The following is a 57671-nucleotide window of genomic DNA, read 5'->3' as shown; positions in this document are numbered from 1 at the left end:
TTCGATAATGTGAGCGATCAGCGGATAGGTGTTTTCCTCTAATTCACCAAGTTTTTTCTTTTTTATCCACTTAGCGTCCGTTATATCTTCTTCGAGCTGTGGTATTAAATCTGGCGATTTGTTAACACCCATGTTGTACCAATTAGTTTGCTTGAGGACCGTTTTTCCACGTAAAACGTACATGTGGTAGCTGGTTGTTAATTTATCACCCAGGTAGTCGACTTTGATTCCACATTCTTCTTCCACTTCGCGGACCGCTGCTTTACGCATTTTCTCATCGCTTTCCACTTTTCCTTTTGGGAGATCCCATTTGCCGAGCCGATATATAAAGAGAAATTCTCCCTCACCGTTCCGAACAAGACCGCCCGCAGCTTTGATTATCGTCATATTCTGCACAAGTGATTTAAAAACCTTTTCCGCATCCGGATGAATGTACAAGTAATTAATTCCTTTTGCATGTTTGCCTTTAGAGCCTTGGAAAAGTTTTTCAAGGTCAATCTCTTGTAAACCAATCGTTTGAACGATAGATAGTTTCTTTGGAAGAAAATCAGCCAAAATTAGCTGAGATTCGTTCATATAAATTTTATAAATTTGTGCCATGAATAATTTAAATGAGGTTGAACAAAAAATTGCAGAATCCTTATTGCAAATTAAAGCAATAAAATTGCAACCTAAAAACCCTTTTACATGGGCATCGGGTTGGAACTCTCCAATTTATTGTGATAATCGTATTACATTATCACATCCGGCGATCCGTACGTATATCCGTCAGAACCTGTCAGAGTTAATTCAAGAGGAATTTGGTTCTATTGATATGATATCGGGAGTGGCGACAGCTGGTATACCTCAAGGGGCGTTGGTAGCGCAAGATTTAGGGCTACCATTTACCTATGTACGCGGCAGCGCTAAAGATCATGGCCGTCAAAACTTGATCGAAGGTGAAGCAATGAGCGGACAACGCGTCGTGGTAATTGAAGATTTGATTTCTACCGGAAAGAGCAGTTTGCAAGCCGTGGAAGCATTACGTGCTGTAGGGTGCAATGTGGTAGGCCTGGTTTCTATTTTTACTTATGGATTGGATATTGCAACGGCAAATTTTGCTGAAGCAAAATGCCCATTCTTTAGTTTATGTAATTACGATGCGCTAATTAAGGTGGCCGTAAGAAATGGTTACGTATTAGAGTCTGATATTTCTTTACTTGAAAAATGGCGTAGAGATCCGGCAAGTTGGACTGCAGAATAATTTAATCAAACGTTATGACAATCATTCAAAACGATATTGAAATTCCAAAAATTGTAGATGAGGTTTATTCTTTCTTGTCCGATTTGAATAATCATGAACAATTGATGCCTGGCAACATTACTAATTGGTCCTCGAGCTATGATCATGCTAGTTTTACGATCAAGAACATGGCGAAGCTTTCCTTGAAAATGACGCAACGTATAGAAAATAAGGAGCTTGTTTGTATGCCCGAAGGTGATACTCCATTTGCATTAACATTGCGCTGGAAACTTGAGCAAGTCGGTACCGAAGCGACCGTTGCATCATTTGTGATCGAGGCAGAACTTAATATGATGATGAAGATGATGGCAGCCGGCCCACTTCAGAAATTAGTGGATCACCAAGTAAGCAAATTAAAGGAAATTTTAGTATAGCGGCTCGATATACAATATAGCGCCTCAATCTTTAATCGGATTGAGGTTTTTTATTTCTTGTAGACTCGTCGTCTTTTGGTTTTGGCATCGTACGATTGGGGTGAAAATTGGATTAGTGTCATTAATTTAGCTTGGGCAGTAGAACAACCAAAGAGTTTTGTATTTTTGTCCTATACGTTTACAAACAATCTTTACTAGATGGAATTACATTTAAAACGCCCGTTGGCATTTTTCGATTTAGAAACAACAGGTGTAAATATTTCTGCTGACCGCATTGTAGAACTTTGCATATTGAAGATCTCGCCTGATGGCACCGAAGATGTCTTAACGAGACGTATCAATCCAGAGATGCCAATACCAGCGGAATCATCGATGTTTCACGGTATCTATGATGCGGATATAAAGGATGCACCTATATTTAAGGACATTGCTGGACTCGTGCGTGATTTTATTGCCGACGCGGATTTGGCTGGCTATAACTCGAATAAGTTTGACGTGCCGGTACTTATGGAAGAATTCCTTCGTGCTGGGGTTGATTTCTCGCTAGAGGGTCGTGCGTTTGTTGATGTACAAAATATATTTCATCAAATGGAGCAGCGGACACTTAAAGCTGCTTATAAATTCTATTGTGAGGCCGCGCTAGAGAATGCGCATACAGCCGAGGCGGACGTGCGAGCAACCTATGAGGTTTTAAAGGCTCAACTTTCGAAATATGATGGCGCGACTTTCGAAGATAAGCACGGAGTGGTGAGCACACCGGTAGTGAACGACGTAGAAGCATTACATAAATTCACAAACTTATCTAAGCCGGTGGATTTTGCGGGTCGTCTTGTATTTGATGCTGAGGGTGATCCGAGTATCAACTTTGGTAAGCACAAAGGGAAAAAGGTTGTCGACGTTTTTGAAACCGAACCAAGCTACTATTCATGGATGCAAAATGGGGACTTCCCGTTATACACCAAAAAAGTGCTGGAGAAGTTATGGGTCGATTTCCGTGAGACAAAGAAGGCGCAACGAGAAGAGAAGAAAGAAGAGAGTCGTCCGCAGTCCGCGCCACGCCCACAGGCCAACGTGCAAAGACAGAAACCTGTTGAGAAATCACGCCCGGTGACGGATGATATGCTTAAACAACTTCAAGGTAAATTTGGTAAATAAAAATAATTAGATTTTAGAATGATTAATACTACCGAAATAGAACATATAAAGTGTTTGATTATTGGATCCGGTCCCGCTGGGTATACCGCCGCAATATATGCTGCTCGCGCAGATTTGAGCCCGGTAATTTATACTGGAATTGTGCCGGGAGGTCAGTTAACACAAACAACGGACGTTGATAATTTCCCTGGTTACCCGCAAGGGATTACCGGTCCAATAATGATGGAAGATTTGAAAGCACAAGCCGAGCGTTTTGGAACACAGGTGCGATTTGGCTATGCTACAGAAGTACAGTTTTCTACAGATAATAGCGTGCACAAAGTTCAGATCGATGGGTCTAAGTGGGTTACTGCCGATACCGTGATTATTGCAACGGGTGCCACCGCAAAATGGCTCGGTCTTCCCTCGGAAGAGAAATACAACGGTTTTGGCGTATCTGCATGTGCGGTTTGCGACGGATTTTTCTTCAAAGGCCAAGATGTCGCGATCGTTGGCGCCGGCGATACCGCTGCGGAGGAAGCAACTTATTTAGCAAAACTATGCCGCAAAGTGTATATGCTTGTTCGGCGCGATGAATTCCGTGCTTCCAAAGCGATGATTCACCGCGTACAAAACACCGCAAATATTGAAGTTTTGTATAACACACAGACGGAAGAGATTTTAGGAAATGAGCAAGGCGTAAATGCCGTTCGTATCAAAAATAATATCACCCAAGCCGAATCGGTATTGGACGTGACGGGGTTCTTCGTTGCAATCGGACATAAACCTAATACCGAGCTTTTTCAGAATGTCTTGGACATGGATGAGACAGGTTATTTACTTACAAAAGCTGACAGCACAGCCACCAATATAGCCGGTGTATTCGCTTGTGGGGATGTGCAAGATCATGTGTATCGCCAAGCCATTACTGCGGCGGGCACAGGATGTATGGCAGCACTTGAAGCCGAACGGTACTTGGCGAGCAGAGCGGATTAAATTTAGATGGAAAAAGGGGACTGAATTGGTTCCCTTTTTAAATAACTCGATAATTTTTTAATGCATTCCAGATTCCGTTTTCATCCACCTCACTTGTTATGTAATCTGCGATTTCTTTGACCTCCGGGTTTGCATTCCCCATAGCAATTCCGATACCAACGTGTTTTAACATCGTTATATCATTTCCACCATCTCCGAATGCCATTGTTTGCTCAAGGGGTACTCCAAAATATTTACAAAAAATATCGATACCAACTTTTTTGCTTAATCCTTTTGGGTTCACGTCCGCGAATAGTGGTGTCCATCGTGAGGCTACCGAGTTCGGCATAACACTTTTCATAAATTCATTTTCCTGCTCAGGCCCGATAAAGATGTTTGCTTGTAAAATGCTACTCGCATCGACTTGATCCATCTCAACAGTAGGGGGGACAGGTAGATTTAAGTGTGCATACATACCCGCGATTTCAGGCGTTACGTCGTGAATAGTGATCTCTTGTTCGGACATAAGTGAAAAGCTGAGTGATTGTGTTTTTGCATGGGCTAAGATGGCATTTACATCTTTGGGATCGATCGTTTGTTTGAACAGAATTTCATTTTCAGTGGTGATACAATAGCCACCATTAAACGTGATGTAGCCATCGAAATTCAGATATTTAATATGATCGATACTATTGATTGATCGTCCGGTAGAAACAATAACTTTTATTCCTTTTTCTTTTAAAAGTGTGATCGCCTTTTGAGTTGATTTAGGTACCTCGTGTGTCGTGAAACTTAACAGTGTACCGTCGATATCGAAAAATATAGCTTTAACAATAGGGTTTTGCATATTGTAAATTTAGCAATTTGAACTGGTCGCAAGGGTACTTTCGTGTTAATAAATTGTATATACACTGTAAGAATGATCGTATTCGCGCTAATAAAATGTTTAAAATATGTTCGTATGCTTATCTTTGCTGTCAAACAGGTTATTTACAATGGAATCAGATATTCGCATCCTATTTATTCATTCAATCGAACAGCATATAAAGCAGAATGAATTTATCAAACTATCTTTAGGGAATTACAAAGGAACCGATCCGGATCTCAAAAATATCTATGTGAAACCTGTGCAAATTAAAAAACAATTAAACTTAAGCTTTACCTATCGTTATAAAACACGAGATATTACGAAAAATTATACGGTGCAAGAAGCGTTGCGTTTGATTGGTGATTTGTTTAACGCACATAATTTTGCTGCCTCTACTTTATTTATCACCCAAGCGAATATAACATGCCAACAGTCCAAAAATAAAAGTTGGGCAACGACTTCGAGTGAACCGACTGCGAAAATGCCGACGACTCTTACTCACGATCATCAAAAAGAAAGAAAGCTTGCGCAAGGTTCCAAAGATTATCTCCACCGGCTAAAGCTTACCGACGAAATGGGGAATGTGTATAAGAATGCACAAGATAAGTGGAAACAGATAAACCATTATATTGAACTTTTGAGCACCATGTTGAAAGAGCTTCCGGCAGGTGATGTTTTGCAAGTAGTCGATATGGGTTCTGGGAAAGGGTATCTGACGTTCGCGCTGTATGATTATTTGGTGAATGTACTTGGTAAACCTTCGTCGATTGTTGGTGTTGAATACCGCAAAGATATGGTGGAACTATGTAACCGAATCGCGAAAATGTCTTCGTTTGCTAACTTGCGGTTCGAAGAAGGTTCCATCGATGAGTATCGGCCTAAAATCCGTCTAGACGTACTTATTGCGCTTCACGCGTGTGATACGGCGACTGATGATGCCATTGCTAAGGGGATCGAGAACAACGCACATTTAATCGTTGTTGCACCTTGTTGCCACAAACAAATTCGGCGCGAAATGGAGAAATCCAAAGTGGATAATCGACTGGATTTTCTCCTTAAGCATGGGATATTTTTGGAACGGCAAGCAGAAATGGTCACTGACGGTTTACGTGCGTTAATTTTGGAGTATTATGGGTATCAGACAAAAGTTTTTGAGTTCGTTTCTGATGCACATACCCCAAAGAATGTATTGGTTATCGGCGTCAAGAAGTCGGTTACACAAAAACGAAAGGACGAAATTTTAATAAAAATTAAAGCGACAAAAGAGTTTTTCGGTATTGGATATCACCACCTCGAGCGTTTGGTGGGATTGGAAGTGTAAGGAGTTTATTTTTCGCTCCAATGGGACTTGATGCTGTTGATACTATCACTAAAGTATATTAACTTCCCCTTATTGCTCTCTCGAATAAAATCTGAGAGGCTTTTTGACGATATAGCCGTCCAATCGCCCAATATAACCAGCCGCATACGATAGTTTGAAAATTTCTGCAATATTTCCCCCGCCATTTTACTTTTTAACTCAAAAAAAATCGGCGTGATAGAGCTTTCATGCAATACGATTGCATCATAACCTTGATAATAAATATCACCCATAATTTGCATGGCATCTTCCAAATTTGAAATGATTTCTTCCATGCTCCGAAGTTCGGCTACTTTAATCAGATTGATTTTATGTTCGATAATTTCCATGGTGAGTTCCCGTTTTTGGGGGATATTAAGTTACGTTAAATGGCGAGTTTTACACCGAAATAATAATTACGTTTTGCTGCTGGGTTAAAGTAGCGATTTCCAAATGCATTGATGTCATTACCCAGACTGTAGTTCTCATTCAAGATGTTATCGATACCTGTGAAAAATTGCAGGGTTGTTTTATTTTTGTTCAGCGGTATATCGATACCCACTTTCGCTTGAATTAAATGGTAGGAATCTGCATACACCGTATTTGCATCATTTAAGGGAGCATCAGAAATGTATCGATGATGTAAATTTAAAAATATTTTTTTCCCAAACTCGAGAAATAAATTGTTTGCATTTACCCAATTTGGAACCGCCGTGAGATCGTTTCCGGAAAAATCATCGTCACCATTCTGATAGGTTCCAAATTTGTAAAAATTACGTGATAAGGATCCTTGATACGTGATGTTACGTACCACTCCCGTATTTCTGGGACGAAGCAATTGGATGTGTAAATTCGCTTCGATGCCCTTTTGATCCATCTCCCCAGCGTTTAGATAAAATTCCGCTCCATTTTGGTCAACGTTTCGCACGATACCATTTTTCATTTGATAAGAATATACGGAGATATCACCAAGTAAACGGCGATCGTTGGTTTCAATACGGTATCCTACTTCGTAATTTGTTCCCGTTTCGGCGCGTAGATCGAGGTTAATGACATTGTTGGAAGAACGAACCTCCGCCAGTGTCGGCGTTGAATAACCTTTAGAGATGGACGCACGAATCGCCATTTTATCTGTCAGTTTGTAAGAACCAGCGAGTCGGGGCATCCATATTGTTCCAAAATCAATTTTTCCAGAACCCTCTGTGGAAACAGGGAATCTCGTGTCGTAGTCAATGCGCGCATAATTTAACGCAATTGAACCGTCGATATTCCACCTATGACCGAGTTGTAAATTCGCACGGTAGAAAATGCTAGCTTGTAAATTATCCAGATCATCTTTAGCTTGAGGAGCACGCGCGACCCCATTTTGGTTATCGTAGTTGTCAATTTTACTCCATCCTTTCTGAATTTCCGTACCTAATTGCATCTGCCAGTTGTAGTCTTGAATGTTTTTACTACGATAGGAAAAGTAGGTGCGAACCCCAAGGTTCTTTTCCTCCCGAAGCTCGTAGTTCGTAATAAATGGATTCTCGATATCGGTGATTGCACCAAAAACACTTATGTGATGAAGTATATTCTCGGCGAGTTCGGACTGATGTGCTAATCCGGTGAACCAAGTTTTGTTATAAATAGCCGCTTTTTGCTCCTTTGCCCCGGGTTGCGTACTTGTTGCTGGCCTAGCCATGCGCGGGTCCTGGGTCATCTGCTCTAAGGTCAACCCACCAGGTGTTTCGTATCCCATATCCGCGTACAGTAGATACAGGCGGAGCATATTCTTTGTTGAATACTTCCATTGATGAGCCGTCTGAATTGTTTTTTTATCAAGCGCCGTGTTCTGCCGATAGCCATCCGATCGCATGAAAGATTGGTCAACTGAAAATTGATAGCTATCGTTGACTTTTCTTTGAATGGAGAGCTGCTCATTGAACAGGCCATAAGAACCGCCGTTGAGCGTCAAGGTCGCTTGGTTCTCCAGGCGACCAAAACCTTTAGGGTGGATGCGTAACACGCCGGCCGAGTTTGCTCCGAATAAGGAACCATCGGGCCCTTTTAGTATATCGATGGACGCTATCGATTGGGGGTCAATTATGTTCAGGTAGCTATTCCCTCCCGCGTCGGTAAGAGGGAACTCATCGACGTATATTTTCGTATTTCTAATGCCAAATGGTGAGCGTATCATGCTTCCTCGGAGCGCTAATCTATAACTCCCTGGTGAACGTTCTTCGAGCCGGAGACCCGGAATGCTATTTAAAGCGGGCAGGAGCGAGCCAGTTTGTTGGGAGGATACATCTCGCTCACTTACAACGTTGGCCGAAGAAGTAAGACCTACCAGTGGCTGGCTGCCGAAATAAGCATCGATAGTAATTGGGTTTATTCTGGTGGTGTCACTTGGCAATTGGGCGGATGAGACCAACCATGTCAAAGTATAAGTAGATAGAAGTAATACTCGGCGCATATTAAAAAGTCGTTCAGCTTGATTTGGCGACTAAGATACAAAATAGTCTGATTGATCGAATGTTATTAGTGATAGGATTAACGCACTAGAACGCTTCATTTAACCCTAGAAAAAGGCCTCGCTGGCCAAACTTGCCGACCGCATAATCAATACATAGATTCGTGCGTGTAGCTTTATTGAACAGAATGCGTAATCCCCCCCCAGCAGCGGGCTGCCAGTGTTGGAATAGCTTCGTGCCAATCGGGTCACTTGCTGTTTGCATATTTGCGAATACAACGCCACTTAAAAATTGATTGCGAAGGATCGGAAAACGATATTCGATTTCCGAATAGGCGAATGAACGCCCCCGAAAATAGCCATTGGTGTACCCCCGGCCGCTGCGCGCATAGGTGTCTTTTCCTGTTCCCGGGAGATCGAGGTAGGCCAAATCTCCATTCAAACCGTACGACCCCCAATACCAAAACGCCAATACATGGTTAGGTCGCGATTCGGAAAGCTGCCAATATTTTCTAAAATCTGTTTGCAGCTGTACGACATTTTTAGCACTTCCTAGCCATTTTTGACTCATCCGGAGCACGACATCCGAATATATACCTTTGTAAGCACTGTTTGGGTTATCTCGAGTCATGTATTGAATATTAAGCATCAATCCATTGTTGTTATAACTCTCGGCACTATAACCTTTGTTTTTACTATAAATTTCTAGCGGGTTCAACTCTTGTTCGCCCAATGTTTTGATTTTCCTTTTGAGCTCAAAGAAAACCCCTGCGCCAACAAACATACCTGGGAATAAGTTTTTATATAACCGTTCGTTCAAACTGTAGACGGCAAATTCATTTATATAGCGCGTACGGTCGGGATTGTTGATTGTTTGAATTTCGGGGTCGTCCGTTTCAATCTCATTGCCTATCCCCAATCCGTAATCTAAAGCGACACCCTTGGCGATAATTAGCCCGCCCTTGATGTTCCATTTGTCACCCTCCGTATAGGTGTCATGGGCAAGGTAGCCATATATAATTCCTCTAGTGGTGTAACTCAGCGCTGTAGCGAACGTCGACATCGTCGTGGTATTTGGATCACCAATATAAACACCGCCGACGACTTTTGCTCCAATTTGGAACCCAATACTTGGGTTGTAATTCAAATTCGGCAGTATGGATATGCCGGATCTTTTTTTTATCGTTTTTTTGGAAGTATCATTGCGAATTAAGCGGCCGATGTCTTTAATACCGTCGCTGATATCGTATAGATTTTGTGTTTGTGGAATTGAATCCAGTGTAGTAGCCCGAAGAGAGTCTGTTAGAACCTGCTGTGCGCTGGTGCAAAAGCAAAGTAAAAGCATGAAAGACGCTAAGGAGAATTTGTACATATAGTTTTCTAACAAACACAAAAAAAAACAACTGACCTTATGAGTTGTTTGCTAATATAGTTTATTTTCAGAGTACCTGAAATTTACTTATCCTAATTTATTGGTTTTAAACATAGATGTGCAATTGATTTTCTTTATTGCGACTCTAAAAGTTGTTGTTCGTGAAGCTCAAAATATTCACCTTTTTGATTTATCAGTTGTTCGTGCGTACCTTGTTCAATCACTTGCCCTTGATCCATTACAAGGATGTGGTCCGCGTTTTTAATTGTCGAGATACGGTGAGCAATGAAGATTGTCGTTTTGCCTTTCATGATGCGGCCCAAATTGTGAAGAATTTCCTCTTCGGTTTTAGTGTCCACAGCAGATAAACAATCATCAAAAATCAAAATGCTGGGATCCTTGACGAGTGCACGTGCGATCGAAATACGTTGCTTTTGTCCTCCGGAGAGGGTGATACCCCGTTCCCCAATCGAGGTTTGAAAACCTTCCTCAAAATCTATGATGTTGTTATATACTGCAGCGTCCTTTGCCGCTTGTTCCACCCGCTCTGTTTCTAATACGTCTAAACCAAAGGCTATATTATTAGCAATCGTGTCTGAGAAAAGGAACATTTGCTGCGGTACAAAACCTATCTGGTGACGCAAATTCGCTGTGTTTATATGCTCAATAGGTGTGTTATCATAATATATACTTCCCTTATCGGCCTCATACATCCGTAACAGTAGGTTGGCTAATGTCGATTTACCCGAACCGGTTCGGCCAATAACTGCTAGCGTTTTTCCATGAGGTATAGTGAAAGATAGGTTGTTTACCGCCAAGATGCCCGTCTCGGGATAGGTGAAGGATAAATTTTCCACCCGGATGTCACCTTGTATTTCGAGGTCTAGATGCCCTTCTGGGATTTCCGAAGTCGTTTTTAAAAATTCATTGATTCGCTTCTGTGATGCAGATGCACGTTGAATGAGTGAAGTTACCCATGCAAGCGACATGGCCGGGAAAGTGAGCTGATTCACATATATAATGAATTCGGCAATATTTCCCGCTGTTATTGTACCATTATTGACCTCAATACCGCCGACGTAAACAGTGATAATGGTGCTCAACCCTACTAAGAAAATAATTATAGGGAAAAAAATCGCTTGAACGCGAACCAAATCCAAGGATACTTTATTGTAGGTGTTACTCTCGTTTGCAAATAAATCCATTTTCTGTTTCTCTTGGTTGTAACTCTTCACAACTCGGATTCCAGAAAATGTCTCCTGAACGAATGAGGACAATATAGATAGTTGCCTTTGAATGCGCTCGCTGCGCAAATTGATAATTTTATTTACAAATAGGATGATAACCGATAGTATTGGAATAGGAAGCAACGCATAGGTTGCCAGTGTCGAATTGACGTCATACATCGCATAAATCACCATGATCGATAACACAGCTGTATTGATGGCGTACATGATTGCAGGTCCCAAATAATTCCGCACTTGGTTCACATCTTCGGTCGCGCGATTCATCATGTCCCCCGTATTGTTTTTGCGGAAGAATGAAAAGTCAAGTGCTTGGTAATGTTGGTAAATTTCGTTTTTTAGATCGTATTCGATGTGTCGTGAGGTTAGAATGATTGTTTGACGCATAAAAAACAGAAAGATACCACGTGCTAAAGACAACGCTAATACAACGAATCCAAAGAAGAGTAAACTACTGCCAAAAACCTGATAAACCAAGTCTTGTCGTTCGAAACCGTCATATAAGCGGTATAAATCTATATTCTCTTTTACCAGGTCGAAGGCTTCACGAATTACCCTTGCGGGTAATATACCGAAGTAGTTTGATGCAATAACAAAGAGAATACCCGGTATGATTGTCCAACGGTATTTGTAGAAGTACTTATTGAGATACGCTAGCTCTTTCATGTTTTGACAAATGTAAGGCTAAAATATTGAAAATACTTGGTTGAGTTTGTCGACAAAGTATAATTTTTTTAAGGGTCAATCCAGATTCTCGATAATCACGAATACTAGCCGCTTGGTGCTCCTCGTTCGTTTTATGATCTAATAATTTACAAATCGGAGTACTTAAAAATAGGCTTAAAGGAAAGTTGTTAAAAATATTGCGTGGAATAAAAATTGGGTGAAAAAAATATTTCATACTTTTGCAGAGGTAATTTAACAATCACTCGGATTTATTGAACGTTATGGATGTAAACAATTCGTCGGTTTTCGAAAAGATGGGAAAATCAAGCCATCAAAACTTATTTTTTTGTCATGATAAGGTGATTGGTCTGCAGAGTATCGTGGCCATCCATGATACGACACTGGGACCGGCCATCGGTGGCGTTCGAATGTTACCATATGAATCGATTTCTGAAGCGATAGAAGACGCATTGCGTTTATCGGAAGCAATCACTCATAAGGCGGCCTTGGCTGGGTTGAATTTAGGTGGTGGAAGTGCCATTATTGTTGGGAACAACAGAACGGACAAGACCGAAGTGCTTATGCGCCGATTTGGTCAATTCATTCAAGGTCTTAACGGTAACTTTATCGCCTCAACGGATATTGGGACCACGCCAAAAGACCTGGAGTACATGCTCTCCGAAACGGGGTATGTAGCCGGACTTCCTTCTTCGCTCAATGGGGGTGGAGACACGACTCTATTTGCTGCTCGAGGTGTTTTTTACGGAATAAAAGCTGCCATTAAAGAATTATATGGCGATGATAGCTTAGCCGGACGGAAAATTGCTGTGCAAGGTGTTGGCAGCGTTGGAGAACAACTCGTTGCTATGCTTCGTGCTGAAAATGCTCGGGTGTATGTTTCAGACATGACCGAAGAACGGAAGATGAAAGTAGCTGCTAAATATAAAGCGGAACCGATCAACTATTCCTCAAGCTTCGAACTGGATGTGGATGTATACGCGCCGTGTGCATTAGGCGGAACCGTAAATCCCGAAACGATCCCACGCATGCGATGTAAAATTATCGCAGGTTCAGCAAATAACCAACTGCGCGACGAAAAGGAAAGCAACGCGCTTTTGAAACAGCACGATATTCTATATACTCCGGATTTTCTAATAAATTCTGGCGCCTTGATTAGTTGCTTTTCAGAACTTGAAGGTTATGGAAGTGATCGTACAGAATCATTAATTAAAAATATTTATAATGCGACGCGTCACGTAATTCAGAAGTCGAAAGAAGACAATATTACGACATACCAGGCCGCTAAACAAATTGCAGAAAAACGTATCTTTGACATTAAATTGTTGAAAAGATAGGGTGCATTTGACTAAAGTATAATATCGTTCTTATTAATATACAATCGTTCTTTAAATTTAATTATGCTTAATAGAAGGCACCTGCGGGTGAAAGTAATGCAAACGCTATATGCGTATCGTTTATCGGAAGATAAACAAATCAAAGATTTTCAAAAAGCACTTTTTAAAAGTGTTGACGAAGTTAATCAGATGTACATATGGGCGCTGAATCTTTTAGATGAAGTTGCTGAATATGTCTTAATTGATGCAGAAGGCAGAGCGAATAAGTTTTTGCCGACTGAGAAGGATAAAGTTTATACCACCAAACTCCATTCGAATAGTTTTATAGAGTCTTTAAGACAAAATAGGGCCTACCTGGAGAATATTAAAAAATACGATGTTTCGTGGACTTTCGATCCGGAAATTGTACGTTCTATTTTTGCCGAACTAAAGGTTTCGGGAGAATATTTAGCATACCTTCAACAAGAAGATCGGTCAATCGCTGCGGAGAAAGATATCATCAAGTACATCTTTAAAAAGATTGTTTTGAAGTCCGCAGATGTGGATCAGGTATTTGAAACGAAATTTATCAACTGGCCGGTCGACAAAGAAGTGCTTCAGGCCATGATCGCTAAAACGTTTAAAAACTTCAGCAGTGAAAACCCTTTACAAAACGAGCTTGCAAGTTTGACGCCAAACTGGGATGAGGATAGTGAGTACATTGTTGATTTGTTGAAGTTTACGATTCGCGACGCAAAGGATTTCCAAGAAATGATTTCCGAGAAAACGAAAAATTGGGAGGCCGATCGTATTGCATTGGTCGATAATATATTGATGCAAATGGCTATCTGTGAATTGATTAATTTCCCTACAATTCCGGTGAAAGTGACGATCAACGAATATATAGAGCTTTCAAAGTCTTTTAGTACCGTGAAAAGTAACACGTTTATCAATGGGATTCTTGATAAAATATTAGCTGAACTCACCCAACAGGGCCGAATCAATAAAGAAGGTAGAGGATTAAAAGGATAATATTATGGGTATTTTGAAATTAAGTCTAGCTAGTTTAGTAGCTGTTTTAATGATTTCTTGCGGGAGTAACAGTAAGGAATCCAAAGAATCGACAGACGAAGTGGTGGGTGCCGAGGACCAATCAATTATGGGGGGTAAAATTGAATTCACAGAAAGTGAATTTCATTTCGGCGAGGTAAAAGAGGGAGAGATTGTGGAGCATGCGTATGAATTTACCAATACCGGTACAACGCCGGTTATTGTAGGGCGCGTATCCGCATCTTGTGGTTGTACAACACCATCGTACACACAAACGCCTATACTCCCTGGTAAAACTGGTGAGATTAAAGTAAGCTTTAATAGTGACGGACAGGTCGGTAAACAGCAAAAGATCGTAACTATTGTCTCTAATGCGGAAAACAACATTACAACTGTCCAACTTAAAGGAGAGGTAAAGGCTAAATAAGGGTGATTTCACCTTTTTAGTCCTTAGATTAATTTACTTTCCTTATTTTTGGGATACAAAAATTGAATTTTAACTTTTAAGTATGATGACAACATTATTACAAGCGGCACCGAGTGGTGGTGGGCTGATGAGTTTCCTTCCGATGATTCTAATCATTGTAGTATTTTACTTTTTTATGATTAGACCACAAATGAAAAAACAAAAAGATCATAAGAAATATATTCAAGAATTGGATGTAAATTCCAAAATCGTCACTACAGCAGGGATTCACGGACGAATTGTTGAAGTAGGGGACACTACTTTTTTAGTAGATGTTGGCTCGAACGTAAAGATGCGTTTCGATAAGTCGGCAGTAGCATTAGACGGGTCCAAGGCCGCTAATGGGGATATGGTCAAGAAATAATTTCATTTTTTATTAATAAAAATAGAGGGGCCGCTCAAATCGAACTGTCCCTCTATTTTTTTGAATCTGCGGATCATCATTTGCGTAGGTTAAGGTGCTATTTTAAACGAAGATGATTTACTATATTTGGGATTATGTCGCAGCCTAGAATTAGCAAACTTAAACGGCGCAAGATTGCAATATTTATACGTTGTATAGGTATTTCCTTTATTGCTTGGCTTTTATTTGCAATTTCGAGCACTCATACCCACTATATAAAAGCGGCAATTTCCTATGTTAACATTCCTGAACAGCGTGCTTTTCACCCGCTGCAGTCCGATACGGTCAGCGTTCGACTGAATATGAGTGGATGGGAGATATTTTTAAGTAGACTTCACCCCGACACCCCGCAAATTCAAGTCGACTTAAGTGGATTAAAGACGCGCAATTTTATTGTGTTCACGAGCCAGCTGGGTTATATTAATAGGCAGTTCCCGATAGAAAACAAGGTTGTTGCGGTTTCACCCGACACACTATTTTTCGATTTTTCCAAACAAACCCAACGTAAGGTACCTGTACGCCCCATCTACGACATAGATTTCAAGAAGCAGTATGGTATTGTTGGAGAAACCCGGTCCAATCCGGAATACGTTACCGTAACGGGGCCAATGGAGGATGTAGCAAATATTGAGTTTCTTGAAACCGATACGATACGTGGCGCAAATGTTAGTGCTGATATTCGGACGGTCGCTTATTTGAATAAGCATCACAAAACTAATATTACTATCTATCCGACGTTTTCCGAGGTCACTATTCCGGTTGGGGAGGTAACTGAGAAGATCGTGGAGCTTCCGCTGAAAATTGAAAATGCCGATCATTACACGTCGGTTCGTACATTGCCAAGTAAAATAAACGTAACGTTCCTTGTCTCGTTAAAAGATTATAACAAGTGGTCCTCGCGGGATTTTGAAGCAATTGTAGATATGGAAAACTGGGAGAAAAATAAAGTGAAGAATTTACCTGTGATCATCACGAAGGTTCCTGATTTTTCGCAAGTTATTAATATAGAGCCGCAAAATGTCGATTTTTTCGTGAGAAAGTAGTTATGAGTTTAAAAGTTGGGATAACCGGCGGGATCGGTGCAGGGAAAAGTTATGTTGGAAAAATATTCAAAGCCTTAGGTGTGCCCTTTTACGATGCAGATAAACAGGCTAAAGAATTAATGAATACGAATATTGAAATTAGGCGGTCGCTAATCGAGGCATTCGGACCGGACGTCTATACAGAGACCGGTTTATTGGATCGGGCGTTCCTTTCTTCAATTGTATTTAATAATCCGGAAAGATTGCAAACACTCAATTCCATTGTACACCCCATTGTAATTGCTGATGCAGTAGATTGGTCTGAGGCCCAAACGTTTGATTATTCCATGAAAGAGGCTGCCCTTATGTTTGAGAGTGAATCATATAAAACTCTAAATTGTACGATTTTGGTTACAGCCCCAAATGAGGTGAAAATCCGGCGGGTCATGTTGCGTGATAAGCTGCCGCGCGATCAGGTTATTAACCGCATAGCTGCACAGATGACAGATGAAGAAAAGCTCACCTTAGCCGATTTTGTGATTGTAAACGATAATTGCGTTCCCCTTTTACCCCAAGTGCTACAGTTGCACGAACAATTACTACAACGATCAAGATCATGCTCCAAATAATTGACGACTTTGTCGTTAGATGTGAAGCCGGTTATTACTGTCGTTACGGTGATTTTTATATCGACGCGATGCGTCCTGTGCCGCGAAATATTGTTTCGCATGCACATGGGGACCATGCAACAACGGGGCATAAACTGATCATAGCGACCCGTGCCACCCTTGCCTTTATGCGTAATAAATTCTCAAGACTTCCAGAAGACACCCTGAGAGAAGTCGCTTTTGGGGAACATTTTAAATTCGGAGAAGTTGATATTACGTTAATTCCGGCGGGACATATTCTTGGTTCCGCTCAGCTGTTAATGATCTACAAGGGTGTTCGTTATCTGTATACAGGTGATTATAAGATGCAAGAAGATCCTACTTGTGAGCAAATTGAGATCGTTAAAACGGATGTACTAATTACGGAAACCACATTTGCAAATCCTTTAACCAAACATCCCGATATCAAAGCTGAAATTCTTAAAATGAAGGATCGTCCGAGCAATATAATGCTTGGTTGCTATGTACTCGGAAAAGCGCAGCGGCTAACAGCGTTGATTAATAAGTATCTACCCGAACGGGAGGTTTTGGTGCATTTTAAGATGCACGGTGTGCATAAGATCTATCAAGAACTGGGGTTCGTACCCTTAAAGTACAACGTATACAATCGTAAATTAATGCGCGAGGGAGAGCCAAATAAGATATATCTTGTTCCTCCGTTAACCTTTAATAGCTATTTTAAAGCGAAGAACGTTATAAAAGCATTTGCATCGGGGTGGGAACGGTTACAGAAGCATAATGATATTGAGCTGTACATTTCGGATCATGTTGATTGGGACGATCTATTACACTATATTGAATTGGTACATCCCAAACAAGTTTGGACGATACATGGAGATGGTAGGGCATTGCAGTTGTTCTTTGCCGATTCGTTGACCGTCCGTGATATAATTCGCCTGAAGGAGTAGCTTCGGCATTGTTGTTGTGATTGCTATCATTCACAAACACGAACAATTATGAACAAATTTTTTAGAGCTTTAATCGCCGGATGGGGTGCCAAGAAACTTGGTGGCGGGTGCTTCGGAACTATCGTTATTTTTATAATTATATATTACTTGTTAGGATATCTTTCCTAGGTGGCAACATGTTGTCGGAAAACTCGAGCGATATAAGGTTTGTATCGCTCGAGTTTGATAAATTTTGATCGTTATTTTCGGTAAATATGTTCTTAATGTTTAAAATGTCGCACCCCGGTAATAACCATTGCAACACCTTTTTCATTTGCCATCTCGACCGATAGCTGATCTTTAATCGATCCTCCTGGTTGAAGGACAGCTTTCACGCCGGCATTACCTGCAATTTCCACGCAATCAGGAAAAGGGAAAAATGCATCGGAAGCCATCACACTTCCCTTGATATCGAAGCCGAAGTTCTCAGCTTTTTCGATCGCTTGTTTTAATGCGTCCACCCGCGAGGTTTGACCGACACCGGATGCTATCAAAGTTCCGTTCTTCGCGAATACAATCGTATTTGACTTTGTATGTTTAACAATTTTATTGGCAAAATAAAGATCTTCTAGCTGTTCTGCCGATGGTTGGACAGTGGTTACTGTTTGCATTTCTGAAGGGGCTTCAACAGTATGGTCTTTATCTTGTAGGATCACGCCGTTTAATAACGTTTTAAATTGCTCTGTTGGTAATTTTAATTCCTTACGTCGCAGGATAATACGATTCTTTTTACCCCTCAAAGTATTTAATGCTTCCGGGGAATAGGAAGGTGCGATCAATACCTCGAAGAATAGTTTGTTGATCTCTGCAGCTGTAATCTCATCGATTTCGCCATTGGTAATCAATACACCACCGAAGGCCGACACGGGATCGCATGCTAGTGCATCGTCCCACGCTTCTTTTACTGTTGACCGTGAAGCCACCCCACAGGCGTTCGTGTGTTTAAGAATCGCGAAAGTAGGATTTGTAAATTCATCAATAATAGCGACAGCAGCATCTACATCCACTAAATTGTTGTATGAGAGCTCTTTACCATTTAACTTGTCAAAAATAGCATCTAAGTCACCAAAGAATACGCCTTTTTGATGCGGATTCTCGCCGTAGCGGAGCGATTGAGATTGCTGTATAGACTGTTTAAATGCAGGTATTGGTGCGTCTTGATTAAAGTAATTGAAAATCGCAGTGTCGTAGTGCGAAGAAGTGTTAAATGCTCGTTTCGAGAATTCACGACGTTGCGCTAAGGTCGTTTGTCCCTCTTGGTTAGCAAGTATCTCTTCTAGTTCCGTATAGTCGTTTTTTGAGGAAATGATGACTACGTCATTAAAATTTTTAGCGGCAGCGCGGATGAGAGAGATTCCCCCGATGTCAATTTTTTCGATAATATCTTCTTCGGATGCCCCGGATGCAACTGTTTCTTCAAATGGATATAAATCCACTATTACCAGGTCGATTTCTGGGATTTCATACCGTGCCAATTGTTGTTGGTCACTTTCTAACGGACGACGTGCGAGAATACCGCCAAACACTTTCGGGTGTAGTGTTTTTACGCGCCCCCCCAAGATTGAAGGGTAGCTCGTTAATTCTTCCACCGGAACTACATCTATTCCTTGGTCTCGGATGAAGGCTTCCGTACCACCGGTAGAGTAGAAAGTTACTCCGTAATTATTTAATAGTTGAATTAAAGGTGCTAGGTTGTCTTTATAATAGACTGAAACCAAAGCATTTTTGATCTTAACAGGATGATTCATCGTAATAGTTTTGGAGCCGCAAAGATACGAATATTGATCCAATATCTTTCGACTTTTTCATTATTTGCATGTCGGGTCGCCCGTAGAGTGGAGAAAATAGCAGAACTTTGCGGTGTATTGCACCTTGATAAATACGGCTGTAACGGAGAGGAATACGAGAATTGGGCAATACTTATGGATAGTTGAAACTTCTTGCTGCGTAAAAGACGCTTAATTATATTTTTTTAATAGATTCTCGATTACGCGGGGGAAGTATTGATGTTCGAGTTGTTGTCCTTTGAATTTTATCGTTTCAAGGGTGTCGTTTGATTCAATTTTAAACTTGGCTTGATGGATTACTTCGCCCTCATCAAAATTTTCATTCACAAAATGTATAGTTATACCATGCTCTTGGTCACCGGCTTGGAGCGCTGCTTTATGCACCTTATCTCCATACATTCCCTTACCACCGTATTTGGGAAGTAATGAAGGGTGTATATTTATAATCTTATTGGGAAAACTCTTTAGCAGATTTTGCGGTACCAGCCACAAAAAACCCGCTAATACTACAATGTCGATCTCGAGACGTTTGAGCAAATCAATTATTTCCTCTGATTCGTAAAATGTTCGCTTGTCGAAAATGTGTGAGGGGATTTCAAAATTGTCTGCACGCTGTACAACATAAGCATCTGGGTTGTTACTAAGTACTAGAGCAACCTCGGCTAGACTCGAATATTTGAAATGCTCCATGATTTTTTGGGCATTAGAGCCAGAACCCGAAGCAAATATAGCGATACGTTTTTTCACAATATTGAACTGTTAATCTTTTGTTATTGACTTTTATCAAATATATGGTAATTTTCCGAAAATAAGGGCCATTTGTTGCTCTTGAATAGTGAATAAGGGCTAAATTTAAAATAATGACAAAAAACAGATTAATAATTATGTGTCTGTTAATCGGACAGTATTGCTTCGGACAGGCGGATATTCAACACTTACCACTCCTGAAATCAATCTATAATATTGAGAATACCACAATGGTTTTCTCGGAATCTCTACCCAGAAAAGGTGAAATCATGCTTGTTTTTTACGATCCCGGTTGTAGTCATTGTCAAGAATTAGCGCAGGAAATTTCTACCAACCTGAATAAATTCACCGATACTTCGATTTATTTTATATGTATGCAAGATAAAGCACATATTAAAGGCTTTATCAATATGTTTGGTAAATCTCTTTCGGGTCAGCCTAACGTGTCGTTTTGGCGGGATCCGGGTACAGAATTTTTTGAGAAATTTCTACCCGATAATTACCCAGCAACATATTTTTATGATGCAGCTAGTCGTACGCTCATCCGTTCTCTTCAAGGAGAATCTACTATTAGCGCCATGTTTTAATCTTTCTTTGGTAAACCGAAGCAAGACCCGTTTAGCAGAGAGAATTTTTAATTATTAGGGTCGCCAATAAGCTTTTCTAAGATAGCTTTACTAATGGCATTTACGTTGTGTGCTGTGTTAGATAACACGATGATTGCTGATTTTGTGTCGGGAGAAATCCCGATAAACGAACTGCCTCCCCCTGTACCCCCGGAATGATGGAAGTAGATCAGCCCATCGAGCATACTCATCTGCCAAGCCAGACCGATATCCGTATTCTCGGGTGTGAAGGTCGTAAATTGGCGGGTAAGGGCTAAAGCATACTGAAATTTATTTTCAGGCATTTTAAATTGCTCGACAGCAAGGGCCATTAAGTCGCGCGCGGTGGATTTCAATCCCCCCGCACCAATCATGGCGTCAAAATTCCAGGCGTTTGTTGGGGCACCTTCCTTGTCGTATAAAGTGATAAGTTGTTTTGAATCGATGACGTTTCTATCAGTCGTATTCGTCATTTTTAAGGGCGCGAGTATGACCTCTTGTACACACTGCATATACGGCTTGTTATTGATAATGGAAACTAGTTCACCTAATAATCCGTAACCCACATTGCTATATTCGTAGCTGTCGACCTGCTCAGGATTTAACTCATGATTTTTTAGAAATTTAAAAAGATCAGATCTTTTGTATAATGCATAGGGATTGCTTTCATCAAATCCAGCTACTTCATTAGTATTGCTCGCCATTCGAGGCAGTCCTGAGGTATGGTTCGCGAGTTGCTTGAAAGTAATCCCCTGGATATACGTATTTACGCTCACCGAATCGGGTAGAAATTTTGCAATAGGATCGTCCAAGCTTACGATTTCTTTCGTCACAAGATCGGCGAGTAATATGGCGGTAAATACTTTGGTTAACGAGCCTATTTCGTATAAGGTAGTGTCTGTGGGAAGCGTACCGTTACCTTTTTTCGTTTCCCCATAGTCAAACGACTTATATTTATTTTGGTGGAATATTGCAATAGTTAAAGCGCTCCCGTTGGCAATATAAGTGTTGGCGATGGAGTCAATATAAAAATCCGTAGCCGAGACTGGTTGACCATCACTTAAAGCCTGTTCGTCCAAAGGAGCTTCTACGCTGTCCTGCGTAGTGGTTGTCTTTTGTGCTGATAAGAAGGATAATAGCTCAAAATGATACGTGCTGTCGACCGCGAATTTTGCGTCAATAGTATATTGATCAAACTCGAGGCTATAGGTTGCCGTGTTTTTATTAAAGTCAACGACTTGAACATTGCGGATACGGCCCAACTGATATACCTTGCTTAGCGTATAAGCAAGCTGGTCGGCACTTATTTTATCTTTATAGTTATTTGATGCGAGGCTGTAAATCGAGTCTGTCAACTGTGTGTTGATGAAGAACTCAACTTTGTTGAATACAGCGCGGTTGATTGCTTCCGTTTTACTTTGCCCGTAGCTCGTAAGGGAGAGTATGGAAAACAGAATGAATAATATTTTACGGCTCATACGCGTAAAATTACAGAATCTATTATTTATAAGCCAATTATTTGTTTCAATCGAGCGTACCCAGATTTACTAACGTTAATTTTTTCTCCCGTTAGCAACGTTGCTATGTAGCTCTCTTTCTCCATGGGCTCGATTTTAGCCAGCTGATCGACCTTGGCGATAAATGAGCGATGGACACGTATAAACTGTTTTGGATCCAACTGTTTTTCGAAAGAAGCCATTGTTTTGTTTTTTAAAAACATAGCGTCTTTGGTGTGTATTTTGACGTAGTCGTCGTAAGCTTCCAAGTAGGTGACTTGGTGCACGGGGATGATTTTGATCTGTGTTCCATTTTTTACGACAATCCGTTCCAGTGATTCTTCCTCCCGTATCGTTTTTACTTGTTCACGCGTTTGCTGTGGGGCATCCGTGTTTGGAAGTGTATGTTTTAGTTTGTTGAGAGCCTGCGCGAAGCGCTCTTTGCTGATAGGTTTCAATAAGTAGTCAATAGCGTTTTTTTCGAAAGCTTTAATTGCGTATTCGTCGAAAGCAGTGGTGAAAATAACGTTAGGCATTTCGTCAATTATTTCCAACATTTCGAAACCTGTAAGTTTGGGCATCTGAATGTCTAGAAACACCAAGTCAGGTGTATGCTGATGAATTGCTTTCGCTCCTTGGAATCCGTCGCCGCATTCGGCGACTAATTGAAACTCGTCATACTGCTTTAAATAATCGATAATGATCATGCGTGCCAGAGGTTCGTCGTCGATAACAATCGTCTTAATCATATTGCGGTATTTTTAGGGTAGTGGTAAATATATTGTTTTTCATTGCGGTTTCTAAAAGGTCAGTACGACCGTATAATAGAAACAGTCTTCGTCGTATACTTGAAAGACCAAATCCGGTTCCTCTCTTTGTCTCGAATTGATCAGAATCATACGGATTTGTAATGATGATGAATAGTAAATAGTTTTCCACGTAGATTTGGATCCTAATCTCCACATCACCGATCACGTTGTAGAGCCCATACTTAATCGCATTCTCTAAGACCGGCTGGATGATCATCGCAGGAACTTTGTTGTGATCAGTTTCTTCCTGTATGTGGAAGGTCGTGGACAACCGATGACCGAAGCGTACCTTCTCGATGTCTAAATAAAGACGTAAATGTGCGAGTTCATCTTTCAAGGAAATGAGCTGCTTATCATCCTTACGCATTGTTCCACGTAAAAAATCGGATAGCTGGAACGTCATGTTTTTCGCTTCATCGGGTTTTACACCAATGAGTGCAATGATCGAATTTAAACTATTAAACAGAAAATGCGGCTGCAGCTGTTGGCGTAAGTTATAGAGCTCAGCGTCGCGTAGTATTCTTTCGGATTCGTCCTTTCGTTTTTTATTTTCTTCATACTCTTCTTGTATGTTCCAAAAGATATTGATGATTATCACACACAAAAGTAGAAGGAAATTAATAATGAACCGATGGGGTAAAACTTGGTAAAAGTGGGACAGGGAAAGGTCGTCAAAAAACTGGTTTAAAAAGAATATTGAGAGGCCGATACTCATTAGGGTGAGTACAAGACAAATTAAAGTAATCTTTAAATACTGGTTTTTCCGAGGTAGATAATACTGTAGTGTGCTAAAGATAAGATAACAACATGCGGTGATCGATAGCGCCCCAACGATCGGCTCATAAGGTGAAATGTTTTTGGATCCTAAATCCCACCACAATAAGAAATAAGAAAGGACGAAGTATATAATACATATTGTCCATGAGCTTACATGAATTAAACGATTCTTCGTGGACAATTTAAAAATCATCTTCCTTAGCTGTTTTTGATCGTAATGTTTCCAAATATTGATGTACCCGTGATATAGAGGCTTTTATTTTGATCGACGACTTTTGTTAATATAACACGGCGATCGTCATTTTCACTGAGGATAGATGCTACGGTCGTCACCACTATCCAATGGGGAGGGACGATTATCTTCGTACTCCCAAATAGTTGAAAAATATCAAGGCTTATAGGCTGCTCCAAGTCGGCCTGTAACAGATTTACTTCCGAACTTCCAAATACATTCGTCAATGTCCCTCCAAGAAACGATTTGGAGAAAATAATTTTTCGTACATGTCCAAATATAGAGTCTATTTTAACATAGCTGTCTCCCTCATAAGTATATCGATTTCCGTTATTCTGTCCATTATTTGCCGTGTGGGCAGCATTAGGTTCTTCAGCAGTAAAAGGTGGATGGGCGAAGTGCGAGGTGTCGCTCGTTTGATCAGTGTCCACGCGCTTATCCCAATCAAATTCATCCGTGCATGGAGGGATGTTTGGGGGATTCGGCGGGATGTGATTGCTTTGGGAGCGGTTTTTTAGAATAAGGTATATTCCAATTATGATTGCCCCTAACGGAAAAATTACGCCCATGAATGAAAGATTGGTTAAATCTTTCAGTAGAAAAAGCACGCCAATTGCGATTAATATGACGGAAGACTTTTTCTCAAACCTTGAGTTTACACCAATCACCAGTCCGATGATTATCAGTATCATCTCCCAACCAAAAATCCAACTCGGAAACCAGATTCCCATATTCAAATTTTTTAGGAGAAGGGCCAAACCTAGAAAAACAATGATTGCCCCAACTATATTTGCGCTTTTGTTGTTTTTAGGCGGGATTGGCGGTGGGGTTGCGTTATGATGTCTGTCTCTTTCCATTGTGTTATCTTGTTTTATTGTCTGAATCAAAAGTAGCGCATTACCTATGATCCACTAAGCCAAAATAGGTAATACAATGGACTTTTTCGGTAAACGCCGTTAATTTTTCGGTGAAACTTTCTGCAACATTATTTTTGGACGCATAATGCGTAAAACTGGCCCTGATTGAAAATAAAAAATATCATTATTTTTTGTAAAATTTGGCGGTTTGAATTTAATTATTATATATTTATAACTGAAAAGGGATTTAAACTTAAATACTTACATTACTAATGGGAGATTTTGACAACAAAGAGCGCGAAGAAGTATTTTCAAAAAAGGTGAGAGCGGGTAAACGTACTTATTTTTTTGACGTGAAAGCTACTCGTTCAAACGATTACTACGTGACTATTACCGAAAGCAAAAAACGTTTTGAAGATGGTCAATTTATTAAACATAAGATTTTCTTGTATAAAGAAGATTTTGAAAAATTTGCTGAAGGGTTGACCGATGTTGTTGCGTATATCAAATCCAATCAGGAGGTCGTGGAAAAACGCTACGAACCAAATCAAGAGGAAACGACATATGAAAATAATGGGGTAGTTCAAAAGGACGATTTCTCGTTTTAATTTTCGAGGTTAAATATATGAAGCCGCTCAACTTGAGTGGCTTTTTTTTTGAATCATTTTCGCCCCTTGCGATTGTTTGTGGCTTATTTGCATAAACATATTACAATTATAGCAGGACTCATTAACTAATAATTCTTATTTTCGTCGCTTTATCAATGATATATATGAATAAAATTATTGCTGCCACGCTTCTAAGTGTTTTATTTATTACACAGGTTCAAGGGCAAAAAAAAGATCTTAATTTTTCACAATCGTGGGGACGCGAGTTATCTGTGACCAATAATATTAACCAATATACCGGCTGGGTAGACGCGCGTCATTACTTAGAGAAAGATATTACGAATGACAAGATTTATAGCGTCGATGTGAAGACTGGTGAGCGTGTCTTATATAAACCGGCGCCAAAATCCGATGTTGTTGTATTTGTAAAGGAAAACGATATATATATTCGTTATGGCAGCAGCGAAGCGAAAAAGTTGACCGATTCACCGCACATTGCGGAAGAAAATCCAACACTCTCGCCGGACGGGAGCTATATTGCATTTACACGGTCGAGCGATCTATATAGTCTTAAAATTGCGGACGGTAGTGAAACGCGCTATACCAGCGATGGAACGGATGTTATATACAACGGATGGGCATCTTGGGTGTATTATGAAGAAATTCTTGGACGAGTAACGGAATATAAAGCGTTTTGGTGGTCGCCCGATAGTAAAAAGATTGCTTTTATGCGCTTTGATGATACTAACGTTCCGATGTTTCCTATCTACGGCTCAACAGGCCAGCACGGCTATGTCGAGAAAACGCGTTATCCGAAAGCAGGGGACCCCAATCCCGAAGTTAAATTGGGAATTGTTCAAGTTGAAGGTTCCGCAGTGGTTTGGGCAGACTTTAACCCGAAAGTTGATCAATATTTTGGAGCTCCTTATTGGAGTTTCGATAGTAAGTCAATAATGGTTCAATGGATGAATAGGGATCAAACGAACTTGAAGTTCTATTCTGTTAACCCATTAGATGGTGCCAAGGTTGAATTTTATGATGAAAAGCAAGATAGCTGGATAAATCTTGATCATGCCGAACGCATCACATACCTAGCGGATAATAAACACTATATCTTGAAGTCTGATCGAACTGGTTGGGCGCACTATTACTTGTATACGCTCGACGGTAAACTGTTAAATCCAATCACGACCGGCGATTGGCAGGTCTCGTCGTTAGAATATATCGATGAAAGAAAAAAGGTAATATACTTTACAGCGCGTAAAGAGAACTCAGCCACAATAGATCTTTATCGGATAGATTATAACGGTAAAAATTTGAGCCGTCTGACTTTTGGGGAATATACACACGAGGTAAAGATGTCGCCCGATGGGAAATATTTTATTACTAGTTATTCGAACGTAACCACACCGAATAAAGTAGCGTTGGTTGATAACAAAGGCAGGATCGTGAAAGAACTTGCCGATAGCAAGTCGCCGAATTTTGATCAATATAACATTGGGAAGACCAGCTATTTTACAATAAAGTCTGATGATGGTCAATTCGATTTGCCCGTGATTGTTACGTATCCAGTAAATTTTGATGTAGATAAGCAGTACCCGGTAATTATGAGTATATACGGTGGACCAGATGCTGGTAGCGTTCGTAATACTTGGAAAGGCACGAAGAATCAGTACTGGGCCAAAGAAGGTGTGATACAAATCACTTGTGATCACCGATCGTCTGGTCATTTTGGGAAGCAAGGTGTTGCTTTAATGCACAGAAACTTGGGTAATTGGGAGATGGTCGATTATATCACCGTCGCTAAGTGGTTGAAAGCTAAACCGTGGGTCGCTAATGACAAATTGCTAATCACCGGTCATAGCTATGGTGGATACATGACCTGTTTAGCATTAACCAAAGGTGCCGATTATTTCGATTTCGGAATAGCTGGGGCGCCGGTTACAAGTTGGGATCTATATGACTCACATTATACCGAACGGTGGATGGATACACCCAAAGATAATCCAGAGGGATATAAAAATGGTTCAATTTTATCCTATGTTGATCAGTACAAAGGTGTGCTGCGCATTATGCATGGTGATATGGATGATAACGTCCATATGCAAAATACAATTCAACTTGTGGATGCTTTGACCGACCGCGATGTTCCTTTTGAGCTCATGATATATCCGGGAAGCAGACATGGTTTTGATCGTTCGAAATCAGCGTACGATTTTAAGGAACGTGTTCGTTTTTATTATCAATACTTATTAGAAAAACCGCTACCGGAGGATTTTAAATAATTAATAATGCTCATTATATAGCGCAAAGGCCTGTTAAAATGTTGTTTTAACAGGACTTTGCGCTTTGTGTTGGGGCGTATTTCGGGTTTTATCGAACCTGTAATTTTTTATTTTGCGATAAGAAATAGATTAATTTTATCGTAATCTTATGCTAAATATGTTATACGGATCATTGACGTGAATTAAAATAATCTCATATTTGCATAATTATTCGACAATATGCTACAGTATTTAAAACAAAGTACATTTAAAGCAAATGAAGTTTTCTTAAAGGCAATAGGGCTGTTAAAAAACCATTATTTTTCGATAGCAGGATTGTGTTTTTTATTGTTTATTACCTCCAACACGTCGAGCTATTTAGCTTGGAACATGCAAGATTACAGCAGCGTATCCTTAAAATGGTTGTTATGCTTTGTATTTATGACTGTTTTCTTCGGTACGCAGTTGATTTTGATTAAACGCGCGTTGCTTTTAGCGTACGGGATTGAACATGCCGATTTTAAAGATTACATACCAACCACCAAGCAGTTCGTCAATTTCCTCTTAGGATTTGTTTTGTACTCTTTCCTTATTGGCATCGTGTATTTGTTGATTTCGATCGTGAGTTTCCCATTGTTGTATCTCGGGGTAGACATGACAACATTGAGCATGGAGGTATGTCCATTTCTTACGGGTGTAATCATGGTATTCGTGCTTATGCGCATTACCTTTTTTCCATATTTTATTGCAGATAAGCAAATAAATTTATTTCACGCCTGTAGACTGAGTATTGCCCTCACGAGGGGAAATGTCGTTAGTCTACTGGTCTTGTTTTTAGCAATTGGTCTGACATATCTTTTCCAACTCTCCTGTGAGTATTTTGAATATTTTTTGGCAGCAAAAATATTTAGTTTTATAAATACCTTTTTTGTTATACCTTCGGTTAGTTTAGTCATGGCAGTTGCTTACCACGAGATGTTGAAGGATTATAATGGTGGTGACGATCCGAAACTACTAAATAATATTATTTAATATATTTGTTTTGAAGAAAAAGAATATTGCCGTACTGGGTTCAACAGGTTGTATTGGCACGCAAGCTTTAGAGGTTGTTAGAGCTCTTCCTGACTTACTAGAGATCGCTGTCCTATCGGCCGCGGATAATGCAGACTTACTTATCGCTCAAGCCCTAGAATTTAAACCTAAAGCTGTTGTTATTGTTAATAACAAACATTATCGGCGTGTTCAGGAAGCACTCTTTAATTCAGGTGTGGCTGTTTTGGCCGGTACCCAAGCGCTAGAAGAGGTTGTCGAGTATGAGGAGCTTGACGTTGTGCTTAATGCCATTGTAGGTGCTGCGGGTTTGCGTCCTACTGTTAATGCGATTAAACACGGTAAAGATATTGCCCTGGCGAACAAAGAGACATTGGTTGTTGCTGGTAAATTGATGATGGATTTGGTCGAGAAACATCAGGTGAAGATACTTCCCGTGGACTCGGAACATTCTGCAATCTTTCAATGTCTATATGGTGAAGCAGATAATGCGATAGAGAAAATAATATTGACAGCCTCAGGTGGTCCTTTTCGAGGAAAAGATCGTCAATTTCTAAATGGAATAACCAAGGAGCAGGCGCTAAAGCATCCGAATTGGGTAATGGGCGCCAAAATAACGATTGACTCGGCTACGTTGATGAATAAAGGTTTAGAAGTTATAGAGGCAAAATGGCTATTTGATATCGACATGGATCAGATTGAGGTCGTAGTGCATCCGCAGTCAATCGTGCATTCACTCGTTCAGTTTACCGACGGTTCGATAAAAGCACAATTAGGGTTACATGATATGAAACTTCCGATTCAAAATGCACTGACTTATCCTTATCGGCAAAAGAATCGTTTTGAGCGATTTGATTTTTCGAATTTTCCAACTTTAAGTTTTGAAAAGGCAGATATGGATACTTTTCGCAATTTAGGATTCGCCTACCAATGTTTGTTGGACGGCGGTGATCGTTCATGCGTGTTGAATGCTGCAAATGAAGTGGCGGTCGATGCATTTTTACATGATAAAATCAGTTTTTTTGGTATGAGCGATCTTATTGAAACGACATTGTGTCAGTTAAATAAGGTTGAAGCCCCTAGTTTAGAAGATTTATTGGCCATAGACCTGGAAACGCGAAAAGTGGCACGAGATTTAATAAAAGGTATATAGGTTCTGCACAAGCGTGCAAAATTGAGATACGTTGATTTTTTAATTATACGATTTAATGGGAACATTAGTGATGATTGGGCAAGTTGTTTTGGGCTTGTCGATTTTAATAATATTACACGAGCTGGGTCATTTTTTGGCAGCACGAGCTTTTGGCATTAAAGTGGAGAAATTTTATTTATTTTTCGATGCTTGGGGAGTAAAACTTTTCAAGTTCACCTACAAAGGTTGTGAATATGGTATTGGCTGGCTGCCGTTAGGGGGGTACGTCAAAATTGCAGGAATGGTTGACGAATCAATGGACACTGCACAACTTCAAGGGGAGCCCCAACCGTGGGAATTTCGATCAAAACCTGCCTGGCAACGACTAATCGTAATGCTTGGCGGTATCATCGTTAATGTGATCGTTGGTGTCGTTGTATTTTGGATGTTGACCTTCACATATGGAGAGTCAGACATTGATAACTCTAAATTGCATTATGGCGTTGTACCTGGTATTGTCGGCAAAGAGATTGGCATTGAACCTGGCGATCAAATTGTTGCTGTTAATGGGAATCCGGCGATCAAGTTTTACGGTGATGTAATGAGTTCGGACGTTTTGATGGGGGATGCCGTATTAACGATTGAAAGAGCAGGCAATCAGCAGAAGATCACGATCCCTGATGATATTTTAAACGATATTGCGGAGCATAAAGCAATTGAATTCGTTCAGCCTCGTGAGAAAATGTCCCGCGTTAACAAGGTCGTCAAAGGTTCAGAAGCCGAACGAATGAACCTCCAAGTCGGAGATAGTATTGTGTCGATAAACGGCAAGCAAATGGTGTTTTTTGATCAGTTATCCTCCGAGTTGAAAAATAGTGTTGGTAAGCCGATTCAAGTTGCTGTTCTACGTGATGGAGGTTTGATTCACACAAAGGGAACCGTTGACTCCAGTGCGATGGTAGGCGTTGGGATTGCAAAAGACCCGTTACCAGTGGTAACCCAAAATTATGGCTTTGTAGAAGCGATGCCCATCGGTGCCCATAAAGCTTTTTCTGTAGTCACCGATAACATCAAAGGCTTCGGTAAGATTTTTAAAGGCGACGTTCGTGCAGATAAAGCGCTATCGGGGCCGGTCGGAATTGCCAAAATGTTTGGTACAGAGGTTAATTGGACAAAGTTTTGGAGTTTAGTGGGTATGTTATCGATGGCACTAGCTTTTATGAATCTTTTACCTATACCGGCATTGGACGGCGGACATGTTGTTTTTCTTTTGGTGGAGATGGTACAAGGAAAGCCGTTGAGCGATAATTTTCTGGAAAAAGCGCAGATGGTAGGCTTTTTTATTTTGATAGCGCTTATGATTTTTACTTTAGGGAACGATATAATAAAATGGTAACTATGGTCAGCTTCGGCTGACTTTTTTTTATAAGAATGGACGGAAAGACACGTGCGGATGTTAAACCTGGATCACTGGTGAACATTGTGCTTAAAAAAGATCAACGGAGTGGAACCCTTACTGAGGGAGTCGTGAAGGATTTATTGACTTCGTCGGCCTATCATCCTCGAGGAATAAAGGTACGGCTAGCAGATGGCCAAATAGGCCGCGTACAAGAGATTATTGATGAAGATTAACTTTACGGAATTCACGCTGTTACAAAACTTGTAGGGCGAAATTAATTTTTAAAGTTTTTATATTTCATGAATTTATCTGTACCTTTGACTTTCGTGAAAAATGGGGTAACATATCTCGTCGCAGCGTCGCAAGACATCAGTGTTTACATTGGTAAACAAAAATATTTTATTTTAGCCCGTTTGGGCTTTTTTTATATCTAATACCGAACTCATAAATACATATAGGAATATAGAATGACCAACTACAGCAAATTACCAGCAATTTTGGTGCTCCAGGACGGAACAGTTTATCACGGGAAAGCAGCCGGGAAAATTGGGACGACCTCGGGAGAGATCTGTTTTAATACGGGGACTACGGGTTATCAAGAGATTTTTACTGATCCGTCTTACTATGGGCAAATTATGGTAACAACCAATGCGCATATTGGTAACTATGGAATCGATCAGGAAGATTCAGAATCTGAGAATATTCAGATTGCCGGTTTAGTCTGTAAAAACTATAATATCAATTATAGCCGCCATATGGCAGATAAGTCGATACAGACCTATTTCGAAGAAGAAAATCTTGTGGGAATATCTGATATCGATACCCGTTCGTTAGTTCGTCACATCCGCGATAAAGGTGCGATGAATGCAATCATCTCATCGGAGAATCTGGACCCCGAGTCACTAAAAGCCTTGTTAGTTGACGTGCCGTCTATGGAAGGTTTGGAATTATCCTCTTTGGTGTCGACCAAAGAGCCTTACTTCTTTGGTGAAGAGGAAGCTCCGACCAGAATCGCGGTATTAGACCTCGGTATTAAGAAAAATATTCTTCGGAACTTCGATTCTCGTCAAGTATATGCGAAAGTTTTCCCTGCTAGAACAACCTTTGAAGAGATGGAAGAATGGCAGCCAGATGGTTATTTTATTTCCAACGGTCCTGGTGATCCTGCAGCAATGGATTACGCAATTGAGACCATCGTGAAGATTACGCAGGCTGATAAGCCGATGTTCGGCATCTGTCTTGGGCACCAAATGTTAGCATTGGCAAATGGTATTCGTACCCAAAAAATGCATAATGGACACCGTGGAATTAATCACCCGGTGAAAAACATAATCGCTAATCGTTGTGAAATTACATCGCAAAACCATGGATTTGCCGTGGTAAAAGAAGATGTTTTAAAATCGGATAAAGTGGAAGTCACGCATATCAACTTAAATGACGAATCAATTGAGGGGATCCGTTTAAAAGGTAAAAAAGCATTCACTGTACAGTATCACCCCGAATCTTCCCCGGGTCCACACGATTCGCGCTACTTATTTGATGATTTCATTGCTATGATTAAGGGTTAATAAAAAAAGGCTAAACTTTTGTTTAGCCTTTTTTGACTTCTTAATTTTGGAATATATATATTTGATATTACAAATTATAACTGTTATCTTAGTGTTCATTATACACTAAGGTTGAATTTTAAAAAGACAATAATAAAAGAGATGAGTTTAATAATCGATGTTCATGCGCGCCAGATACTTGATTCGCGCGGTAATCCTACAATTGAAGTAGATGTTACTACACAAAATGGTTTTGTTGGTCGTGCGGCTGTGCCTTCTGGTGCGTCGACAGGGATCCACGAAGCAGTAGAGTTACGTGATGGAGACAAGTCAAAGTACTTGGGCAAAGGCGTGCTTAAAGCGGTTGAGAATGTAAATACGAAACTTGCGGAAGCATTGAATGGTATTGATGTATTCGAACAAAATTCAATCGATCAAATCATGATCGATCTTGATGGCTCCGAAAATAAAGGAAATTTGGGCGCGAATGCTATTCTCGGTGTTTCTTTAGCTGTTGCTAAAGCTGCTGCACAAGAATCCCGCCAACCATTATACCGTTATATTGGAGGCGTAAATGCAAATACACTTCCAATTCCGATGATGAACATCATTAACGGTGGTTCGCATTCAGATGCACCTATTGCTTTTCAGGAATTTATGATCATGCCGGTTGGTGCTCCATCTTTCTCCGAGGCTCTACGTTGGGGAACTGAAGTATTCCATAATCTAAAGAAAATTCTGCATGATCGTAACCTATCTACTGCAGTGGGTGATGAAGGTGGGTTTGCTCCGAAATTTGATAGCACAGAAGATGCGGTTGAAACCGTTCTTAAGGCGATCGAAACAGCTGGTTATAAACCAGGTGCCGAAATTTGCTTAGCCTTAGATTGCGCTTCATCAGAATTCTTTGAAGATGGTAAGTACGATTACACCAAGTTTGAAGGAGATAAAGGTGCCGTTCGCTCTAGTGAGGAGCAAGCAGCGTACTTAGCAGAATTAACACAGAAATACCCAATCATTTCTATTGAAGATGGTATGGATGAAGACGACTGGTCAGGGTGGAAGACGTTGACGGAGAAAATTGGTGACCGTGTACAATTAGTTGGAGATGACTTATTTGTTACTAATACAAAGCGTTTACAAAAAGGTATTGATGAAGATACAGCTAATTCTATTTTAGTTAAAGTGAACCAAATTGGTTCATTGACTGAGACGATTAATGCGGTTACATTGGCACAGACTTCAGGTTATACGTCAGTAATGTCGCACCGTTCGGGTGAAACCGAAGATTCTACTATCGCTGATTTGGCAGTAGCATTGAACTGTGGACAGATCAAAACAGGATCTGCTTCACGTTCAGACCGTATGGCCAAATACAACCAGTTATTACGTATCGAGGAGGAGTTAGGTGAAAATGCACGCTTTATCGGTAATAACTTTAAATATGCTATTAAGAAATAATAACATAAAACAATGTTATTTTAAAAGGGGAGCTCTAAAAAGCTCCCTTTTTATTGATAATAATTTCTATCTTTAAGGAAGATTTAATTTTTGTTGATGGAACGTTTTCTTTTATTGATTCGCAATAAATACTTGATTGCAGGAGTAGCTTTTGTAGTATGGATGTGCTTTTTCGATCGGTATGATGTAAGTACCCAATATTCCTATCTTAAAGAAGAAGAGAAGCTTCGGACAGAGAAGGAATTCTATGAATCAGAAACTGTCCGGATTGAGAAAGCAATAATTGACGTTCAGGAAAACCAGACCGAAATTCAGCGTATCGCCCGAGAGCGCTACAAGATGAAGAAAGACAATGAAGATGTCTATGTAATTAAATATGTAAGTCCATCTAAGGATTAAATCATCATTCCGTTTAATCCATTTTCATAAATGATATTTCTTGATAGGTATCGGAAATAGCAAATATTTTGTAACCGTGTTCTTCCATTAAATTAAATAGTGCACGGCCTTTTGTTCTGCCATCTTTGAAGAAGCGTTCATGAGTCTCCAAAAGTATTTGTTTGATCGAACTATTCGACTTTAAAATCCCTTCCATTACACAATATTCAGACCCTTCGATATCCATCTTAAGGACGTCAATTTCCGTATGTCCAGATTCCTTTAAGATGTCGTCAAAGGATTTTAATGGCACGCTTATAAATTGCTTGTTCTCAACGAGGTTATGTTCATAAATGCTTCCGGAGACATGTTCTTTGTTTTTTGGTAAATGGAATTTCGCCTGTTCGGTTTTATTCCCTATCCCATAAGGGAAAAAATTAAACGTTTCGGGCAGATGCTGTTTTGCTACCCATTTTATTGATTTTGGCGTCGGGTCAAAAGCAAATATTTGGGCATTATGCTGCTTTAGTACCGCGCGGTCGAAAGAAATATCTTCCCCAACACCGAAGGAATAGATTATAGCATCTTGTGAAATTAGATTTGGATTGAGATAGAAACCGCCATATTTATTTCCGTACCATTTTTTGTAGACGTGTTTTTGTACTTTTACATAGGCGATTAACCCTATGCGTGCTTTAATCCAATATTCAAGTCGCTTAAGTTTGTTGTTTCTCTCCATTTATAACCTATTTCAGTAAAGCTAATAAGTATGGACAAATTGGAATATGCCTGTTTATATACCTAGATTATTCCTTGAGGGGTATAGTTCAATATGTTGCACTGTTTCTTTTCGAATTTGGCCTTACTCTAACTATAACGTATAAATAAGGATAATTGTGTGTTGAGGGCAATAAAAGATTTGGAACACGTATAAATTACCTAATGTAATTTTTATAAGGGGCTTGCAAACGAACTGAATATTATGAGCGCTAGTGCACGCGCTAATCATAAATTGCCCTACGTAAACCTAGCGTAATAGGGGGATCATCGACGAATCGGAGGGCATACCAAATGCTTATTTCGAAAGTCAATGCCACGAGGTTCAACTTCAAAATAGGAATTTGATATTTTAATTAGTTAAAACTTCAGATGCTTGACTGTAAGCCCATCATTTATAAGTTGTTTTAATGCGTCGATACCAATTTTTAAATGTGTCTCTACATATTTTGCAGTTACCGTGAGGTCACTATCTGATGTTTTTACACCCTCAGGAACCATAGGCTGATCGGACACCAGTAGTAATGCTCCTGTTGGAATCTTATTGGCAAACCCCACACTAAAGATAGTGGCAGTCTCCATGTCTACCGCCATCGCACGAATTGCTTTTAAATATTTTTTAAACGCTTTGTCGTGCTCCCAAACTCGTCGATTTGTTGTATAGACCGTTCCCGTCCAATAGTCTCGTGCATAGTCTCTGATTGTTGTTGATATAGCTTTCTGTAAAGCGAAAGAAGGGAGGGATGGCACTTCGGCAGGAAAGTAGTCATTTGAAGTGCCCTCGCCACGAATTGCTGCAATTGGCAGAATAAGTTCCCCAACGGGAATCTTTTTCTTAAGCCCCCCCGTTTTTCCTAAAAACAACACCGCTTTAGGGGAAACTGCCGATAACAGATCCATTATAGTTGCTGCCATCGGACTTCCCATTCCGAAATTTATGATGGTTATTCCGCCAGCAGAACAAGCCTGCATTGCTTTGTCGTTTCCATATATTGGGGCTTTGTCGTTCATCTCGGAGAACATATCAAGGTACTTCGAGAAGTTAGTTAGCAATATATATTCCTCAAATTCATCAAGCGGGCAGCCAGTATATCGTGGTAACCAATTATTGACTATATCTTTTTTTGTTTTTAATCCCGGAGTGATTGGCGATTCGATCGTTTTTTTTGTCGACATAAGATGGAAATTTAGTTTATGAATGGTTTTTCTGGCGAGAAACCTTTTTGATTCGGAAAAAAAATCCCTCGTGAGAGGGATTTTTAATTAAGCTACTTGAAGTTTCTTAATGTCCGATTTCGCAAATTTTTGTTTTGCATAATCGAGCGTTATATGCAACGTACTTTTCTCACCTTGCTCTTTTGATGTTGGTGTTTCAAACATTGCATCTAGCATGATCGCCTCGCAAATACTGCGTAGACCCCTAGCGCCAAGTTTGAATTCCCATGCTTTTTCCACGATGAAGTTGTACACTTCTTTATCAAATATAACCTCGACGCCTTCATATTCGAACAGCTTAACGTATTGCTTTATCAGAGCATTTTTTGGTTCCGTTAGGATACTTGTTAGCGTTTCGCGATCAAGTGGGTTTAAATAGGTTAACACGGGCAACCGTCCGATCAATTCTGGAATCAAACCGAAATTTTTGAGATCGAGTGGCGTAATGTATTTGAACAAGTTTTGAAGATCGATCTCCATTTCCTCATCACTCATTTTATAGCCCACTGTCTGTGTTTTCAAACGATTGGCAATTTTCTTCTGGATGCCATCAAATGCACCACCACAAATAAAGAGAATATTGCTCGTATTCACAGATATCATTTTTTGATCTGGATGCTTACGGCCGCCTTGAGGCGGAACGTTCACGTTAGTGCCTTCTAGAATTTTTAGAAGTGCCTGTTGAACACCTTCACCAGAAACATCTCGGGTGATTGACGGATTGTCACTTTTGCGAGCAATTTTATCAATCTCATCGATGTATATAATACCACGCTCTGCTGAAGCCACGTCATAGTCTGCTGCTTGTAAAAGGCGGGTTAGGATGCTTTCTACGTCTTCACCAACATAGCCCGCTTCTGTTAATACTGTTGCATCAACAATGCAGAAGGGTACGTTGAGAATCTTCGCAACGGTCTTTGCAAGTAATGTTTTACCTGTACCGGTTTCTCCAACGATGATTAGATTCGATTTTTCGATTTCTATCTCATCCTTGTCAACCTTTTGATTAAGCCTTTTATAGTGATTGTAAACCGAAACCGAAATTACTTTTTTTGCGTCGTCCTGTCCGATCACATATTGATCCAAATGTTCTTTTATTTCAACAGGACGTATCAATTTCAAGGTCGTTTGTAACGACTTGCTTTTTCTCTGTTTTAATTCTTCTGTTAAGATTTCGCCGGCCTGTGTTACACAACGGTCGCATATATGAGCTCCGTCTCCAGCAATCAGCATTTGCGCATCATTTTTACTTATGCCACAAAATGAACAACGAATCTCTTTGTTATTAATCTTACTCATTGAATAATTATTTTTTAACTTCTTTCTTCGGCGATAATACCTCATCAATCATACCAACTTCCTTGGCCTCTTCGGCTTTCATCCAAAAATCACGATCAGATGACGTTTCAACCCATTTGTAGGATTGACCGGAGTGGCTGGAGATAACGTTGTATAATTCTTCTTTTATCTTAAGCATCTCGCGTAGGTTGATTTCCATATCAGATGCAACGCCTTGCGCTCCACCAGATGGTTGGTGAATCATAACACGAGCATGTTTCAAGGCAGCACGTTTTCCTTTTGCGCCGGCAACCAATAGAACCGCGCCCATGGAAGCGGCTATTCCCGTACATATGGTGGCAACATCGGGAGCAATATATTGCATGGTGTCGTAGATTCCCAAGCCTGCGTAAACGCTTCCTCCTGGAGAGTTGATGTATATTTGAATATCACGTTGTGCATCAGTTGATTGTAAAAATAATAACTGTGCCTGCACAATATTCGCCACTTGGTCATTGATTGCGTCTCCTAAGAAGATAATGCGGTCCATCATTAATCGCGAGAATACATCCATCTGGGCTACATTTAATTGTCGCTCTTCAACGATATACGGAGTTAGATTCACCGGCGAGTTTTGCTGAACGCGCGAGATAAAACCGTCGACGTGTTGACTGCCAATGCGATGATGCTTAATGGCGTATTTTCTGAATTCGTTTTTATCTATATTCATTGTTGTAAGTGTTTCTGTTTTTGATTATTTGATATATGACGTAAAAATATGATTTTAATCTGAACTACAAATTAAGAGCCGAATTATAATTTGGCAGATCGAGGATAAACTCAAACTTTTTTTCTTTGAAATTTATGCGGCAATAATAGTGCTCTAATCCGTTGCTAACTACTAATAAAGGGATTCTATGTACACTATTGTAGTTTGCAACCTGATGGAATGTATTTTCGGTAATTTTGACAGTGGGCGCTTTAAATTCTGCCAAAAGTATCTTTTCGCCATTGTTGTTGTAGATCAGTAAGTCGCTTCGTTTTTGTAAAGTGTTTAATTTCAACCCTCCTTCAATTTGCATCAATGACTTTGGATAGCCTTTGTGGGTATAGAGGTAATGAACCCAATGCTGTCGTACCCATTCTTCCGGCGTCAATACAAGATCGCGCTTACGAAGCTCATCGAAAATATAAAGCTTGTTTGATTTTCTTGTGATTTTGGAAGAGCAGCTCGGTAAGTTTAATTGAATGGGCTGGAACATATACAAAAATACATTTTTTTGACGCTCAATCAAAATATTTCAACAACGCGGAATCGATCGAAAAGTCGTAAATTAGCGCGTATGAATGTCAATGCCGTACTTTCCGATATTAAAAAGCGTAAATTCAGCCAAGTGTACCTCTTGCATGGTGAAGAGTCTTATTATATTGATTTAATAACCGACTTGCTCGAGCATACTGTACTCGATAGCGCCCAAAAAGGATTTGATCAGTCCATTTTATATGGTAAAGATTCCAATATTGATACCATCGTTAATTCGGCTAAACGGTATCCAATGATGAGCGAATACCAGCTCATCATCATTAAAGAGGCGCAAGATCTGAAATGGAAAGCCGAGGAGAATCTTCTTTTGAAGTACCTTGAGAATTGCACGCCCACTACTATATTGGTTGTAGCATATAAATATGGAAAAATAGATAAGCGTAAAAAGATCTTTAACGCATTCAATAAAGCAGGTGTTGTTGTCGATTCCGATAAATTAAAGGATTATAAAGTTGCCGAGTGGATTACTGATCAGTTTAGAAACGTTGAGCGTAAGGTTCATCCGCAAGCGTCTGCGATGATGGCAGATTATCTGGGTACCGACTTATCGAAAATATCTAATGAGATCGAGAAATTGATATTAAATGTGCCGTCTGATCAAGAGGTGCTACCTCTACATGTTGAGCAAAATATTGGCATCAGTAAGGATTTTAACGTTTTTGAACTTCAGTCAGCACTCGGTGCACGAAATATGCAGAAGGCCGTCCAAATCGTGGATTATTTTGCAGCAAACCCTAAATCTAACCCACTACCTGTTGTTATGAGCAGCTTAGGGAGTTATTTCATCAAGGTGCTTAAATATCATTATATGAAGGATAAAACGCCAAATGCTGTGGCAAAGGAGCTTGGGGTACATTCTTTTTTTGTGCGAGAATATGAGACGGCGGCGCGAAACTTTAATAGAAGAAAGTCATTTGATATCATTCACCAATTATCGATCTATGATCTCAAAACTAAGGGACTTGATGTTGGACCATTCACCGGTCATGGTGAAATTCTACGCGAGCTTGTATATAAAATATTAAACTAGGGATATCCAAAAATTGTTATTTTTCATTCTTGAGATCGTCTCCTGCATTTCGCGGTGGTTTAGATTCGTTGGCCTCTTTGTATTTGTTCTCAGTTGTGAGTTCATGCGGGGTAGCATCCCCGTCGACTTTGACCTTCTTTTTCATTCGTGGCTTTCGAACAATACCCCATTTCATAAGTAGCTCTTGTGTGGCATTTATCTTTAGGTGTTCTTTTTCAGGCTCCCCAATTAAAAAGCCAAACGCATTCATTGAAGGGACGGCATCGAATATAACCTTGATTGTTGCCGTAAGCGGGAGCGCTAATATTAATCCAGATAAACCAAAAAGCATACCTCCTAGTATCATGGTAATCATTGCCATCAGGGGGTTGATCGACACCTTGCCACCAACGATATTCGGAGTAATAATATTTCCTTCTAGAAATTGCACAACCTGAAACCACGCAATTACACCGATCGCGTACCAAGCGGAATCTTTAACTGCTAACGCGAATAATGCGGGTAGAATGGATCCAATTGCAATTCCGATATAGGGTAGGAGCATTAACAATGCAGCTAGTGTGCCAAAAAACCAAGCATAATCGATTCCCAAGACCATCAAGCCGATCGTATTAAGAACAGCTACGATACCCATCACGGTAATAAGCCCTAAAAGGTAGCTCTGTACGACGGTGTAAATCTTATTTAATGTGTCGTTCACTTTCGCTTGAGGAACGCTACGGAATGCCTTAAAAAAGAATTCCCGGAAAAACACCCGGTAGTATAGCAGGAAGAAACTGAAAAGAGGAACTAGGATGGCACTTGCAAGCATATTACCAATCGACCCGAAAGTAGCCGTCGCCATACTTCCTACATTTGAAAACAATTTACTTCCCTGTTCTTCAATCTGGTCCATCATTGCAGTCCGCTCGATACCGAAGGACTGTTCAATCCAGCTCTGTGCCCGTTCAAAGACGGAGATAACCTTCGCCGTTATAGCTGTTGCGTCTTTCCCGATAATAATGCTCTGGTGTACGATGAACCATCCAAGTGACCATATAATTGCAATTGCCACAATGACAGACAGTATTGCAGCCGTTGCGCGCCCGACACGAAGCTTTTCAAAAAAATGAGTGATTGGATAGAGAGATATCGAAATAAGTATCGAAAAAAGTAACGGAATAAGTACTCCCTGGGTCGCATACACAAACAGCAATATCATTGCTGTAGCAACCAATGTCGAAGCTAGACTAAAAGAATAGGGGTATTTTTGTTGGGAATTATCCATAATTTTTGCGTCTACAATCGAGTTGTCAATAATCTTTGATCAAATTACACTTTTTTTCGTTGATTCCAATATAGAACGTAAAAAAAGGAAAGTATGATAACCATGCTGTTGATAATAAAAATTCCAGGAATTCGCGTGATATCATCAGCATAAATATATCCCGCTGCAAGTGCACCCAGACCAATTCCCGCCTCAAGAGCAATATACATCGTCGCCATTGCACGACCGCGATGCTGCGGTAAACTCAAATCAATGGTCCATGCATTCACCGCCGGTGATAAGATACCGGTCCCAATTCCATAAATCACAGCACCTAAAATTAGTCCGTTAATAGAGTCTCCAAGTCCAATAAATAAAATTGCTAGCGCGACTACAAAAGTCCCAACAAACATCACCCGAATACGTCCGTAATGATCGGCAACTTTCCCCGAAATAAAACGAATACCAATGGACGAAATGGTATATGCGGTAAAAAACAAACCCTTGTTGGCGATCCCAAGATGTTCACTCCAATCGGGAATTAAAGTTAAAATTACGCCATATCCGGTATACGACAGTAGCGTAACGACCGCTGCAGGAATAACGCGCAACTCGATGATTTCTGATCGCTCGATGCGTAGCATCTTGGCAGAAAATCGACTTTTGACTTTAAGTGTCTCTTTCATATTCATTACTATCAGAATCGATAACAATGCGAATGCTGATGAACTATAGAATAATGGATCCATTCCATAAGCCGCAGCTATATAGCTCCCGATTGCCGGTCCGATAGCTCCACCAATACTAAAGCATAACCCATGTAAGCCGAGAGCTTCGCCCCAACGGTTCGACGGTATAATGTCGGCTACGTAAGCGGACGTTGCGGTTGGTTTGAAACCCGTGGAAAATCCGTGGATGAGCCGAAGCATGAAAAAACCTGCAACGGAACTTATTAATGGGTATAGAAATCCGCACACAAAACATACCATCGAGCCAACGGCCATGACGGGGACACGGCCCCATTTATCCGTTAGTTTGCCACTGAATGGCCGAGAAATTCCCGCCGTTAATGTAAACAATGCTATAATTAATCCTTTGTGCTCGGCGCCCCCTAGCTGACTTAAATGATTGGGAAGCTCAGGAATAATCATATTAAAACTCGTAGAAAAAAGCAACGAGCTTAAGCATAACAGCGCGAAAGGGAGTGTGTAAATCGAAGTCGTGTTATTCACTACCGTTTTTTCTGATTTAGCTTTTGGCGCGCTAGCTCCGAGCAAAATATCGTTGTCGCTACTGCGACATTTAATGACTCGGCGTCTCCAATTCGCGGAATCGTTACTGCGTGATCGATATTACTTTTTATCGTCTCATTGATGCCGTTACCCTCGTTGCCGAGGATAATGAGCCCAGAAGACCCGAAATCCGTTTGGTAGATAGAACGTCCACTTAAAACGGCACCGAATGTCGTTATGTTGCTCTTGTCAATAAACGAATTCAAATCCGTATAATGAATATTTACACGTGCTAACGATCCCATCGTTGCCTGGACCACTTTTGGGTTGAAAGCATCGACAGTACCGTTAGAGCATACTATTGTTTTTATTCCAAACCATTCAGCTGTCCGAATAATCGTTCCAAGGTTACCAGGGTCTTGAATGTCATCGAGAACTATACTGTGCGTGTTTTCGAGATTATTCCAGTCGAAATCCTCAATTGGAGGTGTTTTTACTAAAGCAAGTACCCCTTGGGGCGAGGATAAACTTGTAATTTTATGGAATTCCTTATCAGTGATGTCTATGCATTTTAGATTTTGCGGTAAATTGCTCATTTTTGTCCGAGCGTCAGGCGTTGCATATACACAGTGTATTTGATAACTCGAGGAGATAAACTCCGAAACAGATTTTATACCCTCGACGACAAAGAGTCCGTGTTGCTTGCGAAATTTTTTATGGTGCAAAGACGTAATTAAACTGATTTGCGCTTTTGATAACATTGCTTAATGATTAAGAAATACAGTTTTATTGCATTTGCAAGTATAACGCTTTTGTTGCTAACTTTCGCATCATGTCGATCAGCAAGATATTTGAATGAAGATCAAGCGCTCGTAGCGGATGTCGAGGTTTCGGGCATTCCTGCTAATTTACGAGAAAATGCGACAGCCTATATATCGAATGAAATTAAGCCAAATTCAAGGCTAAATTTGACGATTTATAACCTGTTTAATACGAAGGATGGCCGTTATAAACGGGAGAACATTCGTAACGTCGGTGAACCACCACATATTTTAGATTCCTCGCTCGTTGAACTATCCGCAAAGCAAATTAGCCGGTTCTTACAGACCAAGGGTTATTTTAATGCTCAGATAACACCTAAATCCGTGATTAGAAAGAAAAAGGCACACGTAACGTTCGATGTTTCTCCAGGCGATCCTTTTAATTTTGGATCCATTACACACAAAATCGAGGATTCAAAAGTGCGTACCATTTATGAAAATAGCGTTGTCCCACATTCAAAAGTAAAACAAGGGGAACAGTTCAATAGTGCGCTCCTGCTCGCGGATCGCGAATATCTTTACAATAAGCTTAAAGAACAAGGCTACTACGATTATTTACGACAATATATGCGTGTTGGGCTGGATACGGTTAGTACCGCTAAACAAACGAATTTACATACTACAGTGGACGAACCATCCGACAGCACGCACCATACCGTTTATCAAATCGATAGCGTTTATGCAAAAATCTTGCTTCCGTATGGTCAGACGAGGAATCGTGAGCCTAAATTGTACTACGATAGTATCATAAATATATCTTTCGACGATCAAACCGGGCGATTTCGATTAAAACCCATTTCAAAATATATGTACGTCCGTCCTGGCATGCCTTACAACATAAAAAAGGAAAATCAATCGTACGATCGCTTATACGAGATGAACGGCTTTCGGAATGTGAAAATCAATTATCAAAAAGTAGATTCTAACCGTCTAAATGTCGTTTACGAATTAACGCCACGCCCTGTAATGGCGAACCAAGTAGAGGGTGAGTTTACATTTAGTTCGGGTATGAGTGGGTTTAATGTCGGTAATACATTCTCGCACCGTAATGTTTTTGGCGGTGCGGAACAATTAGATATTAAACTTCGGTATGGTATTTTGTTCGACCCAAGGCTCGAAGGTGGATTAAGTAATAAAATATTTAATAACGATTTTCAAATTGGGGTAAACCTGACCGTTCCACGCTTGATGACGCCTTTTGAAAACTCAAGTACGGGAACCTATGGGCTCCCACGAACAACCTTTTCAAGTAACCTTCAGTTGTTTCAGCAAGATGCAACCTATTCCAATAGATATTTTACGAATTCATTGAATTATATTTGGTATAGCAAAGCAAACTCCCAGCATAGCCTAACTCCGGTATCTTTAGAATATCGGTCCGGCCGGTTGAATCGGGAATTTGCACAACGGTTAGAGGATGAAGGATACTTGCTTTATGTGCGCAGCAATAATAGAGAATATTTTGGACTGGGCGCGCAGTATGCGTTTACGTATAATGCGGAAAAGCTTCTTCGTTTAGATGACTTCAGCTACTTTAGGTTCGCTTTAGAAAGTAGCGGTAATCTGATCGGCCTGACAGCGAATCTTTTTAAATTTGACCGATCAGTAAATGGTGAACGGCTACTGTTTGGAGTGCCTTATTTACAGTTTGCGAAAACGGAGATGGATTACCGCTTATATAGGCACATAGGTGGTAATCGGCAGGTTGTGTTCCGAGTAAATGCGGGAGTCGCAGTGCCATATGGTAATAATTCTGAATTGTTAATATTTGAAAAGAGTTTTTATGCCGGCGGCATGAATCGTATCAGGGCCTGGCAAGCCCGTACTCTAGGACCGGGCAACTATAACCGAGCAGATCTACCCGAAGCGTTACGGCTTAATTTGAGAAATCTCGATCAACTCGGCGAGCTTAAGCTCGAAGCTAATTTAGAATATCGATTTCGGCTATTAAATAAGTTTTTAGGGGCAAAATTAAACGGGGCGACTTTCTTAGACGCAGGAAATATCTGGCTTTTAAAAGATAATGAAATAAGTAATGATGGAACTTTTAGGGCCGATAAATTTCTTTCTCAGATAGCTTTGGGGACCGGATTTGGCTTGCGGTTCGACATGGATTATTTTATTATACGTCTCGATGCGGGGCTAAAGTTAAAAGACCCCCAGTTCCCAAAAGGGGAACAATGGGTGATAAAGGACTTTTTCAACTCGAAAAAGTTTAAATCCGAGTTCTATGATACCCATCGTCCGGATCGGTATAATTTTATTCAGTACAATTTCAGCGTTGGTCTGCCGTTCTAGATAAAAGAGTGAAGGGAATGGAAGATGCTTTCGATGATTTGCGAGAAATCGAGTCCTTTCGCGTAATGAACATAGGCATAAATCAGCCCAAGTATCAACAAGGTTGCAATGAATCGTTTGAAAAAATAGGCAATTAACAAAATCAGCGTAGGGATTATTAGAAGTAGAAGCCCATGTATTTTAAAAGGCTTAAGTTCGCTATCGGACTTATGGACGAAGTAAAGTTGGCCGATAGATTTTTCTTGATTTTCATGTTTAAAGAAAACAAAGGTTGAACTTTCCAAAGGCTGTTGTATGACGGCAATACCATCATGGAAGTTTAACTGTTGTTGAAAGCCATTTAAACTGAACGCAAATGTTCCATTAATATACTCTTGGGGCCTGGCCATGCTATCGAGCGCAATAATGGCGAGTTTTCCGTTTTGTGTAAGGTTCTCTTTTACGATAAATTCGTCGATACGCTGTGGCTGAGCTTGGCAAAATACGATCGATACGATCGTAAAGAAAAGGGAATGGATTATTTTCTTCACTGAATTTTTTACTAAATCTAATTGATACAATATTAATTAAAAATCATGAAACTACATTTTTTTGGGTTTATAATTTTTTCTTTTAGGCATTTCTTCCGTACATTTGCGATACGTTTTAAAAGATAGACTGATATGGAAAATACAGTGTCGCCAAGACCCGCAAAAAAGACAGATAATAATGCCAACCGGACCGAATACTATGTGACTTTGACAATAGCAGTTGTCATTGGGATAGTAGGTGTATTTATTAGATTTGTACCAGATGTCGTTCCAGCATTGGGGCAGATGACATTTTTGTTCTCTTTGATCGCTAATGTTGCAATGATTATTGCTGCATTGATCGTTTTTAAAACTGTTTTTGCAATTTTAGGATTTGCGAAGAATAGAAATTAATCGTTAGGGTCTGTAAAATATTATGGCTTCGGGAGAAATCTCGAAGCTTTTTTTATTAGCAGCATCAGTCTTATCTGAATACCAACTCAGTTATTTGATGAACAAGATTGTGAACGAGTTTGAGCATTCTGAAAATCGTACTGCGATATAACCTAAGCGCCAAAAAGGAAAAGCAGTAATAGTGACTCTTATTGCATCTCGAAATCATCGAAATTCTCGAGAGACACATTGTGTTTCACGTATTACTGCTTTTTTTTGGTAATTAACGCAAGATTATATTGCGTTATTGCTTAGTGTATTAAGCGAAAAGCGACCAAGTGCTCCAAGGGATTCTAGATATTATTAATAACAATCCTAGTCCGAAGAAAATAAGTATAGTCTGGTTCGCTTTCTTAGGGTCAGTAGCCTTCTTTGCCTTTGAATATCCGATCGTAATCAAGATTATACCAATTAACATCATTAACGGGTGCTCGAGGAAATACAGGCGAGAAAGGCTATTTTTCATATTCTCACCAGAGAATGCTGGTAAGCCTAGCGGTGATGTGAAATAAAGTATAAGCCCCAGTAGCAACTGAATATGGGCTGAAATAAACCCAAGTAATGCAACCTTCCTATTGTATGGCTTGTTTCCTAAATAATTGACCAGCGTAATTATCAAAACGATAATTAATGCTAAAAGAAGAACGATCGCAATCGTTGAGTGTAAATGTTTCATTCCGGTTAACATAATTTTAATTTTTTAGAGACTCTCCTAATTTTATTATAACTTCCCTATGTTGTTTCTGTAGCTCGCATAGGCAGTAACAGAGCAAAGGTACTATTTTGATAGTCTGTTATCACTAATTTCTTTAAATTCCGATTTAGGCTTGAAATTCGGAAACGTTTTTTCCATGCTCATCGTATAACCAATATCGAAAAACAGACGGATGTCAGCTATAATACCTGCAAAGTTCCAGTTTTCGTCTACTTCATCGTGAACGCTGTGATAGCGGCCTACTAAAGCTTCTTTGCGTATTTTATTTGTTACTGTGTCGGTTGACAAAAGTTCCGTTCCACTTCCCATGAAAAGTCCTGGAACTCCAACTTTCACAAAGTTAAAATGATCCGAACGGAAGAACCCTCCCGAAGAGGGGTTGCTTTCACCTTTTACCGCACGGCCCAGTTTTGTGGCAGATCTTTCAACATAATCTTCGATTTCGGTTTGTCCGATTCCAACAATGGACACATCGCTGGTTTCCCCTAAAGGACTGAATGCATCCATATTTAAGTTCGCGACGGTTTTTGCAAGCGGATAGATAGGATGTTCCGTATAGTAACTAGAACCGAGTAATCCTTCTTCTTCGGACGTAACAGCTAAAAATGCAATCGAACGTTCAGGCTGAACTTTAGCCGCTTTAAAAGCTTTTGCAATTTCGAACAACGCTGAAATCCCCGCAGCATTATCAATCGCACCATTATATATTGAATCACCATCAACAGCCTCGCCAACGCCAAGGTGATCCCAGTGTGCGGTGTAGATAATAACTTCTTCAGGTCGCTTAGAGCCTTTTAGCGTCGCAATAACATTATTCGAACTTGATTTTATAATTTCATTTGTTAAGTTAACTGATACCTTAACATCCAAAGGTATGGCTTTGAAACCGGGCTTTTTTGCTTTGTCAATAAGCGATGTCGATTTACCCGCGAGCGCGAAAAGCTTGTCCGTTGTTTGTGCGGTAATCCATCCCTCGAATTCTGTTGTTTTGGTTTGGTCCGTTTGGCTTTCTAAATTTAGCTGCGGCCCTGTCCAACCTGATCGTACGACGTTCCATGCGTAACTAGCCGCATCGGTATCATGGATCAGAATCACACCTGCAGCACCTTGACGGGCGGCTTCTTCGAATTTGTAGGTCCAACGCCCGTAGTAGGTCATCGTATCGGCTTTAAATAAATTATTATTGTATTTTCCTGGATCACTCACCATGGCAACAACTGTCTTCCCTTTAACATCTAGGTCTTTATAGTCGTTCCATTCAAATTCGGGAGCAACGATTCCAAAACCTACAAAAACTAGTTCGGAATCCTCGACTGCAATATCTTCTTGTAGGCGTTTGCTCCCAATGACATAATCATCAAGGTAATTAATTGAAAATGTGCTAGATTTGCCGGAAAAAGTTAATTTGCTCTCATTGGGGGTAGATTTAATGGAGACCATTGGAACCTCTTGAAAATAAGAATCGCCGTTTCCTGGCGATAATGCCAGCGATTTAAATTCATTTTCAATATAATTTACCGTGAGGGTATCTCCTTTAGTGAACGGTTTTCTTCCAAGAAATTCGTCGGAAGATAGTGCCGTTATATTTTTCACTAAACTTGCTTCTTCGATAGCTTCAAATGCGTTTGAATCTATCGAATCAGCGTCATATTTGTCGTTTCCTTTAAACTGGCACGAAGCTAATAAGGTTACAATTCCCGTCGTCAGTAGTAATGTTTTTTTCATGTAGATACTTTGCTTAAAGCAACAAAAATACAAGTAATTTTGTAACTGGTCTATTTTAACGCATTTTCTTGACGTAGGCCGTTAACTCGCACGCTCCGTCTCATTGCTTTGGATAGGTTCGATCTGTATAGGGTAAACTTCGGCGATCGGGGAGAAAAGATACTCCTTACCCGTTGAAATTTCTGTGCATAAGAATCGTTTTCGTAGTTTTTTTCCTTTTTGAAATATACGACCGCCTTTAAGGTAGAAATGTGAATTTTCATCGAGCGCTTCGATGGTTAAAGTGTTTGTGCTTTTTTTGTCGTAGCTTCTTAAAGCTTGATAGAGATTAATATCTGTACAACTTGAAGCGGCTGGGTTATTCATATACTGGATAATAGCTTTTAAGACATCTTGCGGGAATATATTTAGAGATAGAAAAGGCATAATTAAATCTTTAAAATTATTTTTCCACTCCTCGCCATGTGGCTTAACGCAACTTTTATGTTGAAGCCAGGTTCTTAGGTGTGCAAACTCATGTATCGTTGTCACCAAGAAGGCATAGGGGTTGAGGTCATGGTTCACTGATATTCTATGTGGCCCCCCTTTGAATGGAGCACGGTAGTCACCAAGCTTTGTGACACGAGGTTTTGAGATGTGGAATTGACATCCCGAGTCTTGTATCCATTTTGCAATAATAGGCGCTGCTCCTTGGGGTATATAGCTACTTAATGTATTTGATAAGTTCGGCATAGAGTACAAAAATATTGTTTTATTTTGATATTCTCATCGACCGAATTTCCGCAACCTCGTTGAAATAATTATCTTTGGATGAGTATATGAGTAATAAAACCATCTATTCAAATTTTGCTTGGAATGTATTTAGAGCGTGTCGCAAAAATATATCCGAAAATAGAATAAATTTTAGAAAAATTGCAATAATTAGTACTATATGCTTACAAGACTGTTTATAAAGAATTATGCATTAATCGAGCACCTTGATATTCCCTTCGACCAAGGACTAAATATTATTACAGGTGAAACAGGCGCCGGAAAGTCTATTATTATGGGGGCACTAGGCTTGATTTTGGGTAATCGAGTTGATGGCATGCAATTTTTTGATAGTACAAAAAAGTGTGTAATTGAAGGACAATTTAATATTGCCGCTTATTGTCTAATAGATTTTTTTAATGAGAACGACCTGGAGTATGAAAATGCAACAATTATCCGGAGGGAAATTACTGTAGATGGAAAATCGCGCGCATTTGTTAATGATTCACCCGTTACGTTAAGTATTTTAAGATTACTCGGCGAGCAACTATTTGATATTCATTCTCAGCATGCAACTTTACAGTTAAATACCGAGAAATTCCAATTGATGGTTATTGATAGTGTTGCGAAAAACGATACGCTTTTATCGAATTTCCGAAAGAGCCACGCAACGTTTAAAAAATCAAAGACGACACTCGAGCAATTAAAGTCGCAAATTTCACTCGAGAATGCGGAAATGGATTTTAATCAATTTCAGTTCAACGAACTCTTCGAGGCGGCATTAAGTGTGGACGAACAGGAGTTATTAGAGGCTGAGATAAGTCAGCTTGAAAATGCAGAGGAGATAAAGAGAGGTCTGTTTGATGCAAGCCTCTTACTCGAGGACGATGAACGCTCTGTACATGTTTTACTCAAGAATGCAGTTAATCGATTGCAATCTATTGATAGGTATTTAACCTCTGTCGTGCCACTTTCCGAGCGATTAAACAGTGCTTTGATTGAGGTAAAAGATATTTCAGCAGAGATAGCAGAACTGGAGCAGACAGTAACCACAGACGAAAATCGGCTACAATATGTGAATGATAGATTGAGCGTAATTTACGGATTACAAAAAAAGCATCGTGTCGACACAGTTTTCGAATTATTGGAAATTCATGATCGTCTTGACCAAAAGCTTCAGTTGGTAACCAGCCAAGAGGAACGTATTGAAAAGCTCGAACGCGAGTTGAGCGAGTGTTATAATCAACTAATTGCAGATGGACAGGTGTTACATGATGCTCGTGCTGCGGTCCTAGACGCTATATGTAGCCATGTTCATGGTGTGTTGGCGCAGGTTGGAATGTCAAATGCACAATTGCAGATCGACTTAGCTGCGTTGCCGGTGGATAAATATAAAGTCAACGGAGGCGATGAGGTACATTTTCTTTTTTCAGCGAACAAAGGGCAATCCATGCAACCGATACATCGGGTGGCATCTGGAGGAGAGCTTTCGCGCGTGATGCTAGCCTTAAAGTCGTTGGTTGCAAAGTCTTCCGCACTACCATCTATCATATTTGACGAAATTGACACAGGTATTTCCGGAGAAGTGGCGCTCAAGGTTGGAGAAATAATGGAACGACTGGCCGATAGTATGCAGGTAATGGCTATAACGCATCTACCACAAATAGCTTCCAAAGGCAACGCCCATTTTAAAGTGTATAAACAAGATGAGGGAGAAAAAACAAAGTCAAATATTTCACTTCTGGGTAAAAGCGAACGCGTTCTAGAAATTGCTCAAATGTTAAGCGGAGCAAATCCAGGAGAATCAGCTTTGAAACATGCGAGGGATCTAATAAGAAATTAATTAGCGAAAGTTTATTGATACTGTCGCTAGTTAATTTCTCGAACGGTGTTTACTACTCTATCCAATCAGCATCGGTAAGCGTTACTTTGACGAAAAGCTGTGATGGTACATCCACAAATATATCATCTCCAAGAATTGGGTCTTGTGCAGTGATGGTTACTGAACCAACGCTATATTCGTAGCTGTAAGCAACCCCTTCTTTTGTTCCAATAGCGTGGTAAGTCCCTTCGTTATCATAACTGTAAGCGACAGTAACAACGCCCTGCTGCATGTAGTAATCTGTTAATTCGGGCACTGGCAATACCAAATGTGCTTGGTTGTCTTGTCCTTCCCAATCCGACGCTTGACGTTCGAATATTATAGTTTGACTGGGGAGATAGTTCGTGACATACTCCTTCGTACAACTTAACGTCGTTGCCAACGTGGCGGTTCCAATAAATAGTGCAATGAGAACTTTTTTCATAATGTTGTTATTATATTTTCAATGTGTAGATACCCCAATTAAGACGTTAAATTATGTTAATGGTTTAAAGTGTAACAGCAAAAAACAAGCCATAAAAAAACACCAGTATTTAACTGGTGTTTAAATTAAGATTATTTATTTATTTTTTCTTTTTCGTATCAGGTTCTTCGACATCTGGTGCTAACGGAATCTCAGGATTTTCAACACTAACTTCGATTTCCTTTTTATCGTCATTAAAATCGATATTCAGCTTCGAACCATTTTTTACTTCACCTTTTAAGATTTCCTCTGCAATTGGATCTTCGAGGTATTTTTGAATTGCACGTTTCAATGGACGTGCTCCAAAATTTGTGTCGTATCCTTTTTCGGCGATATAAGCTTTAGCCTTTTCCGTCAATGATATTTGATAACCTAATCCGTGGATTCGGTTGAAAAGATATTGCAGCTCGATATCAATGATTTTTAAAATGTGCTCTTTGGTCAACGAATTGAATACGATTACATCATCGATACGGTTTAAGAATTCAGGTGCAAATGCACGCTTAAGCGCAGTCTCAATAACACCCCGAGAATGCGTGTCGGCTTGGTTTACCTTTGCTGTAGTGGAGAAACCAACACCTTGTCCAAATTCTTTCAATTGACGCGCTCCGATATTGGACGTCATTATGATTATTGTATTACGAAAATCTACTTTTCGGCCCAAACTATCTGTCAACTGGCCCTCATCTAATACCTGTAATAGCAAGTTGAAAACATCTGGGTGTGCTTTTTCGATTTCGTCTAGTAAAACGACGGCGTAGGGTTTTCTACGGACTTTTTCCGTCAATTGCCCACCTTCTTCGTAACCGACATATCCCGGAGGCGCGCCCACTAAACGTGATATGGCAAATTTCTCCATATATTCGCTCATGTCGATCTGAATCAATGCGTCTTCAGAGTCGAACATAAAACGTGCTAATTCTTTTGCAAGTTCAGTTTTTCCAACTCCAGTAGGCCCAAGGAATACAAATGAGCCAATAGGTTTCTTTGGGTCTTTTAAGCCTGCCCGTGTACGCTGAATGGCTTTAACTAATTTTTGTACGGCATCATCTTGACCAATGATTCGTCCTTTTACTAATTCACCCATATTAAGCAACTTCTGACTGTCTGTCTGATTTACACGCTGAACAGGAATTCCTGTCATCATTGAAACGACTTCAGCGACACTATCTTCAGTTACCGCGTAACGTTTAGATTTTGTTTCGGCTTCCCAAGCAGATTTTTCTTGCTCTAATTGTTCGAGAAGTTTTTTTTCCGTGTCACGTAATTTTGCAGCCTCTTCGTATTTTTGACTCCTAACAACCTTATTTTTCTCGACCTTAACTTCCTCGATTTTTTCTTCGATTTCAATTATGGATTGTGGAACGTGAATGTTGTTAAGGTGGACACGTGAACCAGCTTCATCTAACGCGTCGATAGCTTTATCAGGTAAAAAACGATCCGTGATATAACGCGTTGTCAATGCTACACATGCCTCGATTGCCTCGTCTGTATAGGTGACGTTATGATGCTCTTCGTATTTGTCTTTTATTCTATTTAATATTTCAATTGTTTCTGTATGCGATGCCGGCTCGATAACAACTTTCTGAAAACGTCTATCCAAAGCGCCATCTTTTTCAATATACTGGCGGTATTCGTCCAAAGTGGTTGCACCAATACATTGTATTTCACCTCGCGCCAGTGCAGGCTTAAACATATTTGACGCATCAAGTGAGCCCGATGCTCCACCTGCGCCTACGATGGTGTGGATTTCATCAATGAATAATATTACGTCGGGTGATTTTTCAAGCTCATTCATTACAGCTTTCATCCGCTCTTCGAACTGGCCGCGGTACTTCGTACCTGCAACAAGGGAGGCTAAATCAAGTGTTACCACACGTTTGTTAAATAAAACACGGGAAACTTTTCTTTGAACAATTCGTAGTGCTAATCCTTCTGCAATCGCAGATTTCCCGACTCCCGGCTCACCAATTAGTATTGGGTTATTTTTCTTACGTCGCGAAAGAATTTGTGAGACACGTTCAATTTCTCGTTCCCGCCCAACTATCGGATCTAGTTTGCCATCCTCCGCTGCTTTGGTTAAGTCCCGTCCGAAATTATCTAAAACGGGTGTTTTTGATTTGATATCAGAAACTTTCTTAGGAGTGGAGAACTGTTGGTCATCATCTGCAAAGTCATCGTCACCCGCTGGTGAGTTAGGGGCTTCGTCTTTGATAGTTGTTTTGTTTTGTTCTACTTCACTCTTAAATAAATCATATGAAATACTGAAATTTTGTAATATTTGCGACGCGATGTTTTCTTCATCACGTAGTATAGCGAGTAGTAAATGTTCAGTACCAATGATATCGCTCTTAAATATCTTAGCTTCTAAATATGTTATTTTGAGTACTTTTTCTGCCTGTTTCGTTAACGGCATGTTGCCAATAGGAGCTCGTGACATCGAAGATCCTTTGACAGCATCCTCTACAGAGAGCCTAATGGCCGCTGTGTCAACCCCAATATTTTTCAATATTTTAATTGCGACTCCATCTCCCTCACGAATCAACCCGAGCAAAAGATGCTCTGTGCCGATGTAATCGTGACGAAGTCTGAGTGCTTCTTCTCGGCTGTAGGAGATAACATCCTTTACGCGTGGTGAAAATTTTGCTTCCATGTATTAATACCTTTCCTTTATATATGATGGATCCTGTAAACTACCTCCCACGACAAAGTAATTATTATAAGTCTTCGCGGGAAGGTATAGCTACTGTTTTATAAATGTAAAAAATAAAATATAAAACCAATAGTTATTCTGCGATAGAATTTATCAACAATTACGCCACAGCGGGGGAAGTACCAAAATGGCAGTCCCCGCGATTGAAAAATGACTATATTTGTACAAAAAAAAATAAAACGCTAATTATGTCTGATGAGAAGATAATTTTTTCAATGGCAGGAGTAAGTAAAACTTACCCGCCACAGAAACAAGTTTTAAAGAATATTTACCTCTCTTTCTTTTATGGTGCGAAGATCGGTGTTATCGGGTTGAATGGATCAGGGAAATCCTCCTTATTGAAGATAATTGGCGGATTAGATAAATCATATCAAGGCGAAGTTGTGTTTTCTGCGGGCTATTCTGTTGGTTTTCTGGCACAAGATCCACTTTTAGATCCGGTAAAAACAGTTAAAGAAATAGTTGCAGAGGGTGTTTCCGAAATAACAGCAATATTAGAAGAGTACGAAGAGATTAACGAAAAGTTTGGACTTCCTGAGGTATATGAAAATCCAGATGAGATGGATAGACTACTTGTGCGGCAGGGCGAATTACAAGATAAAATTGATGCGACAAATGCATGGGAATTGGATGCGAAATTGGAACGCGCCATGGATGCATTACGTTGTCCTGATCCAGATTCAGTTATTGCCAATTTGTCAGGAGGTGAACGTCGACGAGTGGCACTTTGTCGTTTACTACTGCAGGAACCGGATGTTTTATTGTTAGATGAACCCACAAACCATTTAGATGCAGAATCTATTGACTGGTTAGAGCAACATTTGAAACTATATAAGGGGACCGTTATCGCGGTAACGCATGATCGTTATTTTCTTGACAATGTTGCTGGATGGATTCTTGAGCTGGATAGGGGGGAAGGTATTCCTTGGAAAGGGAACTATTCTTCTTGGTTAGATCAAAAAGCCAAAAGATTGGCACAGGAGGAGAAACAAGAAACTAAGCGACAAAAAACTTTGGAACGCGAACTCGAATGGGTTCGTATGGCCCCCAAAGCACGACATGCTAAATCAAAATCAAGGTTAAATAACTACGAAAAATTGGCTTCTGAGGAAACGAATGAACGTGAAGATTCGCTCGAGTTATTTATCCCCCCCGGGCCACGGTTAGGTAATGTGGTGATTGAGGCGGATAATATTTCGAAGGGATATGGAGATAAAGTTTTGTTTGAAAACCTAAGTTTCGCACTCCCTCCGGCAGGTATCGTTGGCATAATTGGTCCAAATGGGGCAGGTAAGACGACATTATTCCGTCTAATCACGGGACAAGAGCAACCGGATACAGGGACCTTTAAGGTCGGAGAGACAGTGGTATTAGGGTATGTTGATCAAAATCATGATGATCTTGATCCTAATAAATCGGTGTGGGAAAACATTACCGAAGGAAATGATAATATTTTGTTGGGAAACAAAAATATTAATTCGCGTGCATATGTTTCTAAGTTTAATTTCAATGGCGCTGACCAACAGAAAAAGGTTGCTGTCCTTTCTGGAGGGGAACGTAATAGGGTACATCTAGCCATCACGTTGAAAAAAGCTTCGAATGTTCTTTTATTAGATGAGCCAACCAATGATATTGATGTAAATACTTTACGAGCACTTGAAGAAGGGCTGGAGAATTTCGGAGGTTGTGCGGTTGTCATTTCCCACGATCGTTGGTTCTTAGATCGTATTTGTACGCATATTTTGGCTTTTGAAGGAGAGTCCCAGGTTACTTTTTTCGAGGGTAATTATACGGAATATGAGGAATCTCGAAAGAAACGTCTTGGAGATATCGCGCCTAAGCGTATTAAATATAAAAAATTGATAAACTAGCGGAGTTGCGTTGCCGTACTTAAATTCGTAGCGATATTCTACGACATGTTAATTGCCTGATAATATTCGGTTAAGATGCAGACATAAAATATTTGAACATTTTTGCATCTTATCGCCGAATTGCTCATATTAAAAACGGGAACCTAATTTATATTGATGTTCTCGTTTTTATTATATCCTCCGCTTTTTCTGCTATTTTGGTCTATGCGACCTACCTGGTTCCAGGTCGCGTCGGTACAATCGCTGGTTTATTTTTTGGCGTTGCCTTTGGAATGGGCGGAATTGGGTCTGCAATATTAGGTTGGCTGGCAGATCAGACGAGTATAACGTATGTTTTTCAGGTGTGTGCTTTCCTTCCTTTGATAGGGGCGGTCACAGGGTTTTTGCCTAATATTAAGCAGGACCGGTAAAGATCGACACTATATCGCCTGTTTAGCCCGTGTTTTTTAGAAAAATATTGTTCAGGTTTTCAGGTTCTTGCGTTTGTTGCTAAAGAATGTTTGGCTTTTGATTTGGAAAAAGGGTTTACGTTTTGTTACCTTTGCACCACTCCGCGAGGGAGGGACGGATTTGAACAGCAGGATTAAGGTAGTCTGAATAGTTGGATTTAGGTTCTATTATTTG

General features: G+C 40.1%; 53 protein-coding genes and 1 pseudogene (1 of these 54 running past the window's edge). 28 read left to right on the top strand and 26 right to left on the bottom strand.

Annotation, left to right across the window (positions count from 1 at the left end):
• Nucleotides 1-576, bottom strand: partial view of an NUDIX hydrolase gene (locus FM107_RS05775; RefSeq protein ID WP_256959368.1) — the 5' portion only. 12 nt of this gene lie to the left of the window's left edge; only the first 576 of its 588 coding nucleotides appear in the window; it begins with the start codon at nucleotides 574-576; its stop codon lies off the left edge, out of view.
• 22 nt (nucleotides 577-598) lie between these two features.
• Between FM107_RS05775 and pyrE the strand changes: the two genes are divergently transcribed.
• From pyrE to trxB, 4 genes are all read left to right on the top strand, one after another.
• Nucleotides 599-1243 (top strand): orotate phosphoribosyltransferase, encoded by a 645-nt coding sequence (pyrE, locus tag FM107_RS05770; protein WP_086947569.1) that lies wholly within the window; start codon nucleotides 599-601, stop codon nucleotides 1241-1243.
• 14 nt (nucleotides 1244-1257) lie between these two features.
• Nucleotides 1258-1656: an SRPBCC family protein gene (locus FM107_RS05765; protein ID WP_086947568.1), complete on the top strand. Its 399-nt coding sequence runs from the start codon at nucleotides 1258-1260 to the stop codon at nucleotides 1654-1656.
• A 198-nt stretch (nucleotides 1657-1854) separates the two neighbouring features.
• The gene (locus FM107_RS05760) at nucleotides 1855-2811 is read left to right on the top strand and encodes a 3'-5' exonuclease (protein WP_086947567.1); all 957 of its coding nucleotides are present in this window, start codon (nucleotides 1855-1857) and stop codon (nucleotides 2809-2811) included.
• Nucleotides 2812-2829: 18 nt separating this feature from the next.
• Nucleotides 2830-3786, top strand: a complete 957-nt coding sequence (gene trxB, locus FM107_RS05755) for a thioredoxin-disulfide reductase (RefSeq protein ID WP_086947566.1) — start codon at nucleotides 2830-2832, stop codon at nucleotides 3784-3786.
• A 37-nt stretch (nucleotides 3787-3823) separates the two neighbouring features.
• On the opposite strand, the gene FM107_RS05750 is transcribed toward trxB, so the two are convergent.
• Entirely contained in the window at nucleotides 3824-4612 is a 789-nt protein-coding gene (locus FM107_RS05750; RefSeq protein ID WP_086947565.1) for a Cof-type HAD-IIB family hydrolase, read from the bottom strand.
• Between the two features lie 148 nt (nucleotides 4613-4760).
• Between FM107_RS05750 and FM107_RS05745 the strand changes: the two genes are divergently transcribed.
• Nucleotides 4761-5954 carry an SAM-dependent methyltransferase gene (locus FM107_RS05745; RefSeq protein ID WP_086947564.1) on the top strand — a complete coding sequence of 398 codons (1194 nt, stop codon included), beginning with the start codon at nucleotides 4761-4763 and terminating at the stop codon, nucleotides 5952-5954.
• Between the two features lie 5 nt (nucleotides 5955-5959).
• Here the strand turns inward: FM107_RS05745 and FM107_RS05740 are convergent, their stop codons facing one another.
• The 4 genes from FM107_RS05740 to FM107_RS05725 all read right to left on the bottom strand — a co-directional run bounded on the left by FM107_RS05740 (nucleotide 5960) and on the right by FM107_RS05725 (nucleotide 11706).
• A complete protein-coding gene (locus FM107_RS05740) occupies nucleotides 5960-6322 on the bottom strand; it encodes a DUF4180 domain-containing protein (RefSeq protein ID WP_086947563.1) in 363 nt (120 codons plus the stop codon).
• A gap of 35 nt (nucleotides 6323-6357) precedes the next feature.
• On the bottom strand, nucleotides 6358-8427 hold the full coding sequence (locus FM107_RS05735) for a TonB-dependent receptor (RefSeq protein ID WP_086947562.1): 2070 nt from the start codon (nucleotides 8425-8427) through the stop codon (nucleotides 6358-6360).
• Between the two features lie 85 nt (nucleotides 8428-8512).
• Nucleotides 8513-9796, bottom strand: a complete 1284-nt coding sequence (locus FM107_RS05730) for a BamA/TamA family outer membrane protein (RefSeq protein WP_086947561.1) — start codon at nucleotides 9794-9796, stop codon at nucleotides 8513-8515.
• 134 nt (nucleotides 9797-9930) lie between these two features.
• Nucleotides 9931-11706 carry an ABC transporter ATP-binding protein gene (locus FM107_RS05725; RefSeq protein ID WP_086947560.1) on the bottom strand — a complete coding sequence of 592 codons (1776 nt, stop codon included), beginning with the start codon at nucleotides 11704-11706 and terminating at the stop codon, nucleotides 9931-9933.
• Nucleotides 11707-12020: 314 nt separating this feature from the next.
• Between FM107_RS05725 and FM107_RS05720 the strand changes: the two genes are divergently transcribed.
• From FM107_RS05720 to FM107_RS05690, 7 genes are all read left to right on the top strand, one after another.
• Complete coding sequence (locus tag FM107_RS05720; protein WP_256959366.1) at nucleotides 12021-13061, top strand: Glu/Leu/Phe/Val dehydrogenase dimerization domain-containing protein; 1041 nt, start codon at nucleotides 12021-12023, stop codon at nucleotides 13059-13061.
• A gap of 63 nt (nucleotides 13062-13124) precedes the next feature.
• Nucleotides 13125-14072 carry a transcription antitermination factor NusB gene (nusB, locus tag FM107_RS05715; RefSeq protein WP_179204412.1) on the top strand — a complete coding sequence of 316 codons (948 nt, stop codon included), beginning with the start codon at nucleotides 13125-13127 and terminating at the stop codon, nucleotides 14070-14072.
• 4 nt (nucleotides 14073-14076) lie between these two features.
• Entirely contained in the window at nucleotides 14077-14517 is a 441-nt protein-coding gene (locus FM107_RS05710; protein WP_086947557.1) for a DUF1573 domain-containing protein, read from the top strand.
• Between the two features lie 82 nt (nucleotides 14518-14599).
• On the top strand, nucleotides 14600-14920 hold the full coding sequence (gene yajC / locus FM107_RS05705; RefSeq protein ID WP_086947556.1) for a preprotein translocase subunit YajC: 321 nt from the start codon (nucleotides 14600-14602) through the stop codon (nucleotides 14918-14920).
• A 134-nt stretch (nucleotides 14921-15054) separates the two neighbouring features.
• Nucleotides 15055-16002 (top strand): YbbR-like domain-containing protein, encoded by a 948-nt coding sequence (locus FM107_RS05700; protein WP_086947555.1) that lies wholly within the window; start codon nucleotides 15055-15057, stop codon nucleotides 16000-16002.
• A 2-nt stretch (nucleotides 16003-16004) separates the two neighbouring features.
• Nucleotides 16005-16610, top strand: a complete 606-nt coding sequence (gene coaE, locus FM107_RS05695; RefSeq protein ID WP_086947554.1) for a dephospho-CoA kinase — start codon at nucleotides 16005-16007, stop codon at nucleotides 16608-16610.
• On the top strand, nucleotides 16598-17557 hold the full coding sequence (locus FM107_RS05690) for an MBL fold metallo-hydrolase (protein ID WP_086947553.1): 960 nt from the start codon (nucleotides 16598-16600) through the stop codon (nucleotides 17555-17557). The genes coaE and FM107_RS05690 overlap by 13 nt, the downstream gene beginning before the upstream one ends.
• A 260-nt stretch (nucleotides 17558-17817) precedes the next feature.
• Here the strand turns inward: FM107_RS05690 and purH are convergent, their stop codons facing one another.
• Together purH and purN are read right to left on the bottom strand one after the other, a co-directional pair.
• Nucleotides 17818-19344 (bottom strand): bifunctional phosphoribosylaminoimidazolecarboxamide formyltransferase/IMP cyclohydrolase, encoded by a 1527-nt coding sequence (gene purH / locus FM107_RS05685; RefSeq protein ID WP_086947552.1) that lies wholly within the window; start codon nucleotides 19342-19344, stop codon nucleotides 17818-17820.
• A gap of 210 nt (nucleotides 19345-19554) precedes the next feature.
• A complete protein-coding gene (purN, locus tag FM107_RS05680) occupies nucleotides 19555-20130 on the bottom strand; it encodes a phosphoribosylglycinamide formyltransferase (protein ID WP_086947551.1) in 576 nt (191 codons plus the stop codon).
• Nucleotides 20131-20243: 113 nt separating this feature from the next.
• Here purN and FM107_RS05675 point away from each other — a divergent pair, with 113 nt between their 5' ends.
• Entirely contained in the window at nucleotides 20244-20717 is a 474-nt protein-coding gene (locus FM107_RS05675; protein WP_143559443.1) for a hypothetical protein, read from the top strand.
• 47 nt (nucleotides 20718-20764) lie between these two features.
• Here FM107_RS05675 and FM107_RS05670 read toward each other — a convergent pair whose 3' ends face one another.
• From FM107_RS05670 to FM107_RS05655, 4 genes are read right to left on the bottom strand one after another with little or no spacing between them, the layout of a single operon-like run.
• Nucleotides 20765-22213 (bottom strand): serine hydrolase, encoded by a 1449-nt coding sequence (locus tag FM107_RS05670; protein ID WP_086947549.1) that lies wholly within the window; start codon nucleotides 22211-22213, stop codon nucleotides 20765-20767.
• 26 nt (nucleotides 22214-22239) lie between these two features.
• A complete protein-coding gene (locus FM107_RS05665) occupies nucleotides 22240-22980 on the bottom strand; it encodes a LytTR family DNA-binding domain-containing protein (RefSeq protein WP_086947548.1) in 741 nt (246 codons plus the stop codon).
• Nucleotides 22973-24010 (bottom strand): sensor histidine kinase, encoded by a 1038-nt coding sequence (locus tag FM107_RS05660; protein ID WP_086947547.1) that lies wholly within the window; start codon nucleotides 24008-24010, stop codon nucleotides 22973-22975. The genes FM107_RS05665 and FM107_RS05660 overlap by 8 nt, the downstream gene beginning before the upstream one ends.
• Nucleotides 24011-24015: 5 nt before the next feature.
• On the bottom strand, nucleotides 24016-24906 hold the full coding sequence (locus FM107_RS05655; protein ID WP_086947546.1) for a hypothetical protein: 891 nt from the start codon (nucleotides 24904-24906) through the stop codon (nucleotides 24016-24018).
• 272 nt (nucleotides 24907-25178) lie between these two features.
• On the opposite strand from FM107_RS05655, the gene FM107_RS05650 reads away from it, so the two are divergent.
• From FM107_RS05650 to FM107_RS05610, 9 genes are all read left to right on the top strand, one after another.
• Complete coding sequence (locus FM107_RS05650) at nucleotides 25179-25514, top strand: DUF3276 family protein (protein ID WP_086947545.1); 336 nt, start codon at nucleotides 25179-25181, stop codon at nucleotides 25512-25514.
• A gap of 164 nt (nucleotides 25515-25678) precedes the next feature.
• Nucleotides 25679-27799 (top strand): DPP IV N-terminal domain-containing protein, encoded by a 2121-nt coding sequence (locus FM107_RS05645; RefSeq protein WP_086947544.1) that lies wholly within the window; start codon nucleotides 25679-25681, stop codon nucleotides 27797-27799.
• 219 nt (nucleotides 27800-28018) lie between these two features.
• The gene (locus tag FM107_RS05640) at nucleotides 28019-28810 is read left to right on the top strand and encodes a hypothetical protein (RefSeq protein ID WP_086947543.1); all 792 of its coding nucleotides are present in this window, start codon (nucleotides 28019-28021) and stop codon (nucleotides 28808-28810) included.
• A 10-nt stretch (nucleotides 28811-28820) separates the two neighbouring features.
• Nucleotides 28821-29981, top strand: coding sequence for a 1-deoxy-D-xylulose-5-phosphate reductoisomerase (locus FM107_RS05635; protein ID WP_086947542.1), 1161 nt, complete (start codon nucleotides 28821-28823; stop codon nucleotides 29979-29981).
• A gap of 55 nt (nucleotides 29982-30036) precedes the next feature.
• On the top strand, nucleotides 30037-31356 hold the full coding sequence (gene rseP / locus FM107_RS05630; protein WP_086947541.1) for an RIP metalloprotease RseP: 1320 nt from the start codon (nucleotides 30037-30039) through the stop codon (nucleotides 31354-31356).
• A gap of 35 nt (nucleotides 31357-31391) precedes the next feature.
• On the top strand, nucleotides 31392-31592 hold the full coding sequence (locus FM107_RS05625; protein WP_086947540.1) for a YwbE family protein: 201 nt from the start codon (nucleotides 31392-31394) through the stop codon (nucleotides 31590-31592).
• Nucleotides 31593-31826: 234 nt separating this feature from the next.
• Nucleotides 31827-32927 carry a glutamine-hydrolyzing carbamoyl-phosphate synthase small subunit gene (gene carA, locus FM107_RS05620; RefSeq protein WP_086947539.1) on the top strand — a complete coding sequence of 367 codons (1101 nt, stop codon included), beginning with the start codon at nucleotides 31827-31829 and terminating at the stop codon, nucleotides 32925-32927.
• A gap of 141 nt (nucleotides 32928-33068) precedes the next feature.
• Entirely contained in the window at nucleotides 33069-34367 is a 1299-nt protein-coding gene (eno, locus tag FM107_RS05615; RefSeq protein ID WP_086947538.1) for a phosphopyruvate hydratase, read from the top strand.
• A gap of 96 nt (nucleotides 34368-34463) precedes the next feature.
• Nucleotides 34464-34766 (top strand): septum formation initiator family protein, encoded by a 303-nt coding sequence (locus tag FM107_RS05610; RefSeq protein WP_086947537.1) that lies wholly within the window; start codon nucleotides 34464-34466, stop codon nucleotides 34764-34766.
• A 13-nt stretch (nucleotides 34767-34779) separates the two neighbouring features.
• Here FM107_RS05610 and FM107_RS05605 read toward each other — a convergent pair whose 3' ends face one another.
• From FM107_RS05605 to FM107_RS05585, 5 genes are all read right to left on the bottom strand, one after another.
• Nucleotides 34780-35484, bottom strand: a complete 705-nt coding sequence (locus tag FM107_RS05605; protein ID WP_086947536.1) for an FkbM family methyltransferase — start codon at nucleotides 35482-35484, stop codon at nucleotides 34780-34782.
• A gap of 398 nt (nucleotides 35485-35882) precedes the next feature.
• Complete coding sequence (locus FM107_RS05600; RefSeq protein ID WP_086947535.1) at nucleotides 35883-36698, bottom strand: AMP nucleosidase; 816 nt, start codon at nucleotides 36696-36698, stop codon at nucleotides 35883-35885.
• Between the two features lie 87 nt (nucleotides 36699-36785).
• Nucleotides 36786-38036, bottom strand: a complete 1251-nt coding sequence (gene clpX / locus FM107_RS05595; protein WP_086947534.1) for an ATP-dependent Clp protease ATP-binding subunit ClpX — start codon at nucleotides 38034-38036, stop codon at nucleotides 36786-36788.
• 7 nt (nucleotides 38037-38043) lie between these two features.
• Entirely contained in the window at nucleotides 38044-38745 is a 702-nt protein-coding gene (locus FM107_RS05590) for an ATP-dependent Clp protease proteolytic subunit (RefSeq protein ID WP_086947533.1), read from the bottom strand.
• 64 nt (nucleotides 38746-38809) lie between these two features.
• Entirely contained in the window at nucleotides 38810-39277 is a 468-nt protein-coding gene (locus FM107_RS05585; RefSeq protein WP_086947532.1) for a type I restriction enzyme HsdR N-terminal domain-containing protein, read from the bottom strand.
• Nucleotides 39278-39358: 81 nt separating this feature from the next.
• Between FM107_RS05585 and holA the strand changes: the two genes are divergently transcribed.
• Complete coding sequence (gene holA / locus FM107_RS05580; RefSeq protein WP_086947952.1) at nucleotides 39359-40369, top strand: DNA polymerase III subunit delta; 1011 nt, start codon at nucleotides 39359-39361, stop codon at nucleotides 40367-40369.
• Nucleotides 40370-40385: 16 nt separating this feature from the next.
• On the opposite strand, the gene FM107_RS05575 is transcribed toward holA, so the two are convergent.
• Genes FM107_RS05575 through FM107_RS05565 form a run of 3 tightly spaced genes read right to left on the bottom strand, consistent with a single transcriptional unit; the run spans nucleotide 40386 to nucleotide 43608 of the window.
• Nucleotides 40386-41636: an AI-2E family transporter gene (locus FM107_RS05575; RefSeq protein WP_086947531.1), complete on the bottom strand. Its 1251-nt coding sequence runs from the start codon at nucleotides 41634-41636 to the stop codon at nucleotides 40386-40388.
• A gap of 44 nt (nucleotides 41637-41680) precedes the next feature.
• A complete protein-coding gene (locus FM107_RS05570) occupies nucleotides 41681-42847 on the bottom strand; it encodes an MFS transporter (RefSeq protein WP_143559441.1) in 1167 nt (388 codons plus the stop codon).
• On the bottom strand, nucleotides 42847-43608 hold the full coding sequence (locus FM107_RS05565) for an RNA methyltransferase (protein WP_086947529.1): 762 nt from the start codon (nucleotides 43606-43608) through the stop codon (nucleotides 42847-42849). The genes FM107_RS05570 and FM107_RS05565 overlap by 1 nt, the downstream gene beginning before the upstream one ends.
• Before the next feature lie 6 nt (nucleotides 43609-43614).
• Between FM107_RS05565 and FM107_RS05560 the strand changes: the two genes are divergently transcribed.
• Nucleotides 43615-45966 (top strand): BamA/TamA family outer membrane protein, encoded by a 2352-nt coding sequence (locus tag FM107_RS05560; RefSeq protein WP_086947528.1) that lies wholly within the window; start codon nucleotides 43615-43617, stop codon nucleotides 45964-45966.
• On the opposite strand, the gene FM107_RS05555 is transcribed toward FM107_RS05560, so the two are convergent.
• On the bottom strand, nucleotides 45963-46496 hold the full coding sequence (locus tag FM107_RS05555; RefSeq protein ID WP_143559440.1) for a hypothetical protein: 534 nt from the start codon (nucleotides 46494-46496) through the stop codon (nucleotides 45963-45965). The genes FM107_RS05560 and FM107_RS05555 overlap by 4 nt on opposite strands.
• Nucleotides 46497-46628: 132 nt before the next feature.
• On the opposite strand from FM107_RS05555, the gene FM107_RS05550 reads away from it, so the two are divergent.
• The gene (locus tag FM107_RS05550; protein WP_086947526.1) at nucleotides 46629-46889 is read left to right on the top strand and encodes a hypothetical protein; all 261 of its coding nucleotides are present in this window, start codon (nucleotides 46629-46631) and stop codon (nucleotides 46887-46889) included.
• A 298-nt stretch (nucleotides 46890-47187) separates the two neighbouring features.
• Here FM107_RS05550 and FM107_RS05545 read toward each other — a convergent pair whose 3' ends face one another.
• The 3 genes from FM107_RS05545 to FM107_RS05535 all read right to left on the bottom strand — a co-directional run bounded on the left by FM107_RS05545 (nucleotide 47188) and on the right by FM107_RS05535 (nucleotide 50100).
• Nucleotides 47188-47604, bottom strand: coding sequence for a hypothetical protein (locus FM107_RS05545; protein ID WP_086947951.1), 417 nt, complete (start codon nucleotides 47602-47604; stop codon nucleotides 47188-47190).
• Between the two features lie 102 nt (nucleotides 47605-47706).
• On the bottom strand, nucleotides 47707-49368 hold the full coding sequence (locus FM107_RS05540) for a M28 family metallopeptidase (protein WP_086947525.1): 1662 nt from the start codon (nucleotides 49366-49368) through the stop codon (nucleotides 47707-47709).
• Between the two features lie 81 nt (nucleotides 49369-49449).
• Nucleotides 49450-50100 (bottom strand): sprT domain-containing protein, encoded by a 651-nt coding sequence (locus FM107_RS05535; protein ID WP_086947524.1) that lies wholly within the window; start codon nucleotides 50098-50100, stop codon nucleotides 49450-49452.
• Nucleotides 50101-50299: 199 nt separating this feature from the next.
• Here FM107_RS05535 and recN point away from each other — a divergent pair, with 199 nt between their 5' ends.
• Nucleotides 50300-51961, top strand: coding sequence for a DNA repair protein RecN (gene recN / locus FM107_RS05530; RefSeq protein ID WP_086947523.1), 1662 nt, complete (start codon nucleotides 50300-50302; stop codon nucleotides 51959-51961).
• A gap of 52 nt (nucleotides 51962-52013) precedes the next feature.
• Here the strand turns inward: recN and FM107_RS05525 are convergent, their stop codons facing one another.
• Both FM107_RS05525 and FM107_RS05520 read right to left on the bottom strand, forming a co-directional pair.
• Nucleotides 52014-52424 (bottom strand): hypothetical protein, encoded by a 411-nt coding sequence (locus tag FM107_RS05525; protein WP_086947522.1) that lies wholly within the window; start codon nucleotides 52422-52424, stop codon nucleotides 52014-52016.
• Between the two features lie 139 nt (nucleotides 52425-52563).
• Nucleotides 52564-55116, bottom strand: a complete 2553-nt coding sequence (locus FM107_RS05520) for an ATP-dependent Clp protease ATP-binding subunit (protein ID WP_086947521.1) — start codon at nucleotides 55114-55116, stop codon at nucleotides 52564-52566.
• A gap of 248 nt (nucleotides 55117-55364) precedes the next feature.
• Here FM107_RS05520 and ettA point away from each other — a divergent pair, with 248 nt between their 5' ends.
• Together ettA and FM107_RS05510 are read left to right on the top strand one after the other, a co-directional pair.
• Nucleotides 55365-57047: an energy-dependent translational throttle protein EttA gene (gene ettA / locus FM107_RS05515; protein ID WP_086947520.1), complete on the top strand. Its 1683-nt coding sequence runs from the start codon at nucleotides 55365-55367 to the stop codon at nucleotides 57045-57047.
• A gap of 170 nt (nucleotides 57048-57217) precedes the next feature.
• A pseudogene (locus tag FM107_RS05510) lies at nucleotides 57218-57457 on the top strand (MFS transporter); the annotation flags it as partial.
• Nucleotides 57458-57671: the final 214 nt, after the last annotated feature.

The sequence above is a fragment of the Sphingobacterium sp. JB170 genome (assembly GCF_900163865.1).
GTDB lineage: Bacteria > Bacteroidota > Bacteroidia > Sphingobacteriales > Sphingobacteriaceae > Sphingobacterium.
This window is presented reverse-complemented; position numbering and strand designations above follow the sequence as displayed.

Coding starts and splice junctions, on each gene's coding strand:
- pyrE (WP_086947569.1), top strand. CDS start 599: ATGAATAATTTAAATGAGGTTGAACAAAAAATTGCAGAATCCTTATTG.
- FM107_RS05765 (WP_086947568.1), top strand. CDS start 1,258: ATGACAATCATTCAAAACGATATTGAAATTCCAAAAATTGTAGATGAG.
- FM107_RS05760 (WP_086947567.1), top strand. CDS start 1,855: ATGGAATTACATTTAAAACGCCCGTTGGCATTTTTCGATTTAGAAACA.
- trxB (WP_086947566.1), top strand. CDS start 2,830: ATGATTAATACTACCGAAATAGAACATATAAAGTGTTTGATTATTGGA.
- FM107_RS05750 (WP_086947565.1), bottom strand. CDS start 4,612: ATGCAAAACCCTATTGTTAAAGCTATATTTTTCGATATCGACGGTACA.
- FM107_RS05745 (WP_086947564.1), top strand. CDS start 4,761: ATGGAATCAGATATTCGCATCCTATTTATTCATTCAATCGAACAGCAT.
- FM107_RS05740 (WP_086947563.1), bottom strand. CDS start 6,322: ATGGAAATTATCGAACATAAAATCAATCTGATTAAAGTAGCCGAACTT.
- FM107_RS05735 (WP_086947562.1), bottom strand. CDS start 8,427: ATGCGCCGAGTATTACTTCTATCTACTTATACTTTGACATGGTTGGTC.
- FM107_RS05730 (WP_086947561.1), bottom strand. CDS start 9,796: ATGTACAAATTCTCCTTAGCGTCTTTCATGCTTTTACTTTGCTTTTGC.
- FM107_RS05725 (WP_086947560.1), bottom strand. CDS start 11,706: ATGAAAGAGCTAGCGTATCTCAATAAGTACTTCTACAAATACCGTTGG.
- FM107_RS05720 (WP_256959366.1), top strand. CDS start 12,021: ATGGGAAAATCAAGCCATCAAAACTTATTTTTTTGTCATGATAAGGTG.
- nusB (WP_179204412.1), top strand. CDS start 13,125: ATGCTTAATAGAAGGCACCTGCGGGTGAAAGTAATGCAAACGCTATAT.
- FM107_RS05710 (WP_086947557.1), top strand. CDS start 14,077: ATGGGTATTTTGAAATTAAGTCTAGCTAGTTTAGTAGCTGTTTTAATG.
- yajC (WP_086947556.1), top strand. CDS start 14,600: ATGATGACAACATTATTACAAGCGGCACCGAGTGGTGGTGGGCTGATG.
- FM107_RS05700 (WP_086947555.1), top strand. CDS start 15,055: ATGTCGCAGCCTAGAATTAGCAAACTTAAACGGCGCAAGATTGCAATA.
- coaE (WP_086947554.1), top strand. CDS start 16,005: ATGAGTTTAAAAGTTGGGATAACCGGCGGGATCGGTGCAGGGAAAAGT.
- FM107_RS05690 (WP_086947553.1), top strand. CDS start 16,598: ATGCTCCAAATAATTGACGACTTTGTCGTTAGATGTGAAGCCGGTTAT.
- purH (WP_086947552.1), bottom strand. CDS start 19,344: ATGAATCATCCTGTTAAGATCAAAAATGCTTTGGTTTCAGTCTATTAT.
- FM107_RS05675 (WP_143559443.1), top strand. CDS start 20,244: ATGACAAAAAACAGATTAATAATTATGTGTCTGTTAATCGGACAGTAT.
- FM107_RS05670 (WP_086947549.1), bottom strand. CDS start 22,213: ATGAGCCGTAAAATATTATTCATTCTGTTTTCCATACTCTCCCTTACG.
- FM107_RS05665 (WP_086947548.1), bottom strand. CDS start 22,980: ATGATTAAGACGATTGTTATCGACGACGAACCTCTGGCACGCATGATC.
- FM107_RS05660 (WP_086947547.1), bottom strand. CDS start 24,010: ATGATTTTTAAATTGTCCACGAAGAATCGTTTAATTCATGTAAGCTCA.
- FM107_RS05655 (WP_086947546.1), bottom strand. CDS start 24,906: ATGGAAAGAGACAGACATCATAACGCAACCCCACCGCCAATCCCGCCT.
- FM107_RS05650 (WP_086947545.1), top strand. CDS start 25,179: ATGGGAGATTTTGACAACAAAGAGCGCGAAGAAGTATTTTCAAAAAAG.
- FM107_RS05645 (WP_086947544.1), top strand. CDS start 25,679: ATGAATAAAATTATTGCTGCCACGCTTCTAAGTGTTTTATTTATTACA.
- FM107_RS05640 (WP_086947543.1), top strand. CDS start 28,019: ATGCTACAGTATTTAAAACAAAGTACATTTAAAGCAAATGAAGTTTTC.
- rseP (WP_086947541.1), top strand. CDS start 30,037: ATGGGAACATTAGTGATGATTGGGCAAGTTGTTTTGGGCTTGTCGATT.
- FM107_RS05625 (WP_086947540.1), top strand. CDS start 31,392: ATGGACGGAAAGACACGTGCGGATGTTAAACCTGGATCACTGGTGAAC.
- carA (WP_086947539.1), top strand. CDS start 31,827: ATGACCAACTACAGCAAATTACCAGCAATTTTGGTGCTCCAGGACGGA.
- eno (WP_086947538.1), top strand. CDS start 33,069: ATGAGTTTAATAATCGATGTTCATGCGCGCCAGATACTTGATTCGCGC.
- FM107_RS05610 (WP_086947537.1), top strand. CDS start 34,464: ATGGAACGTTTTCTTTTATTGATTCGCAATAAATACTTGATTGCAGGA.
- FM107_RS05605 (WP_086947536.1), bottom strand. CDS start 35,484: ATGGAGAGAAACAACAAACTTAAGCGACTTGAATATTGGATTAAAGCA.
- FM107_RS05600 (WP_086947535.1), bottom strand. CDS start 36,698: ATGTCGACAAAAAAAACGATCGAATCGCCAATCACTCCGGGATTAAAA.
- clpX (WP_086947534.1), bottom strand. CDS start 38,036: ATGAGTAAGATTAATAACAAAGAGATTCGTTGTTCATTTTGTGGCATA.
- FM107_RS05590 (WP_086947533.1), bottom strand. CDS start 38,745: ATGAATATAGATAAAAACGAATTCAGAAAATACGCCATTAAGCATCAT.
- FM107_RS05585 (WP_086947532.1), bottom strand. CDS start 39,277: ATGTTCCAGCCCATTCAATTAAACTTACCGAGCTGCTCTTCCAAAATC.
- holA (WP_086947952.1), top strand. CDS start 39,359: ATGAATGTCAATGCCGTACTTTCCGATATTAAAAAGCGTAAATTCAGC.
- FM107_RS05575 (WP_086947531.1), bottom strand. CDS start 41,636: ATGGATAATTCCCAACAAAAATACCCCTATTCTTTTAGTCTAGCTTCG.
- FM107_RS05565 (WP_086947529.1), bottom strand. CDS start 43,608: ATGTTATCAAAAGCGCAAATCAGTTTAATTACGTCTTTGCACCATAAA.
- FM107_RS05560 (WP_086947528.1), top strand. CDS start 43,615: ATGATTAAGAAATACAGTTTTATTGCATTTGCAAGTATAACGCTTTTG.
- FM107_RS05550 (WP_086947526.1), top strand. CDS start 46,629: ATGGAAAATACAGTGTCGCCAAGACCCGCAAAAAAGACAGATAATAAT.
- FM107_RS05545 (WP_086947951.1), bottom strand. CDS start 47,604: ATGAAACATTTACACTCAACGATTGCGATCGTTCTTCTTTTAGCATTA.
- FM107_RS05540 (WP_086947525.1), bottom strand. CDS start 49,368: ATGAAAAAAACATTACTACTGACGACGGGAATTGTAACCTTATTAGCT.
- FM107_RS05535 (WP_086947524.1), bottom strand. CDS start 50,100: ATGCCGAACTTATCAAATACATTAAGTAGCTATATACCCCAAGGAGCA.
- recN (WP_086947523.1), top strand. CDS start 50,300: ATGCTTACAAGACTGTTTATAAAGAATTATGCATTAATCGAGCACCTT.
- FM107_RS05525 (WP_086947522.1), bottom strand. CDS start 52,424: ATGAAAAAAGTTCTCATTGCACTATTTATTGGAACCGCCACGTTGGCA.
- FM107_RS05520 (WP_086947521.1), bottom strand. CDS start 55,116: ATGGAAGCAAAATTTTCACCACGCGTAAAGGATGTTATCTCCTACAGC.
- ettA (WP_086947520.1), top strand. CDS start 55,365: ATGTCTGATGAGAAGATAATTTTTTCAATGGCAGGAGTAAGTAAAACT.